Source organism: Bacillus sp. FSL R5-0397 (genome assembly GCF_038593395.1).
In the GTDB taxonomy this organism is placed as follows: Bacteria; Bacillota; Bacilli; order Bacillales; family Bacillaceae; genus Bacillus; species Bacillus altitudinis.
The window spans coordinates 1-57,671 of record NZ_CP151992.1; the positions used below are offsets into that span (position 1 = coordinate 1).

General features: G+C 42.5%; 49 protein-coding genes, 5 tRNA genes, 6 rRNA genes, 1 other RNA gene and 1 other annotated feature (1 of these 62 running past the window's edge). Of the genes, 54 read left to right on the top strand and 7 right to left on the bottom strand.

Annotation, left to right across the window (positions count from 1 at the left end):
• From dnaA to rrf (NSQ70_RS00060), 12 genes are all read left to right on the top strand, one after another.
• Positions 1-1,341, top strand: a complete 1,341-nt coding sequence (gene dnaA, locus NSQ70_RS00005; RefSeq protein ID WP_008347594.1) for a chromosomal replication initiator protein DnaA — start codon at positions 1-3, stop codon at positions 1,339-1,341.
• 196 nt (positions 1,342-1,537) lie between these two features.
• Positions 1,538-2,674: a DNA polymerase III subunit beta gene (gene dnaN, locus NSQ70_RS00010; RefSeq protein ID WP_008347596.1), complete on the top strand. Its 1,137-nt coding sequence runs from the start codon at positions 1,538-1,540 to the stop codon at positions 2,672-2,674.
• A 150-nt stretch (positions 2,675-2,824) separates the two neighbouring features.
• Positions 2,825-3,040, top strand: a complete 216-nt coding sequence (gene yaaA, locus NSQ70_RS00015) for a S4 domain-containing protein YaaA (protein ID WP_008347598.1) — start codon at positions 2,825-2,827, stop codon at positions 3,038-3,040.
• Positions 3,041-3,056: 16 nt separating this feature from the next.
• The gene (recF, locus tag NSQ70_RS00020; RefSeq protein WP_256688898.1) at positions 3,057-4,169 is read left to right on the top strand and encodes a DNA replication/repair protein RecF; all 1,113 of its coding nucleotides are present in this window, start codon (positions 3,057-3,059) and stop codon (positions 4,167-4,169) included.
• 17 nt (positions 4,170-4,186) lie between these two features.
• Positions 4,187-4,432, top strand: coding sequence for an extracellular matrix/biofilm biosynthesis regulator RemA family protein (locus NSQ70_RS00025; protein ID WP_008360920.1), 246 nt, complete (start codon positions 4,187-4,189; stop codon positions 4,430-4,432).
• A 58-nt stretch (positions 4,433-4,490) separates the two neighbouring features.
• Complete coding sequence (gene gyrB, locus NSQ70_RS00030; RefSeq protein WP_342502599.1) at positions 4,491-6,407, top strand: DNA topoisomerase (ATP-hydrolyzing) subunit B; 1,917 nt, start codon at positions 4,491-4,493, stop codon at positions 6,405-6,407.
• A 234-nt stretch (positions 6,408-6,641) separates the two neighbouring features.
• Positions 6,642-9,146: a DNA gyrase subunit A gene (gene gyrA, locus NSQ70_RS00035; RefSeq protein ID WP_008347605.1), complete on the top strand. Its 2,505-nt coding sequence runs from the start codon at positions 6,642-6,644 to the stop codon at positions 9,144-9,146.
• 366 nt (positions 9,147-9,512) lie between these two features.
• Positions 9,513-11,061, top strand: a 16S ribosomal RNA gene (locus tag NSQ70_RS00040).
• A gap of 96 nt (positions 11,062-11,157) precedes the next feature.
• Positions 11,158-11,234 (top strand) — tRNA-Ile (locus tag NSQ70_RS00045).
• 14 nt (positions 11,235-11,248) lie between these two features.
• Positions 11,249-11,324, top strand: a tRNA-Ala gene (locus NSQ70_RS00050).
• 98 nt (positions 11,325-11,422) lie between these two features.
• A 23S ribosomal RNA gene (locus NSQ70_RS00055) occupies positions 11,423-14,353 on the top strand.
• Positions 14,354-14,414: 61 nt separating this feature from the next.
• A 5S ribosomal RNA gene (gene rrf / locus NSQ70_RS00060) occupies positions 14,415-14,530 on the top strand.
• The 16S, 23S and 5S rRNA genes sit together here with 2 tRNA genes alongside, the layout of an rRNA operon.
• A gap of 11 nt (positions 14,531-14,541) precedes the next feature.
• Here the strand turns inward: rrf (NSQ70_RS00060) and NSQ70_RS00065 are convergent.
• Positions 14,542-15,510 (bottom strand): YaaC family protein, encoded by a 969-nt coding sequence (locus tag NSQ70_RS00065; RefSeq protein ID WP_041506557.1) that lies wholly within the window; start codon positions 15,508-15,510, stop codon positions 14,542-14,544.
• A gap of 121 nt (positions 15,511-15,631) precedes the next feature.
• Here NSQ70_RS00065 and guaB point away from each other — a divergent pair, with 121 nt between their 5' ends.
• Both guaB and NSQ70_RS00075 read left to right on the top strand, forming a co-directional pair.
• On the top strand, positions 15,632-17,098 hold the full coding sequence (guaB, locus tag NSQ70_RS00070; protein WP_008342039.1) for an IMP dehydrogenase: 1,467 nt from the start codon (positions 15,632-15,634) through the stop codon (positions 17,096-17,098).
• A 160-nt stretch (positions 17,099-17,258) separates the two neighbouring features.
• Positions 17,259-18,584: a D-alanyl-D-alanine carboxypeptidase family protein gene (locus NSQ70_RS00075; RefSeq protein ID WP_342502359.1), complete on the top strand. Its 1,326-nt coding sequence runs from the start codon at positions 17,259-17,261 to the stop codon at positions 18,582-18,584.
• 42 nt (positions 18,585-18,626) lie between these two features.
• On the opposite strand, the gene NSQ70_RS00080 is transcribed toward NSQ70_RS00075, so the two are convergent.
• Positions 18,627-20,105: a PLP-dependent aminotransferase family protein gene (locus NSQ70_RS00080; protein WP_008342034.1), complete on the bottom strand. Its 1,479-nt coding sequence runs from the start codon at positions 20,103-20,105 to the stop codon at positions 18,627-18,629.
• Positions 20,106-20,351: 246 nt separating this feature from the next.
• Here NSQ70_RS00080 and pdxS point away from each other — a divergent pair, with 246 nt between their 5' ends.
• The 5 genes from pdxS (at position 20,352) to NSQ70_RS00105 (ending at position 24,593) form a co-directional block, all read left to right on the top strand.
• On the top strand, positions 20,352-21,236 hold the full coding sequence (pdxS, locus tag NSQ70_RS00085; protein WP_034666107.1) for a pyridoxal 5'-phosphate synthase lyase subunit PdxS: 885 nt from the start codon (positions 20,352-20,354) through the stop codon (positions 21,234-21,236).
• Positions 21,237-21,256: 20 nt separating this feature from the next.
• The gene (pdxT, locus tag NSQ70_RS00090) at positions 21,257-21,847 is read left to right on the top strand and encodes a pyridoxal 5'-phosphate synthase glutaminase subunit PdxT (protein WP_342502360.1); all 591 of its coding nucleotides are present in this window, start codon (positions 21,257-21,259) and stop codon (positions 21,845-21,847) included.
• A gap of 53 nt (positions 21,848-21,900) precedes the next feature.
• Positions 21,901-22,116, top strand: a binding site (T-box leader).
• Between the two features lie 48 nt (positions 22,117-22,164).
• Positions 22,165-23,439: a serine--tRNA ligase gene (gene serS / locus NSQ70_RS00095; protein ID WP_008342028.1), complete on the top strand. Its 1,275-nt coding sequence runs from the start codon at positions 22,165-22,167 to the stop codon at positions 23,437-23,439.
• Positions 23,440-23,540: 101 nt separating this feature from the next.
• Complete coding sequence (locus tag NSQ70_RS00100) at positions 23,541-24,368, top strand: methyl-accepting chemotaxis protein (protein WP_008342025.1); 828 nt, start codon at positions 23,541-23,543, stop codon at positions 24,366-24,368.
• A 132-nt stretch (positions 24,369-24,500) separates the two neighbouring features.
• Positions 24,501-24,593: transfer RNA gene (locus NSQ70_RS00105), tRNA-Ser, on the top strand.
• An 84-nt stretch (positions 24,594-24,677) separates the two neighbouring features.
• Here the strand turns inward: NSQ70_RS00105 and NSQ70_RS00110 are convergent.
• The 4 genes from NSQ70_RS00110 to NSQ70_RS00125 form a co-directional block, all read right to left on the bottom strand.
• Positions 24,678-25,337, bottom strand: a complete 660-nt coding sequence (locus NSQ70_RS00110; protein WP_024719578.1) for a deoxynucleoside kinase — start codon at positions 25,335-25,337, stop codon at positions 24,678-24,680.
• A complete protein-coding gene (locus NSQ70_RS00115; protein ID WP_017366700.1) occupies positions 25,334-25,957 on the bottom strand; it encodes a deoxynucleoside kinase in 624 nt (207 codons plus the stop codon). Before NSQ70_RS00115 ends, NSQ70_RS00110 begins: the two co-directional genes overlap by 4 nt.
• A gap of 79 nt (positions 25,958-26,036) precedes the next feature.
• Complete coding sequence (locus tag NSQ70_RS00120; protein WP_035391604.1) at positions 26,037-27,338, bottom strand: glycoside hydrolase family 18 protein; 1,302 nt, start codon at positions 27,336-27,338, stop codon at positions 26,037-26,039.
• A gap of 45 nt (positions 27,339-27,383) precedes the next feature.
• Complete coding sequence (locus NSQ70_RS00125; RefSeq protein ID WP_243173227.1) at positions 27,384-27,938, bottom strand: isochorismatase family cysteine hydrolase; 555 nt, start codon at positions 27,936-27,938, stop codon at positions 27,384-27,386.
• 79 nt (positions 27,939-28,017) lie between these two features.
• Here NSQ70_RS00125 and tadA point away from each other — a divergent pair, with 79 nt between their 5' ends.
• From tadA to rsmI, 25 genes are all read left to right on the top strand, one after another.
• Positions 28,018-28,494, top strand: coding sequence for a tRNA adenosine(34) deaminase TadA (gene tadA, locus NSQ70_RS00130; RefSeq protein WP_008342015.1), 477 nt, complete (start codon positions 28,018-28,020; stop codon positions 28,492-28,494).
• Between the two features lie 76 nt (positions 28,495-28,570).
• Positions 28,571-28,835: signal recognition particle sRNA large type (gene ffs, locus NSQ70_RS00135), an RNA gene on the top strand.
• Positions 28,836-29,166: 331 nt separating this feature from the next.
• The gene (gene dnaX / locus NSQ70_RS00140) at positions 29,167-30,879 is read left to right on the top strand and encodes a DNA polymerase III subunit gamma/tau (RefSeq protein WP_342502361.1); all 1,713 of its coding nucleotides are present in this window, start codon (positions 29,167-29,169) and stop codon (positions 30,877-30,879) included.
• A 25-nt stretch (positions 30,880-30,904) separates the two neighbouring features.
• The gene (locus NSQ70_RS00145; RefSeq protein WP_008342011.1) at positions 30,905-31,228 is read left to right on the top strand and encodes a YbaB/EbfC family nucleoid-associated protein; all 324 of its coding nucleotides are present in this window, start codon (positions 30,905-30,907) and stop codon (positions 31,226-31,228) included.
• A gap of 15 nt (positions 31,229-31,243) precedes the next feature.
• Positions 31,244-31,840, top strand: a complete 597-nt coding sequence (gene recR, locus NSQ70_RS00150) for a recombination protein RecR (protein WP_003218094.1) — start codon at positions 31,244-31,246, stop codon at positions 31,838-31,840.
• Between the two features lie 18 nt (positions 31,841-31,858).
• Positions 31,859-32,083, top strand: a complete 225-nt coding sequence (locus tag NSQ70_RS00155) for a YaaL family protein (RefSeq protein ID WP_008342008.1) — start codon at positions 31,859-31,861, stop codon at positions 32,081-32,083.
• A 66-nt stretch (positions 32,084-32,149) separates the two neighbouring features.
• The gene (locus tag NSQ70_RS00160) at positions 32,150-32,413 is read left to right on the top strand and encodes a pro-sigmaK processing inhibitor BofA family protein (RefSeq protein ID WP_012009068.1); all 264 of its coding nucleotides are present in this window, start codon (positions 32,150-32,152) and stop codon (positions 32,411-32,413) included.
• 276 nt (positions 32,414-32,689) lie between these two features.
• Positions 32,690-34,238: ribosomal RNA gene (locus NSQ70_RS00165) — 16S ribosomal RNA — on the top strand.
• 96 nt (positions 34,239-34,334) lie between these two features.
• A tRNA-Ile gene (locus NSQ70_RS00170) sits at positions 34,335-34,411 on the top strand.
• Between the two features lie 14 nt (positions 34,412-34,425).
• Positions 34,426-34,501, top strand: a tRNA-Ala gene (locus NSQ70_RS00175).
• Between the two features lie 98 nt (positions 34,502-34,599).
• Positions 34,600-37,530, top strand: a 23S ribosomal RNA gene (locus NSQ70_RS00180).
• A gap of 61 nt (positions 37,531-37,591) precedes the next feature.
• Positions 37,592-37,707: ribosomal RNA gene (rrf, locus tag NSQ70_RS00185) — 5S ribosomal RNA — on the top strand.
• A gap of 170 nt (positions 37,708-37,877) precedes the next feature.
• Entirely contained in the window at positions 37,878-38,069 is a 192-nt protein-coding gene (locus NSQ70_RS00190) for a sigma factor G inhibitor Gin (RefSeq protein ID WP_017359334.1), read from the top strand.
• 128 nt (positions 38,070-38,197) lie between these two features.
• Positions 38,198-38,812, top strand: coding sequence for a 5-bromo-4-chloroindolyl phosphate hydrolysis family protein (locus tag NSQ70_RS00195; protein ID WP_212361976.1), 615 nt, complete (start codon positions 38,198-38,200; stop codon positions 38,810-38,812).
• 21 nt (positions 38,813-38,833) lie between these two features.
• The gene (locus NSQ70_RS00200; RefSeq protein ID WP_326112967.1) at positions 38,834-39,895 is read left to right on the top strand and encodes a toxic anion resistance protein; all 1,062 of its coding nucleotides are present in this window, start codon (positions 38,834-38,836) and stop codon (positions 39,893-39,895) included.
• Positions 39,896-39,972: 77 nt separating this feature from the next.
• On the top strand, positions 39,973-41,379 hold the full coding sequence (locus tag NSQ70_RS00205; RefSeq protein WP_326112969.1) for an aminotransferase class I/II-fold pyridoxal phosphate-dependent enzyme: 1,407 nt from the start codon (positions 39,973-39,975) through the stop codon (positions 41,377-41,379).
• A complete protein-coding gene (tmk, locus tag NSQ70_RS00210; protein ID WP_007496237.1) occupies positions 41,376-42,014 on the top strand; it encodes a dTMP kinase in 639 nt (212 codons plus the stop codon). The genes NSQ70_RS00205 and tmk overlap by 4 nt, the downstream gene beginning before the upstream one ends.
• Before the next feature lie 79 nt (positions 42,015-42,093).
• On the top strand, positions 42,094-42,423 hold the full coding sequence (locus tag NSQ70_RS00215; RefSeq protein ID WP_012008640.1) for a cyclic-di-AMP receptor: 330 nt from the start codon (positions 42,094-42,096) through the stop codon (positions 42,421-42,423).
• 12 nt (positions 42,424-42,435) lie between these two features.
• Positions 42,436-42,876 carry a YaaR family protein gene (locus tag NSQ70_RS00220; protein WP_008341898.1) on the top strand — a complete coding sequence of 147 codons (441 nt, stop codon included), beginning with the start codon at positions 42,436-42,438 and terminating at the stop codon, positions 42,874-42,876.
• 11 nt (positions 42,877-42,887) lie between these two features.
• The gene (holB, locus tag NSQ70_RS00225; protein WP_041506542.1) at positions 42,888-43,877 is read left to right on the top strand and encodes a DNA polymerase III subunit delta'; all 990 of its coding nucleotides are present in this window, start codon (positions 42,888-42,890) and stop codon (positions 43,875-43,877) included.
• A 2-nt stretch (positions 43,878-43,879) separates the two neighbouring features.
• Positions 43,880-44,707: a stage 0 sporulation family protein gene (locus NSQ70_RS00230; protein WP_024719352.1), complete on the top strand. Its 828-nt coding sequence runs from the start codon at positions 43,880-43,882 to the stop codon at positions 44,705-44,707.
• Positions 44,708-44,721: 14 nt separating this feature from the next.
• Positions 44,722-45,075 (top strand): DNA replication initiation control protein YabA, encoded by a 354-nt coding sequence (gene yabA, locus NSQ70_RS00235; RefSeq protein WP_007496228.1) that lies wholly within the window; start codon positions 44,722-44,724, stop codon positions 45,073-45,075.
• A gap of 55 nt (positions 45,076-45,130) precedes the next feature.
• Positions 45,131-45,874 (top strand): tRNA1(Val) (adenine(37)-N6)-methyltransferase, encoded by a 744-nt coding sequence (locus tag NSQ70_RS00240; protein WP_017359328.1) that lies wholly within the window; start codon positions 45,131-45,133, stop codon positions 45,872-45,874.
• Positions 45,861-46,160: a GIY-YIG nuclease family protein gene (locus NSQ70_RS00245; RefSeq protein ID WP_019744059.1), complete on the top strand. Its 300-nt coding sequence runs from the start codon at positions 45,861-45,863 to the stop codon at positions 46,158-46,160. Before NSQ70_RS00240 ends, NSQ70_RS00245 begins: the two co-directional genes overlap by 14 nt.
• Positions 46,135-47,016 carry a 16S rRNA (cytidine(1402)-2'-O)-methyltransferase gene (gene rsmI, locus NSQ70_RS00250; protein WP_256688904.1) on the top strand — a complete coding sequence of 294 codons (882 nt, stop codon included), beginning with the start codon at positions 46,135-46,137 and terminating at the stop codon, positions 47,014-47,016. Before NSQ70_RS00245 ends, rsmI begins: the two co-directional genes overlap by 26 nt.
• Positions 47,017-47,060: 44 nt before the next feature.
• Here the strand turns inward: rsmI and NSQ70_RS00255 are convergent, their stop codons facing one another.
• Positions 47,061-47,351 (bottom strand): AbrB/MazE/SpoVT family DNA-binding domain-containing protein, encoded by a 291-nt coding sequence (locus NSQ70_RS00255; RefSeq protein WP_087975202.1) that lies wholly within the window; start codon positions 47,349-47,351, stop codon positions 47,061-47,063.
• A 519-nt stretch (positions 47,352-47,870) separates the two neighbouring features.
• On the opposite strand from NSQ70_RS00255, the gene metG reads away from it, so the two are divergent.
• From metG to ispE, 10 genes are all read left to right on the top strand, one after another.
• Positions 47,871-49,871: a methionine--tRNA ligase gene (gene metG / locus NSQ70_RS00260; protein WP_039170321.1), complete on the top strand. Its 2,001-nt coding sequence runs from the start codon at positions 47,871-47,873 to the stop codon at positions 49,869-49,871.
• Positions 49,872-49,952: 81 nt separating this feature from the next.
• On the top strand, positions 49,953-50,720 hold the full coding sequence (locus NSQ70_RS00265) for a TatD family hydrolase (RefSeq protein ID WP_256688905.1): 768 nt from the start codon (positions 49,953-49,955) through the stop codon (positions 50,718-50,720).
• A gap of 244 nt (positions 50,721-50,964) precedes the next feature.
• On the top strand, positions 50,965-52,167 hold the full coding sequence (locus NSQ70_RS00270) for a G5 and 3D domain-containing protein (RefSeq protein ID WP_254506477.1): 1,203 nt from the start codon (positions 50,965-50,967) through the stop codon (positions 52,165-52,167).
• Between the two features lie 160 nt (positions 52,168-52,327).
• Positions 52,328-52,888, top strand: coding sequence for a ribonuclease M5 (gene rnmV, locus NSQ70_RS00275; protein WP_008341876.1), 561 nt, complete (start codon positions 52,328-52,330; stop codon positions 52,886-52,888).
• Entirely contained in the window at positions 52,881-53,759 is an 879-nt protein-coding gene (gene rsmA, locus NSQ70_RS00280; protein WP_008341873.1) for a 16S rRNA (adenine(1518)-N(6)/adenine(1519)-N(6))-dimethyltransferase RsmA, read from the top strand. The genes rnmV and rsmA overlap by 8 nt, the downstream gene beginning before the upstream one ends.
• A 231-nt stretch (positions 53,760-53,990) precedes the next feature.
• Positions 53,991-55,346 carry an IS1182 family transposase gene (locus tag NSQ70_RS00285; RefSeq protein WP_047947312.1) on the top strand — a complete coding sequence of 452 codons (1,356 nt, stop codon included), beginning with the start codon at positions 53,991-53,993 and terminating at the stop codon, positions 55,344-55,346.
• Positions 55,347-55,573: 227 nt separating this feature from the next.
• The gene (gene yabG / locus NSQ70_RS00290; protein WP_007496216.1) at positions 55,574-56,458 is read left to right on the top strand and encodes a sporulation peptidase YabG; all 885 of its coding nucleotides are present in this window, start codon (positions 55,574-55,576) and stop codon (positions 56,456-56,458) included.
• Between the two features lie 213 nt (positions 56,459-56,671).
• Positions 56,672-56,929, top strand: coding sequence for a Veg family protein (locus tag NSQ70_RS00295; protein WP_003217979.1), 258 nt, complete (start codon positions 56,672-56,674; stop codon positions 56,927-56,929).
• Between the two features lie 162 nt (positions 56,930-57,091).
• Positions 57,092-57,277, top strand: a complete 186-nt coding sequence (locus NSQ70_RS00300; RefSeq protein ID WP_017366434.1) for a small, acid-soluble spore protein, alpha/beta type — start codon at positions 57,092-57,094, stop codon at positions 57,275-57,277.
• 147 nt (positions 57,278-57,424) lie between these two features.
• On the top strand, positions 57,425-57,671 hold the start of the coding sequence (ispE, locus tag NSQ70_RS00305; RefSeq protein ID WP_017359321.1) for a 4-(cytidine 5'-diphospho)-2-C-methyl-D-erythritol kinase. Its footprint extends 623 nt past the window's final position; 247 of the gene's 870 nt are visible here — the first part of the coding sequence; the start codon lies at positions 57,425-57,427; its stop codon lies off the right edge, out of view.

Sequence of the window (57,671 nt, forward strand, 5' to 3'; positions counted from 1 at the left end):
ATGGAAAATATTTTGGATCTGTGGAATAAAGCACTTCAAAAAATAGAGACAAAATTGAGCAAACCTAGTTTTGAAACATGGATGAAGTCCACTAAAGCCCATTCTCTTCAAGGAGATACGCTGACTATTACTGCACCTAATGAATTTGCGAGGGACTGGCTCGAGTCAAGATACCTTCACTTAATTGCAGATACCATCTATGAACTGACAGGCGAAGAGCTCAGCATCAAATTTATCATTCCTCAAAATCAGGACGAAGAGGAAGCCATGCCAAAATCTCCAATCAAAAAAATGTCGAAAGAAGAACCCGTTGAAATTCCACAAAATATGCTGAATCCAAAATATACATTTGATACTTTTGTTATTGGTTCAGGCAACCGTTTTGCTCATGCAGCTTCACTTGCAGTCGCAGAAGCACCAGCAAAAGCATATAACCCGCTTTTTATTTATGGGGGCGTTGGTTTAGGAAAGACTCACTTAATGCATGCGATCGGTCATTACGTCATCGACCATAATCCATCAGCCAAAGTGGTCTATCTATCATCTGAAAAATTTACAAATGAATTTATCAACTCAATCCGGGACAACAAAGCAGTCGATTTCCGTAATCGCTATCGGAATGTAGATGTGCTTTTGATAGATGATATTCAATTTTTAGCAGGAAAAGAACAAACACAAGAAGAGTTTTTCCATACATTCAACACACTTCACGAAGAAAGTAAGCAAATCGTCATTTCTAGTGACCGGCCGCCAAAGGAAATTCCGACACTTGAAGACAGATTACGCTCTCGATTCGAATGGGGCTTAATTACAGACATTACCCCGCCAGATCTAGAAACGCGTATTGCGATCTTACGTAAAAAAGCAAAAGCAGAAGGTTTAGACATTCCGAATGAAGTCATGCTTTATATTGCCAATCAAATCGACAGCAATATTCGGGAACTGGAAGGTGCTTTGATTCGTGTTGTTGCTTACTCTTCTTTAATCAATAAAGACATCAATGCTGATCTAGCAGCTGAAGCCCTAAAGGACATCATTCCTTCATCAAAACCTAAGGTGATTACAATAAAAGATATTCAAAGAATTGTAGGGCAGCAATTTAATATTCGATTAGAAGATTTCAAAGCGAAGAAACGTACGAAATCAGTTGCTTATCCAAGACAAATTGCGATGTATCTCTCTAGAGAAATGACCGATTCCTCTCTACCTAAAATCGGAGAAGAATTTGGTGGACGAGATCATACGACCGTCATTCATGCTCATGAGAAAATTTCAAAATTAATCGTTGAAGATGAACAGCTTCAGCAGCATGTCAAAGAGATCAAAGAACAACTAAAATAATCAAGCTGATAAGATAAGTACGGGAAAATGTGAATAACTAGAGCATAGTCATACACAGTCTGTCCACATGTGGATAGGCTGTCTTTCCTTTCTTTCTACTGACTTATCCACATATTCACAAGCCCTACTAGTACTTCTACGATTTTTATTAAATAAATATATATACATGTCATTAAGAAAAATTAGGAGGACCACTATGAAATTCACGATTCAAAAAGATCGTCTTGTTGAAAGTGTCCAAGATGTATTAAAGGCCGTATCCTCTAGAACAACGATTCCTATTTTGACAGGGATTAAAATTGTTGCATCTGATGAAGGGGTTTCTCTCACAGGGAGCGATTCTGATATCTCAATCGAATCTTTTATTCCTCAAAGAGATGGAGATTTAGAAGTCATTACAATTGATCGACCAGGAAGTATTGTGCTGCAAGCCCGCTTCTTTAGCGAAATCGTTAAGAAACTGCCTATGTCTACTGTCGAAATTGAGGTAGAACAAAATCATCTGACCATCATCCGCTCTGGTTCAGCAGAATTTAATTTAAACGGCTTAGATGCTGAAGAATATCCGCATCTGCCACAAATTGAAGAGCATCATGCTTTTCAAATTCCAACAGATTTGCTTAAAAACCTTATCCGTCAAACGGTTTTCGCGGTGTCCACCTCAGAAACACGACCTATCTTGACAGGTGTAAACTGGAAGGTTGAAAAAGGTGAATTAATATGCACAGCAACGGATAGTCATCGTCTTGCTTTAAGAAAAGCGAAGTTGGATATTAACGAGGAAAGCTCGTACAATGTGGTCATTCCAGGAAAGAGTTTAACAGAGCTAAGTAAAATTCTTGATGATGGACAAGATCTTGTGAGCATCGTCATTACGGAGACACAGGTTCTCTTTAAAGCACAGAACGTGCTATTCTTCTCAAGATTATTGGATGGTAATTACCCAGATACAGCTCGCCTCATTCCGCAAGAAAGTAAAACGGATGTAGTGGTGAATACGAAAGAATTCCTTCAAGCGATTGATCGCGCGTCACTTTTAGCAAGAGAAGGGCGTAACAACGTTGTGAAGCTTTCTGCTGATCCTGCGCAAAGCCTTGAAATCTCTTCTAATTCGCCTGAAATCGGTAAAGTAGTTGAAACGGTGCAAGCAGATGACATTAAAGGGGAGGATCTCAAAATCTCTTTCAGTCCGAAATATATGCTTGATGCTTTAAAAGTATTAGAGGGAACAGAGATTCATGTCAGTTTCACTGGCGCAATGAGACCATTCCTATTACGCACGCCAAATGATGATTCCATTTTGCAATTGATTCTTCCAGTTAGAACGTATTAATTTGGTCTAAAATGGCTGCTGTGTGAGCGCACAGCAGCTTTTTTCCTCGTTTCCTCAGCTTTCTTTCATCCCAGTTCGCTTTCCCCCTTTCCTTCTTGTCTTGTTTTTTAGTACAATTAGATATTAGTGATATTGAAAGAGGTCGATACAATGCCTAATCTGATAACGATTGAAACAGAAATGATTACATTAGGGCAGTTTTTGAAATTAGCCGAAGTCATTCAATCTGGTGGAATGGCGAAGTGGTTTTTAAGTGAACATGAGGTGTTCATCAATCAAGAGCCAGATAATAGACGGGGACGCAAATTATACCCAGGAGATGTTGTCGAGATAGAAGGTCACGGCACATTTCAAGTTGTGAATTAGAAACGGGTGACAATACATGTACATTCAAAGTCTGGCGTTAACTTCATACCGAAACTATGAACACACCGAGCTTCAATTCGACAATAAGGTGAATGTGATGATTGGTGAGAACGCCCAAGGTAAAACGAACCTGATGGAAGCGATCTATGTATTGTCGATGGCAAAGTCTCATCGTACGTCAAATGATAAAGAACTTATCCGATGGGACGAAGACTATGCTAAAATAGAAGGTAGAGTCATCAAAAAAAATGGTCCACTCCCCATGCAGCTCGTGATCTCAAAAAAAGGAAAAAAGGGCAAGGTCAATCACATTGAACAACAGAAACTCAGTCATTATGTTGGTGCCTTGAACACCATCATGTTTGCACCAGAGGATCTCAGCCTTGTGAAAGGTAGCCCGCAAATCCGCAGAAGATTCCTCGACATGGAGATTGGACAAGTGTCTGCTGTCTACTTGCATGATTTATCGCTCTATCAAAAAATCCTCACTCAGCGAAATCATTACTTGAAACAATTGCAAACAAGAAAGCAAACGGATCAAGCGATGCTGGAGATTTTAACAGAGCAGTTGATTGATGCGGCAGCGAAGGTTGTCAAAAGAAGACTGACTTTTACGAAACAGCTCGAAAAATGGGCGCAGCCGCTGCATTTTGGGATTTCAAGAGAGCTGGAAACGCTCAAGCTCCAATACCAGACGGCAATAGAGGTATCAGAAGCGTCAGACTTGTCGAAAATAAAAAATAGCTATGAAGAATCGTTTCAGAAACTAAGAGACAGAGAAATAGACCGAGGGGTGACGCTATGGGGGCCTCACAGAGATGATCTTCTTTTCTTTGTGAATGGTCGGGATGTTCAGACATATGGCTCTCAAGGGCAGCAAAGAACAACAGCTCTTTCACTAAAGCTGGCAGAAATTGATCTGATTCATGAAGAAATCGGTGAATACCCAATTCTTCTGCTCGATGATGTTTTATCTGAACTTGATGATTACAGACAGTCTCATTTGCTCCATACCATTCAGGGACGTGTACAGACCTTCGTCACCACTACGAGTGTTGAAGGCATCGATCACGCCACCTTGAAAGAAGCGGAAATTTTCAGAGTAGCCAGTGGAAAAGTAATTGACTGATAAATGAGGTGTGGGTCTTGTATATTCATTTAGGTGATGATTGTGTTGTTTCTACACGAGAGATTGTCGCAATTGTTGATTACAAAATGAGGTCATCTTCTGTTGTAGAGGAATTTCTTCAAAAACAAGAAGAACAAATCATTTCGTTGTCACAAGGGACACCCAAATCCATCGTCGTCACAACTGAATCCGTGTATTACTCTCCTCTTTCCTCAAGCACGCTCAAAAAACGTGCTTCATTTGTGATTGAAATTGAAGTCTAAAAGCTCAATTCATATAAATATAATCGTTTAAGAAAAGTGTAGGTGAATGTACGTGGCAATGGAACAGCAACATAATAGTTATGATGAAAATCAGATACAGGTGCTCGAAGGACTAGAAGCGGTTAGAAAACGTCCAGGAATGTACATTGGGTCAACTAGTGCAAAAGGACTTCACCATCTTGTATGGGAAATTGTCGACAACAGTATTGATGAGGCTTTAGCTGGTTATTGTACAGACATTACAGTGCAAATTGAAAAAGATAATAGCATCACAGTGAAAGATAACGGCCGCGGAATTCCTGTTGGGATTCACGAAAAAATGGGACGTCCTGCTGTAGAAGTGATTATGACGGTTCTTCACGCTGGTGGTAAATTTGACGGCAGCGGTTATAAAGTATCTGGCGGTTTGCATGGCGTAGGGGCATCTGTTGTTAATGCGTTATCTATGACCTTAGACGTGACTGTATATCGTGATGGGAAAATTCATTATCAACAATTCAAACGCGGTGTTCCAGTTGGAGATTTAGAGATCATTGGTGAAACAGATGTAACAGGGACAACCACTCATTTTGTGCCAGATCCAGAAATTTTTACTGAAACCATTGAATTTGATTACGACACACTTGCTAACCGTGTACGTGAGTTAGCTTTCTTAACAAAAGGCGTCAACATCATCATTGAAGACTTACGTGAAGGCAAAGAGCGAAGAAATGAATACTGCTATGAAGGCGGTATTAAGAGCTATGTAGAACATTTGAATCGCTCGAAGGAAGTCGTTCATGAAGAACCAGTTTACATCGAGGGTGAAAAAGACGGAATCACCGTTGAAGTTGCACTGCAATACAACGATTCCTATACAAGCAATATTTATTCTTTCGCCAACAACATCAACACATATGAAGGCGGAACACATGAAGCAGGCTTTAAAACAGGTCTGACGCGTGTGATCAATGATTATGCTCGTAAAAATGGCGTATTCAAAGATGGTGACTCGAATTTGAGCGGTGAAGATGTACGAGAAGGCTTAACAGCCATTATCTCTATCAAACATCCAGACCCTCAATTCGAAGGACAAACGAAGACAAAGCTCGGTAACTCAGAAGCAAGAACCATTACCGACTCCCTCTTCTCCGAAGCACTTGAGAAATTCCTCCTAGAGAACCCTGATGCTGCAAAGAAAATTGTGGAGAAAGGTGTGATGGCAGCTCGTGCAAGAATGGCTGCCAAAAAGGCACGTGAGCTGACAAGACGTAAAAGTGCACTGGAAGTCTCTAGCTTGCCTGGGAAACTGGCAGACTGTTCTTCTAAAGATCCTTCCATCTCTGAGCTTTATATCGTAGAGGGAGATTCTGCGGGCGGATCTGCTAAGCAAGGTCGTGATCGACATTTCCAAGCGATCTTACCGTTAAGAGGGAAGATCCTAAACGTTGAAAAAGCACGACTAGATAAAATTTTATCTAACAACGAGGTTCGTTCAATGATTACAGCGCTAGGGACCGGAATCGGAGAAGACTTCACTTTAGAGAAAGCACGTTATCACAAAATTGTGATCATGACTGATGCTGATGTTGATGGAGCGCATATTCGGACGCTACTCCTAACATTCTTCTATCGCTACATGCGTGAAATCATTGAAAACGGTTATGTGTATATTGCACAGCCGCCTTTATATAAAGTGCAGCAAGGAAAGCGTGTTGAATACGTGTATAACGATAAACAGCTAGATGAACTGTTAAAAACACTGCCTCAAACACCGAAACCTGGACTTCAGCGTTATAAAGGGCTTGGAGAGATGAATGCTACTCAGCTTTGGGAAACAACAATGGATCCTGATGCGAGAACACTTCTTCAAGTGACACTTGAGGATGCAATCGATGCTGATGAGACTTTTGAAATGCTAATGGGAGATAAAGTAGAGCCGAGACGTAACTTTATCGAAGAAAATGCACAATACGTAAAAAATCTTGATATTTAGATAGGTATCCCCCCTTGAGAGCAACCTTATTTCTTGTTTGGAATAAGGTTGTTTTTCAAGAAACAGGGGCGTGAAACGAATGTCCTGGTTTTCTGCGTTTCGTTGATTTTCTAGTAAATAAATGTGTATAAAGGCAAGATTATTGATATAATGGAGAATAGTCTTGTGAAGATAAATACATATTTTACTCCCACATAATTTATTTCATGTGATACGTAAAGGGAGGTTCTTATAGTGAGTGAACAACATACACCAAATGTACGCGAAGTGAATATTAGCCATGAAATGCGTACGTCCTTTTTAGATTATGCAATGAGTGTTATTGTTTCGCGTGCATTACCAGATGTGCGAGACGGATTGAAGCCCGTGCATCGAAGAATTTTGTATGCGATGAATGACCTAGGTATGACAAGTGATAAACCATTTAAGAAATCTGCACGTATCGTTGGGGAAGTTATCGGTAAGTACCACCCTCACGGTGATAGCGCTGTATATGAAGCGATGGTTCGGATGGCGCAAGATTTCAACTATCGTAATATGCTGGTTGAAGGGCACGGGAACTTTGGTTCTGTCGATGGAGACGGTGCAGCAGCCATGCGTTATACCGAGGCACGTCTTTCTAAAATTTCGATGGAGATCCTGCGTGATATCACAAAGGACACCATTGATTATCAAGATAACTACGATGGCAGTGAAAGAGAGCCAGTCGTTATGCCTGCTAGGTTCCCGAACTTATTAGTGAACGGGGCAACTGGAATCGCTGTAGGGATGGCAACGAATATCCCGCCTCACCAACTAGGTGAAGTGATTGATGGGGTATTGGCAATTAGTCAAAATCCTGAAATGACGACACAGGAACTAATGGACATCATTCCAGGTCCAGACTTCCCAACTGCGGGACAAATCATTGGCCGAAGCGGTATTCGTAAAGCGTATGAAACAGGACGCGGCTCTATTACATTACGTGCAAAGTCAAATATCGAAGAAACATCTAGTGGTAAGCAGCGCATTGTCATCAACGAGATTCCTTACCAGGTTAATAAAGCTCGTTTGATCGAAAAAATCGCTGATCTTGTCCGTGATAAAAAGATTGATGGCATTACAGATCTTCGTGATGAATCTGACCGTAATGGAATGAGAATTGTCATTGAACTGCGAAGAGACGCAAACGTCCATGTTCTATTAAACAATCTTTATAAACAAACGACACTTCAAACGTCCTTCGGTATTAACTTGCTTGCACTTGTTGATGGACAGCCGAAAGTGTTGTCTCTCAAACAATGTCTTGAATATTACCTTGAGCATCAGAAAGTGATCATTCGTCGAAGAACGGCGTATGAATTGCGTAAAGCGGAAGCAAGAGCTCATATTTTAGAAGGCTTAAGAATTGCGCTTGATCACTTAGATGAGGTCATTGCCTTAATTAGAGGCTCTCAAACTGCTGAAATTGCAAGAAATGGTTTGATGGAAAACTATAGCTTGTCTGAAAAACAAGCACAGGCCATTCTCGATATGCGACTCCAGCGTTTGACTGGTTTAGAAAGAGAGAAAATAGAAGATGAATACAAAGGGCTTGTTGAATTGATTGCTGAATTGAAAGCCATTCTAGCAGACAATGAGAAAGTTCTAGAAATCATTAGAGAAGAATTAACAGAAATCAAAGAACGCTTCAATGATACGCGTCGCACAGAAATTGTGACAGCGGGTATAGAAACAATCGAAGACGAAGATTTGATTCCTGTTGAAAATATTGTGATCACACTGACTCATAATGGTTATATTAAGCGCCTGCCTGCATCAACATACCGCAGTCAAAAAAGAGGCGGTAAAGGTGTACAAGGAATGGGAACCAACGAAGATGATTTCGTTGAACAGCTGATCTCAACATCTACGCACGATACGATTCTCTTCTTCTCTAATAAAGGGAAGGTCTATCGAGCGAAGGGCTATGAGATCCCTGAATTCGGACGAACAGCGAAAGGGATTCCGATTATTAACCTTCTTGAAGTAGAAAAGGGAGAGTGGATAAACGCCATTATTCCAGTCAGCGAATTTGATGAAGATTCGTATCTCTTCTTTACAACAAGACACGGTGTATCGAAACGAACGTCATTGTCTCAATTTGCAAACATCCGTAACAACGGTTTGATTGCACTCAGCCTGCGTGATGAAGATGAATTGATGGCTGTTCGTTTAACCAATGGTGAAAAACAAATCATCATCGGAACGAAAAAAGGAATGCTCATTCGTTTCGACGAGACAGATGTTCGTGAAATGGGACGTACAGCAGCTGGAGTTAAAGGGATCACACTTTCTGAGGATGACATCGTCGTTGGAATGGAAATCCTTGAGCCAGATGCAAACGTATTGATCGTAACTGAAAAAGGTTATGGTAAATTAACGCCTGAAAAAGAATATCGTGTCCAAAGCCGTGGTGGTAAAGGTCTGAAAACGTGCAAGATCACTGACAACAACGGTCCGCTTGTTGCAGTGAAGGCGACTAACGCTGAAGCTGAAGAAGACTTGATGATTATCACAGGCAGTGGTGTCATCATTCGTATGGCCGTTTCAGATATCTCCACAACAGGCCGAGTCACTCAAGGTGTCCGTCTGATCCGTCTAGGTGATGATGAACATGTCGCTACAGTGGCATTAGTAGAACAATCACCAGAAGACGATGAAGAGAATAGTGAAGAAAACGTAGAAAATGTAGAGTCAGATCAAGAGCAATCTGAGTAAAAATAAAGCCGGTTTTTCACCGGCTTTATTTTTTTTTGAAAAAACATGATTTTTTTTGAAGTTTATAATGCTTTTTTCATAGATATGTGTTAATCTTTCAAAGGAGCAAAAAGAGGCTCTATTTTTTATCTCTTTCATAACAAAAACTTCTTAAAAAAATAAAATGTTTTTCAAGAAAAATGTTGACTATTGATAGAGATATATGATATATTTAAGTGGTCGCTTTGAGAGAGTGACAAACAAGTTCTTTGAAAACTAAACAAGACAAAACGTACCTGTTAATTCGAGTTTTTATAAAAAAATCCTATGATACATCATAGGTAGTCAGTCAAACGCTGACGAAAAACAAAACTTCGGTTTTGTACTTTTTCGGAGAGTTTGATCCTGGCTCAGGACGAACGCTGGCGGCGTGCCTAATACATGCAAGTCGAGCGGACAGAAGGGAGCTTGCTCCCGGATGTTAGCGGCGGACGGGTGAGTAACACGTGGGTAACCTGCCTGTAAGACTGGGATAACTCCGGGAAACCGGAGCTAATACCGGATAGTTCCTTGAACCGCATGGTTCAAGGATGAAAGACGGTTTCGGCTGTCACTTACAGATGGACCCGCGGCGCATTAGCTAGTTGGTGAGGTAACGGCTCACCAAGGCGACGATGCGTAGCCGACCTGAGAGGGTGATCGGCCACACTGGGACTGAGACACGGCCCAGACTCCTACGGGAGGCAGCAGTAGGGAATCTTCCGCAATGGACGAAAGTCTGACGGAGCAACGCCGCGTGAGTGATGAAGGTTTTCGGATCGTAAAGCTCTGTTGTTAGGGAAGAACAAGTGCAAGAGTAACTGCTTGCACCTTGACGGTACCTAACCAGAAAGCCACGGCTAACTACGTGCCAGCAGCCGCGGTAATACGTAGGTGGCAAGCGTTGTCCGGAATTATTGGGCGTAAAGGGCTCGCAGGCGGTTTCTTAAGTCTGATGTGAAAGCCCCCGGCTCAACCGGGGAGGGTCATTGGAAACTGGGAAACTTGAGTGCAGAAGAGGAGAGTGGAATTCCACGTGTAGCGGTGAAATGCGTAGAGATGTGGAGGAACACCAGTGGCGAAGGCGACTCTCTGGTCTGTAACTGACGCTGAGGAGCGAAAGCGTGGGGAGCGAACAGGATTAGATACCCTGGTAGTCCACGCCGTAAACGATGAGTGCTAAGTGTTAGGGGGTTTCCGCCCCTTAGTGCTGCAGCTAACGCATTAAGCACTCCGCCTGGGGAGTACGGTCGCAAGACTGAAACTCAAAGGAATTGACGGGGGCCCGCACAAGCGGTGGAGCATGTGGTTTAATTCGAAGCAACGCGAAGAACCTTACCAGGTCTTGACATCCTCTGACAACCCTAGAGATAGGGCTTTCCCTTCGGGGACAGAGTGACAGGTGGTGCATGGTTGTCGTCAGCTCGTGTCGTGAGATGTTGGGTTAAGTCCCGCAACGAGCGCAACCCTTGATCTTAGTTGCCAGCATTCAGTTGGGCACTCTAAGGTGACTGCCGGTGACAAACCGGAGGAAGGTGGGGATGACGTCAAATCATCATGCCCCTTATGACCTGGGCTACACACGTGCTACAATGGACAGAACAAAGGGCTGCGAGACCGCAAGGTTTAGCCAATCCCACAAATCTGTTCTCAGTTCGGATCGCAGTCTGCAACTCGACTGCGTGAAGCTGGAATCGCTAGTAATCGCGGATCAGCATGCCGCGGTGAATACGTTCCCGGGCCTTGTACACACCGCCCGTCACACCACGAGAGTTTGCAACACCCGAAGTCGGTGAGGTAACCTTTATGGAGCCAGCCGCCGAAGGTGGGGCAGATGATTGGGGTGAAGTCGTAACAAGGTAGCCGTATCGGAAGGTGCGGCTGGATCACCTCCTTTCTAAGGATATATGGAGCAGCGTACGTTTTTCGTCTTGTTTAGTTTTGAAGGAACTTGCAAAAGATCCTACAACATCATATCTTCGATATGAAAGATGGGCCTGTAGCTCAGCTGGTTAGAGCGCACGCCTGATAAGCGTGAGGTCGGTGGTTCGAGTCCACTCAGGCCCACCATCTTCTATTAAATCGGGGCCTTAGCTCAGCTGGGAGAGCGCCTGCCTTGCACGCAGGAGGTCAGCGGTTCGATCCCGCTAGGCTCCACCAACGTGTTCTTTGAAAACTAGATAACAATAAGTAATACATTCACATTGAATGCAATGCAAAGTTCATCACACATAGTGATTCTTTCTAAAGTAAGAAATGGTTAAGTTAGAAAGGGCGCACGGTGGATGCCTTGGCACTAGGAGCCGATGAAGGACGGGACGAACACCGATATGCTTCGGGGAGCTGTAAGCAAGCTTTGATCCGGAGATTTCCGAATGGGGAAACCCACTGCTCGTAATGGAGTAGTATCCATACTTGAATACATAGAGTATGAGAAGGCATACCCGGGGAACTGAAACATCTAAGTACCCGGAGGAAGAGAAAGCAAATGCGATTCCCTGAGTAGCGGCGAGCGAAACGGGAACAGCCCAAACCAAGAGGCTTGCCTCTTGGGGTTGTAGGACACTCTATACGGAGTTACAAAGGAACGATATAAGCGAAGAGGTCTGGAAAGGCCCGCCAAAGAAGGTAACAGCCCTGTAACTGAAATGTTGTTCTCTCCAGAGTGGATCCTGAGTACGGCGGAACACGTGAAATTCCGTCGGAATCCGGGAGGACCATCTCCCAAGGCTAAATACTCCCTAGTGACCGATAGTGAACCAGTACCGTGAGGGAAAGGTGAAAAGCACCCCGGAAGGGGAGTGAAATAGATCCTGAAACCGTGTGCCTACAAGTAGTCAGAGCCCGTTAACGGGTGATGGCGTGCCTTTTGTAGAATGAACCGGCGAGTTACGATCCCGTGCAAGGTTAAGCAGAAGATGCGGAGCCGCAGCGAAAGCGAGTCTGAATAGGGCGCATGAGTACGTGGTCGTAGACCCGAAACCAGGTGATCTACCCATGTCCAGGGTGAAGTTCAGGTAACACTGAATGGAGGCCCGAACCCACGCACGTTGAAAAGTGCGGGGATGAGGTGTGGGTAGGGGTGAAATGCCAATCGAACCTGGAGATAGCTGGTTCTCTCCGAAATAGCTTTAGGGCTAGCCTCAAGGTAAGAGTCTCGGAGGTAGAGCACTGATTGGACTAGGGGCCCCTACCGGGTTACCGAATTCAGTCAAACTCCGAATGCCGATGACTTATCCTTGGGAGTCAGACTGCGAGTGATAAGATCCGTAGTCGAAAGGGAAACAGCCCAGACCGCCAGCTAAGGTCCCAAAGTATACGTTAAGTGGAAAAGGATGTGGAGTTGCTTAGACAACCAGGATGTTGGCTTAGAAGCAGCCACCATTTAAAGAGTGCGTAATAGCTCACTGGTCGAGTGACTCTGCGCCGAAAATGTACCGGGGCTAAACGTATCACCGAAGCTGCGGACTGTTCTTACGAACAGTGGTAGGAGAGCGTTCTAAGTGCAGTGAAGTCAGACCGGAAGGACTGGTGGAGCGCTTAGAAGTGAGAATGCCGGTATGAGTAGCGAAAGACGGGTGAGAATCCCGTCCACCGAATGCCTAAGGTTTCCTGAGGAAGGCTCGTCCGCTCAGGGTTAGTCGGGACCTAAGCCGAGGCCGAAAGGCGTAGGCGATGGACAACAGGTTGATATTCCTGTACCACCTCCTCACCATTTGAGCAATGGGGGGACGCAGGAGGATAGGGTAAGCGCGGTATTGGATATCCGCGTCCAAGCAGTTAGGCTGGGAAATAGGCAAATCCGTTTCCCGTGAAGGCTGAGCTGTGATGGCGAGCGAAATTTAGTAGCGAAGTTCCTGATTCCACACTGCCAAGAAAAGCCTCTAGCGAGGTGAGAGGTGCCCGTACCGCAAACCGACACAGGTAGGCGAGGAGAGAATCCTAAGGTGATCGAGAGAACTCTCGTTAAGGAACTCGGCAAAATGACCCCGTAACTTCGGGAGAAGGGGTGCTTCTTAGGGTGTTAAAGCCCCGAGAAGCCGCAGTGAATAGGCCCAGGCGACTGTTTAGCAAAAACACAGGTCTCTGCGAAGCCGTAAGGCGAAGTATAGGGGCTGACGCCTGCCCGGTGCTGGAAGGTTAAGAGGAGCGCTTAGCGTAAGCGAAGGTGCGAATTGAAGCCCCAGTAAACGGCGGCCGTAACTATAACGGTCCTAAGGTAGCGAAATTCCTTGTCGGGTAAGTTCCGACCCGCACGAAAGGCGCAACGATCTGGGCACTGTCTCAACGAGAGACTCGGTGAAATTATAGTACCTGTGAAGATGCAGGTTACCCGCGACAGGACGGAAAGACCCCGTGGAGCTTTACTGCAGCCTGATATTGAATGTTGGTACAGCTTGTACAGGATAGGTAGGAGCCTTGGAAACCGGAGCGCTAGCTTCGGTGGAGGCATCGGTGGGATACTACCCTGGCTGTATTGACCTTCTAACCCGCTGCCCTTATCGGGCAGGGAGACAGTGTCAGGTGGGCAGTTTGACTGGGGCGGTCGCCTCCTAAAATGTAACGGAGGCGCCCAAAGGTTCCCTCAGAATGGTTGGAAATCATTCGCAGAGTGTAAAGGCACAAGGGAGCTTGACTGCGAGACCTACAAGTCGAGCAGGGACGAAAGTCGGGCTTAGTGATCCGGTGGTTCCGCATGGAAGGGCCATCGCTCAACGGATAAAAGCTACCCCGGGGATAACAGGCTTATCTCCCCCAAGAGTCCACATCGACGGGGAGGTTTGGCACCTCGATGTCGGCTCATCGCATCCTGGGGCTGTAGTCGGTCCCAAGGGTTGGGCTGTTCGCCCATTAAAGCGGTACGCGAGCTGGGTTCAGAACGTCGTGAGACAGTTCGGTCCCTATCCGTCGCGGGCGCAGGAAATTTGAGAGGAGCTGTCCTTAGTACGAGAGGACCGGGATGGACGCACCGCTGGTGTACCAGTTGTTCTGCCAAGGGCATCGCTGGGTAGCTATGTGCGGACGGGATAAGTGCTGAAAGCATCTAAGCATGAAGCCCCCCTCAAGATGAGATTTCCCATTCCGCAAGGAAGTAAGATCCCTGAAAGATGATCAGGTTGATAGGTCTGAGGTGGAAGCGTGGTGACACGTGGAGCTGACAGATACTAATAGATCGAGGACTTAACCTATATTCTAATGTGAAAAATGAACATTGTTATCTAGTTTTGAGAGAACATTCTCTCCATCAGGTTTGGTGGCGATAGCGAAGAGGTCACACCCGTTCCCATACCGAACACGGAAGTTAAGCTCTTCAGCGCCGATGGTAGTTGGGGGTTTCCCCCTGTGAGAGTAGGACGCCGCCAAGCTTTTCAAAGGATCAGTTCCAGTCGGAACTGGTCTTTTTTGTGTTTTCTTCTAGCAGCATCATGATATAAGCCGGAAACTTGTCCTCTGCAATCTCCATATAACGTTCAATCATGACATAATCATCACTAATGTATTGAGATAAAAGCTCGTACCACCATTCTGTTTCGTAGCGGGCAATCATACTGAGATTATACATTAACAAGTAATGGCTGATGATCTCAGGAATCCCTAAAAAGGCATCTCGCGTTGATGGAATGAACCATTGATTCATTTCTAAATCATAATGAAGATGAGTAGCAAGAGCAGGGTTTTCTTCTGAAAATACATCAAATGTTAGTTTTTTAGCCTCTCGTTGCTTAAGCTTCCAAATTGTATGGAACTCAAAATATTCAATAAAACGTTCGGCAGACATATTATAGAGCAAGGGAATATGATCTTGAATCAATATGCCATTTGCTTGCTCTACTTTCACTAAAGTCGCGGGCTGTTTTTGAAACTCAAGAATATGACCCATTTCAGGTATTTTTGAAAGGAGATTGATCATCGTAAATCGTTCATCTTCAAGACCATTTAAATGAAATAAGTGCTTTAATACATGCATACATAATCCGTTTCGCTGAATCTTGACTTCATCCTCACTAAAACGATAATGTTGCTTCTTTCTTTTTCTTGAGGTGACACCATGAGCTAAGACAGAGGTTTGAGAAGGATAGTCGGGATCCACTGTCAGCAAACATGCCTTTAACAGCTGTGCCATTCCATAAAACAATAAAATTGGTTTTAGTTCAAGTGGAGCTGATGCGGCTTGGTCATAAAATGTATGACCGTGCTTTAAAAAGTAAATAAATCGTTCACAGTTTTTATAGGCTTGTTGGTTTGCCTCCTGAATATTCCGTTTCTCGTACTGTTGAAATAGAAACTTTTGGGAAGTTTCAAGTGAGTAAAAACGTTTTAAATCCTTCCATCCTGAACTTTTCATCTTCTTCCTCAACTCTCTTTATATTTTCTAAAAATTGCAACTGTTTGTTGCTTCCTTGACATGCTGTTTCCTAGTTGATAATCTACATATAATATTTTGCCGAAAAGAGGGGGATTTACTAATGTGGGAAAGTAAATTTTCAAAAGAAGGTTTGACGTTTGACGATGTGTTGCTTGTTCCAGCAAAGTCTGAGGTGCTTCCGCGTGATGTCAATTTATCAGTTGAGTTAACAAGCACTTTAAAGCTGAACATTCCAATTATTAGTGCAGGAATGGATACTGTGACGGAATCACAAATGGCGATTGCAATGGCACGTCAAGGTGGTCTTGGAATCATCCATAAGAACATGTCTATCGAGCAACAAGCTGAACAAGTGGACAAAGTAAAACGTTCAGAGCGTGGTGTTATTACAAATCCATTTTTCTTAACACCGGATCATCAAGTATTCGATGCAGAACATTTAATGGGTAAATATCGTATTTCTGGTGTACCGATTGTTAATAACGAACAAGATCAAAAGCTTGTTGGGATTATTACGAACCGTGACCTTCGTTTTATTTCGGATTATTCAATGAAGATTAGCGACGTGATGACAAAAGAGGAACTTGTGACAGCTTCTGTTGGAACAACATTAGAAGAAGCTGAAAAAATCCTTCAGCAATATAAAATTGAAAAATTACCTCTTTTAGATGACGAAGGAACATTAAAAGGTCTCATCACCATCAAAGATATTGAAAAAGTGATTGAATTCCCTAACTCCTCTAAAGATGCACATGGCCGTTTAATTGTTGGTGCCGCTGTAGGTGTCACTGGCGATACAATGACTCGTGTGAAAAAATTAGTAGAAGCCAATGTTGATGTGATCGTCATTGATACAGCACACGGTCATTCTCAAGGTGTTCTAGACACTGTATCGAAAATCCGTGAAACGTATCCTTCTCTTAACATCATTGCTGGTAACGTTGCAACAGCTGAAGCAACAAAAGCATTGTTTGAAGCTGGAGCAGATATTGTAAAAGTGGGTATTGGACCAGGATCGATTTGTACAACACGTGTTGTTGCAGGGGTCGGTGTACCACAAATCACAGCGATTTATGACTGTGCAACAGAAGCAAGAAAACATGGTAAATCTATTATTGCAGATGGTGGAATTAAATATTCAGGTGATATCGTGAAAGCATTAGCTTCTGGTGGACATGCTGTTATGCTGGGAAGCCTTCTTGCTGGTACATCTGAAAGCCCAGGAGAAACAGAAATTTTCCAAGGCAGACGTTTCAAAGTATATCGTGGTATGGGTTCTGTTGCTGCAATGGAAAAAGGAAGTAAAGATCGTTACTTCCAAGAAGATAATAAAAAATTCGTTCCAGAAGGTATCGAAGGACGTACACCATATAAAGGACCAGTTGTTGACACTGTTTACCAACTTGTTGGCGGTATTCGCTCAGGTATGGGCTACTGTGGAACACAGGACTTACGTACTCTTAGAGAAGAAGCACAATTCATTCGCATGACAGGTGCAGGTCTTCGTGAGAGCCATCCACATGATGTACAAATTACAAAAGAATCACCAAACTACACAATTTCTTGATAAATTGTGACAATCAAATTACATTTGACAGGGTCTATGACTCTGTCTATTTTTTTTGTCTTTATTGTGATAAAATTTATACTGTTGTGTCGAAATAAGCCCTTGTGGATTAAATATATATGAAAAACGTCGAAAAAAGATGAATACGGAGGTATGACGATTGAACAGCAAGATGTTGAAACAGCTTATGGTCTCTATCCTTGCATTGGCATTGATTGTTACTGCATTTACCCCAATGTCCAAAGCAAAAGCGGCTGAAGATCCATTCAATGTGAATGCGAAAGCAGCCATCCTTATTGAAGCTTCTACAGGTAAAATTCTTTATAGTAAAAACGCAGAACAAAGACTGCCTATTGCAAGTATGGCAAAGATGATGACAGAGTATCTATTACTAGAAGCGATTGCTGAAGGCAAAGTGAAATGGGATCAAACATATACGCCAGATGATTACGTGTACGAAATTTCTCAAGACCGCAGTTTATCCAATGTTCCATTGAGAAAAGATGGTTCGTATACTGTCAAAGAACTTTATCAAGCAACGGCTATTTATTCAGCAAATGCAGCAGCAATTGGTCTAGCAGAGGTAATTTCTGGATCAGAATCAAAGTTTGTTGAAAAAATGAATGCAAAAGCAAAAGAACTTGGCTTAACCAATTACAAATTCGTGAATGCAACTGGATTAGAAAATAAAGACTTACATGGCAAACAGCCAAAAGGTACGGGACCTGATGAAGAAAGCGAAGTTTCCGCAAAGGATATGGCTTTGCTTGCACAGCATCTCATCAAAGATCATCCAGAAATTCTTGAAACAGCAAGCATCGCGAAAACAAAGTTCAGAGAAGGCACAGATGACGAAATGGACATGCCAAACTGGAACTTTATGCTTAAAGGACTTGTGAAAGAATATGAAGGCGTAGACGGTCTGAAAACGGGCTCTACTGATTCAGCTGGTTCTAGCTTCACAGGTACAGCAAAACGTGGTGACATGCGTGTGATTGCAGTTGTCCTGAATGCTAAAGGAAATCTTCATACAGCTCGTTTTGATGTGGCGAAAAAATTGTTCGATTATGCCTTTAAAAACTTCACGATGAAAGAAATGTACAAAAAAGGCCAACAAATCAAGGGACATGAAAACATCGAAGTCGATAAAGGGAAAGATAAAGAAGTACCCGTCGTGACGAAAGAAGCTTTCTCTGTACCGGTTAAAAATGGTGACGAGAAGAGCTATAAAGCGAAAGTAAATATTGATAAAAAGAACCTAGAAGCTCCTATTAAAAAAGGAACAAAGGTTGGCATGCTGACGACTTCTTATTCTGGTGATGAGAAGGACTACGGCTATTTGAGTAAAGACCAATCAGGTGTTGAGCTTGTGACGAAAACAGGTGATGAAAAAGCAAACTGGTTCATCCTTGCAATGCGCGGTGTAGGTGGATTCTTCGCTGGCATTTGGGGTGGAATCGTCGACACAGTAAAAGGTTGGTTCTAATAAAAAAACTGCTCTCTATATGTGAGAGCAGTTTTTTTATCGTTAAAAGAAAAGAGATTGTTTGTGGTTTTGAGGTGTAGACAAGGCCTGCTGAAAAATACCACATAACTTTTCCATACCTTCCGTCAGTGCCTTTTCATTCACATAAGAAAAACTGAGACGTATATAATTCTGCTTCGGCTCCCCAGGATAGCAGACAGAGCCAGGCAGGAAGGTGATTTGCTGCTTCCGTGCCTCATGTAATAGGGCACGTGTATCGACCCAGGAAGGAAAGCTAAGCCACAAATTGAGCCCGCCCTGTGGGATTTGCCACGTGACGTCCTTTGGCGCATGCTTTGTCAACACATCCATCATCAAATCGCGTCTCACCTTCAAGGCAGTTCTTAATTTTTTCGTATGATCGATCATTTTCTTGGAAGTGAGAAACGGTAAGATCGCCTTTTGGGTGAGAAGCGGGCTACCTAAATCATTATTGGCTTTTGCTGCTAATAAACGGTTAAATATAGAGCCTGACGCTGTAATAATTCCAATTCTGCATCCTGGAGCCAGTGTCTTGCTTAATCCTCGTAAATAAATGACGTGTCCATCGTGATCTAGGCTTTTAATGGGTGCCGGCGGTTTCTTTTCAAAATAAAGCTCACGATAAGGATCATCCTCTACAATGAGACAATCAATGCTTTGTGCCAGTAAAAGCAGCTGTTTTCTTCGTTTCATCGACATACTAGCGCCTGTAGGACTGTGAAAAGTAGGAATGGTATAGATGAGCTTTGGTTTATATTTATCACAAATGCTTTGAAGCTGTTTCATGTTCATTCCTTCATGATCGACAGGAACCGTAATAATTCGTGCCCCTCTCCCCATAAAGACATCAATTGCGCCTGGATAAGTGGGCGCCTCCATGACAACTACATCATCCGGCCCGATAAATGTACGTGCCACTAAATCAAGTCCTTGCTGAGAACCGCTAGTGACAAGGATATTTTCAGGAGTAGAAGGGACATCTAATTTTTCTAGAAATGATTGAATGACCTGACGAAGCTGAAGGTCACCTTGTATTTCTCCGTATTTTGACATGATTTGAGGATGCCGGGCTAGGACATGCTGCATTTCTTTTTCTAAATACCGGTTAGGTAAAAGACCAGGATCAATCATAGAGGAAGAAAGATTAATGGCTTCTTCGACATAGTGATACTGAGCGAATTGAGACCTTGGTAAATAATCTGGGATCGATAACTGCCAATCGAAAGAAGTAGATGATTGAACCGGGATGTCGGTTTGCTCATGCTGCTCATTCACAAACGTACCTTTCCCTTGTACAGTCGTTAAAAATCCGTCGTCCTTAAGCCGTGTATAGGCTTTTGCTGCTGTGACAAGACTCACATTCAGCTGTTTCGCTAGATCACGTACAGTCGGCAGCTTATCGCCTTGCTGAAGCAGACCTGATTGAATGTGATCAACGATGGAAAAGTAAATCTGATTTGAAAGAGATGTATCTGAATGTCGATGGATATCAATATGCATGAAAATCCTCCAATGGGTGTGGAATTGTTATAGATGGTTTCGAATTGTTATAGATGTATTATAACATGTTAATAACACTTAAAAGAGGGAGTGATGCTTTTTTAACTATGAAATCTTGATATATAAGGGTTTCTTCTTTTTTGTGAGCTGATTGAATTGTTATACTATTCTCTTTATTGTTATACTCTATCGCTTGTATGATAAAGGTGTTGAATCAATCGAATAGACAAATGGGAGGAAACAATTGTGAGCAATAAGGGAACTGAACGAGTAAAACGTGGAATGGCAGAAATGCAAAAAGGTGGCGTCATTATGGATGTCGTCAATGCTGAGCAGGCAAAAATCGCAGAAGAAGCAGGCGCAGTGGCAGTAATGGCACTAGAACGGGTACCAGCTGATATCCGTGCAGCAGGCGGTGTTGCCCGTATGGCAGATCCAAGAATCGTAGAAGAAGTACAAAATGCAGTAACGATTCCAGTCATGGCAAAAGCACGTATCGGCCACATCGTGGAAGCTCGTGTTCTTGAAGCACTTGGTGTTGATTATATTGATGAGAGTGAAGTGCTGACGCCCGCAGATGAGGAATTCCATTTAAATAAAAATGAATATACGGTTCCTTTCGTATGTGGCTGCCGTGATTTAGGTGAGGCGACTCGTCGTATTGCAGAAGGTGCATCTATGTTGCGTACAAAAGGTGAGCCTGGTACAGGAAATATTGTAGAAGCTGTTCGTCATATGAGAAAGGTCAATGCTCAAATTCGTAAAGTGGCGGCAATGAGTGAAGATGAATTGATGACAGAAGCCAAGAATTTAGGCGCACCTTATGAATTATTGCTTCAAATTAAAAAAGATGGCAAATTGCCAGTTGTAAACTTTGCTGCTGGAGGTGTTGCAACACCAGCAGATGCAGCATTAATGATGCAGCTTGGCGCAGATGGTGTATTTGTCGGCTCTGGTATCTTCAAATCAGACAATCCAGCTAAGTTTGCAAAAGCGATTGTAGAAGCAACGACTCATTTCACAGATTACCGTCTAATTGCAGAGCTTTCTAAAGAGCTTGGAACAGCGATGAAAGGAATTGAAATTTCAAATCTATTGCCAGAAGAGCGTATGCAAGAGCGTGGCTGGTAATTAAGGGAGCGCAAACGAACATGCTAACAATTGGTGTACTAGGGCTTCAAGGAGCGGTGAGAGAGCATATTCAATCGATTGAAGCTTGTGGCGCAGAGGGAAAGATCATCAAGCGGGTAGAGGAGTTAGAAATTGTTGACGGTCTCATTATCCCTGGTGGTGAAAGTACGACGATGAGAAGACTCATGGATACGTACCAATTCATTGAACCGATTAAAGCGTTCGCTGCTCAAGGTAAACCGATATTTGGGACTTGTGCCGGTTTGATTATGCTGGCAAAGCATATAGAAGATCGAGAAGATGCTCATCTTGGACTGTTAAATGTATCTGTTGCACGTAATTCGTTTGGCAGACAGGTAGACAGCTTTGAAGCAGATGTAGAAGTGAAAGGACTGGATGCGCCGTTTACAGGAGTGTTCATCCGTGCGCCTCATATCATCAGCGCAGATGAGGGCGTAGAGGTCATGGCTGAGTATGACGGCAGGATTGTGATGGCGAAAGAAAACAATATCTTAGGTTGTTCTTTTCATCCAGAGCTGACAGACGACCATCGGTTAACACAGCTGTTTGTTGAGATGGTGGAGTCCTATAAAACGAAGCTTGCTGTATAAAACGGTTGAAAAGAGATAAAACTTATAGTACATTAAAATCACAATCAAAGATCGAAAAAGCGTTGACGGGAAATAGTAAGAAGCCCCTCTTTCTCAGAGAGCCGATGGTTGGTGAGAATCGGTGAAAGATGCATTCTGAATCCATCCTTGAGCGAAATGCTGAAACATGAAGTAAGCATTTACGGTGATGCCGTTACAGAGGAAAGAGGAAAGCATGCTTTTGGCGTGTTTTCAATCAGGGTGGCAACGCGAGAGCTCTCGTCCCTTTCATGGGATGAGGGCTCTTTTTATTTTTCGATAAAAAAGGAGTGTTACACATGCTGGATATTAAACAACTGCGCACGGATTTTGATCAAATCAAAGAAAAATTAGCCCATCGAGGCGAAGATTTAGCGGATTTTGATAAGTTTGGTGAGCTGGATCAAAAAAGAAGAGAATTAATCGGCAAAACAGAAGTATTAAAGAGCCGAAGAAATGAAGTATCACAGCAAGTGGCTGTTCTAAAAAGAGAAAAGAAAGACGCCGATCACATTATTCAAGAAATGCGTGAGGTAGGCGATGAGATTAAGAAGTTAGATGATGAATTAAGAACAGTAGAGGAAAGCCTGCAAACCATCCTATTCTCAATTCCAAACATCCCTCATGACTCTGTACCAGTCGGTGAAACAGAAGATGACAACATTGAAGTGAGAAAATGGGGCGAACAGCCAGCCTTCTCATTTGAACCAAAGCCGCATTGGGATGTAGCCGATGAGCTGAAAATTTTGGATTTTGAACGTGCAGGAAAAGTGACAGGAAGCCGTTTCGTTTTTTATAAAGGGCTAGGCGCACGGTTAGAGCGTGCACTTTATAACTTTATGCTGGATTTACACGTAGATGAATTTGGTTTTACTGAAGTACTACCACCTTATATGGTCAACAGAGCAAGCATGACAGGAACCGGACAGCTTCCAAAGTTTGAAGAGGATGCTTTTAAAATTCGAGAAGAAGATTATTTCCTCATTCCAACGGCTGAAGTGCCAATTACGAACATGCACCGTGATGAAATTCTTGAAGGAGAGCAGCTGCCAATCAATTATGCAGCATTTAGTGCTTGCTTTAGATCAGAAGCTGGTTCTGCTGGCAGAGATACGCGCGGACTCATCCGTCAGCACCAATTTAACAAAGTAGAGCTTGTGAAATTTGTCAGACCAGAAGATTCTTATGAAGAATTAGAAAAACTAACAAACCAAGCAGAAAAAGTTCTTCAATTATTGAACCTGCCATACCGTGTCATGAGCATGTGTACAGGAGATTTAGGCTTTACGGCTGCGAAGAAATACGATATCGAAGTATGGATTCCAAGCCAAAATACGTATCGTGAAATTTCTTCTTGCAGTAACTTTGAAGCGTTCCAAGCGAGACGAGCAAACATTCGTTTCCGCCCTGAGCCTAAAGCAAAGCCAGAACACGTCCACACATTAAATGGATCTGGTTTAGCAGTAGGAAGAACTGTTGCAGCCATTTTAGAAAACTATCAACAAGAGGATGGAACAGTGATCATTCCTGAGGTGTTACGTCCTTATATGGGAAATAAAGAAGTGATAAAATAAGATGCCGTCATGGCATCTTATTCTTTTTACCTAAACTTCTACAGCTTTTCTAAAATAAGCCGATAAAAGAACTAAAAGCATCTAGGAAAGAAGGAATAACCTTGAATAGGCTTGACTATTATGTTGAAATGGCTCAATTACTCAGAAAAGTTCTAGATGAAAGTGTTCTTTTCGGCATCACTGATACAGAAAAGGTACTTTGCTATTATCCATCGACCACAGTAGATTTTGGCATTAAAGTAGGGGACGCTTTAAACCCAGAGGACCAAAACGTGGCGACGACATTAAGAGGACAAGAATATGATGGGCATTTGCCAGAGTCTTTATATGGTTATGAAATTGCTGTAAAAGGTTATCCGATTTTTGATGAAGATAGAAAAGTGATTGGCTCTTTTTTAGTGGCTTTTTCACATCATCGTGAGAAGAAATTAAGCGGCTATATGGAACATATCAATAAAGTAGCGAAAGAGTTACAAGGTGGAATTGAGCAAATTGCTGCTCATTCTCAAGAACTGGCTGCGACAAGCTTAGAAATTAGTGAACAGGCCGGAAGAGCAGAAGAGAAATCCGCAAACATTGAAGAAGTCGTCAAAACCATTGGCGGTATTGCGAGACAAACAAATCTGTTAGGACTCAATGCTGCAATTGAAGCGGCAAGAGCAGGTGAAAATGGAAAAGGCTTTGCTGTTGTTGCAGACGAGGTACGAAAGTTATCAGATGGATCAAAGGAAGCAGCTGAAACCATTAATGCATTTTTAAAAGAAATCCAAGACAGCATTGGCACTTTATCTGAAAATATCTCACAAATCAGCAGTTCAACAAACGAACAAGCTAAACAAGTGACAGACTTTACAAAGATAATTGAGTCATTAAATGATTTTAAAGAAGAGATGAATCTTTTTATAGAAGAAATTAGACAGGATACGTAAGAGATGAAGAGCAGCCGATAATCGGCTGCTTTTTATAGGCTAAACATCATACCAAAATCAAATGTTGAAAATTTTTTCGAAAAGATGTTGACTTAAAATAAGATGATATGATATATTAATTCTTGTCGATACGGAGGAATACCCAAGTCCGGCTGAAGGGATCGGTCTTGAAAACCGACAGGGGTGTCAAAGCCCGCGGGGGTTCGAATCCCTCTTCCTCCGCCATATTGATTTTACCTTAGTTGAATTGAAACGCATAAAAATTGGAAATTGTCAAACCGCTGCATTCGAGAAATGCAGCGGTTTTTTTTATTTTGTGTTAGAGCGATTTTTTTGAATAACAGAAGCAATTTCATGAAGAATTGGATCAAGTGAGCTTTCATCATGAAGTAAGTCATAATCTTCAATGTTAATTTTAATCACAGGGCACAGATCAAATTGTTCGATCCATTCTGTATATCGAGTGTACATTTCTTCCCAATATGCTCGATCGGTTTGAGTTTCCATCTCTCTCCCGCGCTCTTCAATACGATGTAATATATGATCTAAGTCCCCATGTAAGTAGATAAGGACATCTGGGTGAGGGAAGTAAGGTGTCATCACCATCGCCTCAAATAGACTCGTATACGTTTCATAGTCTACCTCTGACATGGTACCTTTGTCTGCGTGCATTTTAGCGAAAATACCAGTGTCCTCATAAATGGACCGATCTTGTACATAACCTCCACCAGACTCGAAGATTCGTTTCTGCTCCTTAAAACGTTCAGCTAGGAAATAGACCTGTAAATGAAAGCTCCATCTTTGGAAATCTGAATAAAAAGGCTCTAAGTATGGATTATCATCTACTTTTTCGAGAGAAGTTTGAAATCCTAGCTTGTCCGCTATTGTTTTCGTCATGGTCGATTTTCCGACACCAACTGTCCCTGCAATTGTAATGACAGCATCCTTTGGTATTTCAATATTTTTCATAGTACTTGCTCCTTTATGTTCTGTACAATTTGCTGGTAATCTTGCTGTGAGGAAACGAAGTCAGTATGATCGCCTTCAATTGTAATGATAGGAAGACCTGGGTCAGTTTGTTTTAAATGCTCGATGGCTAACTCATAATCTTCAATCAGGGTTTTTAAATAAGCTGGATCAATGTCTTCTTCAAAAGATCGGCCTCTCATCTTTATTCTATCAAGTAAGGTGGGAAGGCTGGCTTTTATATAGATCATGGCATTTGGTTTAGGAAGATCATCTGTCAGCAAGTGATAGATCTTTCTGTATTTATCCATGTGCTTTTTAGATAAGGTTCTTTCTGCAAAGATCATATTTTTATAGACATGATAATCAGTGACAATCGGCTGCTGTTTTTTGACATAGTTCTCTTCAATAGATTCTAACTGTTTAAACCGATTGCATAGAAAGAACATCTCAAGCTGAAAGCTCCATTGTTCCATATCTTCATAAAATTTATCTAAGAATGGATTTTCTTCTACAATTTCTTTTACTAAAGGAAATTGAAATTCCTTTGAAAGCATTGTAGCCAAGGTTGTTTTTCCGGCTCCAATTGGGCCTTCCACTGCAATAAAAGGGGCAGGATACATAGGCGTTCTCCTCTATCTATAAAGTTGTCAAACCAATGTATATTGTACCATACCCCTTCTGAGAGATAGAGCGTATGAATTACGATGTCGTTCTTTTTTCAATATTAAATTGATCTGATAACAACAACCAGTTTTGTGGGAAGGATAGACCTAATTTCCAGTAAGCAATTCCATTTAGGTTTAACTCTTTAATGAGATTAAATTTGGCTTGAATGGATCTTGCATCTTCAAACCAAACCTCGTGTTCTTTGTTGTTAGCATCTGTATAACGGAAATAAGGTGCTTGTGCTGTTTCGTCATATAAAATGGATACATTATTCTCTCTAGCAATGGCGATCGCTTGTTGAGGGCTGACGGCTTTGGCGATAGGGCCTCCTTGAACATAAGGGAGTGTCCAATCATATCCATATAAATTCTGCCCCATCACAATTTTATTGGCAGGTATGACAGTCAGTGCATATTCAATGACTTGGCGGACAGGGCCGATCGGAGAGACGGCTTGTGCAGGCCCGCCGCTGTAGCCCCACTCATAAGTCATTAGCACAACATGATCAACAATCTTTCCAATTGCTTCATAGTCATGCGCCTCATACCATTTTCCTTTCTGTTCACTGCTTGTTTTAGGAGCGAGTGCCACAGAAATAGTCCAACCCTGTTGATGAAAACGAGTTGTTGCTTCTCTTAAAAATTGAAGGTAGGCTTCTTTATCAACAGGGCGTAAATATTCAAAGTCAAAATGGATTTCTTTTAATTGATACTTTTGAGCAACGCGGACGATTTCATTTAATAATGTCGTTTTGACAGATTGATTTGTTAAAAGGATTCGCCCGAGTTCATCACTAAATTTATCATTCTCTAGATTTGTGACTACCATGGATAAAACCGTTCTGCTTTGAGCGGCAATCTGAGGCAATTGATCTAATGGTGGCTCGCGAAGTGTTCCGTCTCTTTGCGCTTGAAAACTAAAAGCGCCGAGATGTGTTAAGTATGGAGATGCCTCTCTGGCTGCTTGCTTTAAATTTTCGCTGACTTGGTTTCCGCGTGGTTCTATATAAGCATTAGAATTAATATTTCTTTTCGGTCTTTGTGGAATATAAAGCAAGAAGCGAATAGGCAATATAGCTTCAGGTCGAATCCGATTCACACGTGCCAATTCTTCTACCGAAATTTGAAATCTTCTTCCAATTTGATAAAGTGTATCATTTTGTTTGACCTCATAAAATTGACCTCTAATAGGGATGACAATTGTTTGTCCAACGACTAGTTGATTTGGTGTTTCGATGTCGTTGGTCCGAATGATTTCATTTACCGTTGTTTTAAAACGCATGGCAATCTCATTTAACGTATCTCCTCTTTTGACAACATAAATTTGAATGGTCAACGCCCCCTTTGTTATTGCTAACAATTTATGAGGGTGATGGATAAATCATGTTTGATTTTCATCCGTGATCTCTTTAGTGGTTGTGATTTTGGCGAGAAGAACGTTCTCCATCATCGTTAAAGCGTACTCGTTGTCCCTATCATCATTTGAAGCAATACAATCTTTAGGTACAGTGAGGTTGTACTCTCGCATGTAAGCGTCATTTGCAGTGAACAGGACACAGATGTTTCCGGCAATTCCAGTTAAAATAAGTTCTTGCACACCTAATTCATTTAGGAGTGTCTCTAGTGCTGTTCCGTAAAAAGCAGAGTGCTTAGGTTTAATTAAGAAGTAATCATCTTTAGATGGTGCCATTTGCTCTAAAATAGGGGCACTTCTTTCGTTTTTACATGTTTCCATAACAGCTTTGATATCAGCCTTCCAGAGTCCATAGTGGTCGTTGATATAGATAATTGGCCAATTTTTCTTGAAAGCGTGTTGTTTAAGGGCTAAAATTTTATTGGTCATTTGCTCTGTTTTTTCAGCCAGCACATGTCCCATTTCGAAATCAAAATTATTGATCATGTCAATAATAAGCAGTGCCTTTGGTTGTTTTGGCAAATCAAGACCCCCTTTAAAAGATTGTGATAATATGTTAACCTCAATATCCTTTAAAAAAACATGAAAAGAGAGCCGTGCTATGACGAAAGATGAACAGTTTATGCAAGAAGCTATTTCTGAAGCTTTGAAAGCAAAACAAATAGGAGAAGTTCCAATCGGTGCCGTCATCGTTGTTGATGATCAAATTGTAAGCCGTGCTCACAATTTAAGGGAAAGTGAACAGCGATCAATTGCTCATGCGGAATTACTTGCTATTGATGAAGCGTGTAAAATGACTGGTAGCTGGCGTTTAGAAGATGCTGTACTTTATGTTACACTCGAACCGTGCCCAATGTGTGCAGGCGCTATTGTACTTTCAAGAGTGAAAAAGGTCGTTTTTGGTGCCTATGATCCTAAAGGTGGATGTGCTGGTACTTTAATGAATTTATTGGACGATGAGCGGTTCAATCATCAGTCTGAAGTCATTGGCGGTGTGCTTGAAAATGAGTGTGGTGAGCTGTTAAGTCAGTTCTTTCGAGACCTCCGTCAGCGGAAGAAGCAAGCGAAAAGTAAATGAATGGATGTCGTTTGCAATTTTATCACTTAGAAGGTATACTTATGTCTGCGTCACCAACAATTTAATATTCATTTTGCCGTGCTAAGCGGGGAGGTAGCGGTGCCCTGTACTCGCAATCCGCTCTAGCGAGGCCGAATCCCTTCTCAAGGTTCGTTTACTTCAAGGTCTGCCTTAAATAAGTGGTGTTGACGTCTGGGTCCTGCGCAATGGGAATTCATGAACCATGTCAGGTCCGGAAGGAAGCAGCATTAAGTGAAACCTCTCATGTGCCGCAGGGTTGCCTGGGCCGAGCTAACTGTTTAAGTAACGCTTGGGGTAGCGAATCGACAGAAGGTGCACGGTAAATCAATATTAAATGTAACTCATCTAGTTTATCTAGGTGAGTTTTTTGTTGCTATTGAAAGAATATATCAGTTGTTTTGTTTATACAAATAGCAAAAAAGCCATTTTTAGGGTGAGGTTTTTTTGAAGCAATCCATAGAGGGAACGAATGTTCTTGTTGATCTGACAGACATTTTCAGAAAGCAAGAAAACACGTTTTTTAATCAAGAAAAGTAAAAAGTCTTTAAAGGAAATGCTCTTTTTCGTTTATTAGAAAATAAAGGTGTACTTTTGAATTGATCGTTGCATCATGTATAATGAACATGATGATAAATGGAGGAGGGCGTATTTGTGAGTTATCAAGCTTTATACCGAGTGTTCAGACCTCAAGTTTTTGAGGATGTTGTTGGACAAGAACACATCACAAAAACGTTGCAAAATGCCCTTTTGCAGAAAAAGTTTTCTCATGCTTACTTATTTTCAGGTCCTAGAGGAACAGGTAAAACAAGTGCTGCCAAGATTTTTGCGAAAGCAGTGAACTGTGAAAAGTCACCTGTTAGTGAGCCGTGTAATGAGTGTGATGCCTGTAGAGGGATTACGACCGGTTCGATTTCAGACGTGATTGAAATAGATGCTGCCTCAAATAACGGGGTAGATGAAATTCGGGATATACGTGATAAAGTGAAATTTGCTCCTTCAGCGGTTACATATAAGGTTTATATTATAGATGAGGTACATATGCTCTCTATCGGGGCATTTAATGCACTTCTTAAAACGCTAGAGGAACCACCTGCTCATTGTATCTTTATTTTGGCTACCACAGAGCCTCATAAGATTCCTCTTACCATCATATCAAGATGTCAGAGATTTGATTTTAAACGGATCACGACAAAAGATATTGTTGGACGAATGGAGAAAATTGTAGATGCAGAAAGCCTAAATATACAAGAGGGTTCACTCGAGATTATTGCTAGTGCGGCAGATGGAGGCATGCGTGACGCACTCAGTCTCCTTGACCAAGCGATCTCATTTAGTGGTGAACAGCTCACAATTGATGATGCACTGCTCATTACAGGTGCTGTATCTCAGCATTTCATTAGTCAGCTTGCTGAAGCCATTTTTGAGCAAAATATTGCGATAGCGCTGGATACGTTAAATGAATTGCTTCAACAGGGGAAAGATGCCGCGAAATTAATAGAGGATATGATCTTCTACTTTAGAGATATGCTTCTTTACAAAACAGCACCGGATCTTGAAGGTGTCCTTGAAAAAGTCAAAGTCGACGATAAGTTTGTGGCTCTTTCAGAACGTGTGGCACCTCAGTTTCTTTATGAAACGATTGAAGTGCTGAATAAAAGCTATCAGGAAATGAAATGGACAAACCATCCTAGAATTTTCTTTGAAGTAGCTGTGGTTAAGCTCTGTCAGTCAACGGCTGGTGCTGTATCATCTCCGGCTGATTCCGACCTAACAGCGTTAACGAATAAAATAGACAGGCTGGAACAGGAGCTATCTAGGCTAAAAGCTGAGGGTGTTCCAATGACTCAGTCTCAGAGTCCTCAAGCAAAAACGGAAGCACCTCGACCTCAAACGAGTAATAAAAATGGTTATCGTGCACCTGTCGGTCGAATTCATGAGATTTTAAAAGAAGCGAAGCGGCCGGAGCTAGAAAAAATAAAAGGCAAATGGGGAGAGCTTCTTGCCCAATTAAAACAGCAAAATAAGGTATCTCACGCTGCGCTATTAACAGATAGTGAACCAGTTGCGGCGGCAACTCATGCCTTTGTTTTAAAATTCAAATTTGAAATACATTGTAAGATGGTGGCCGAAGATAAAAGTGGTGTTCGAACCAATCTTGAGCAACTGCTAGAATCTATGCTAGGAAAAAGAGTGGAATTAGTTGGCGTTCCTGACGCTCAATGGGGTAAAATAAGAGAAGAATTTTTAAGAGATCATCAGCCTGAAGAACAAGCAGATGGTCAGGCAGCTTCTGCTGAAGAAGATCCATTAATTGCAGAAGCGAAGAAGTTAGTAGGAACCGATTTAATTGAAATTAAAGATTAATAATTAGAAAGAGAGTGGTGTTCATATGCGCGGTGGAATGGGAAATATGCAAAAAATGATGAAACAAATGCAAAAAATGCAGAAGGATATGGCTAAGGCTCAAGAAGAGCTTGCAGAAAAAGTCCTTGAAGGTACGGCAGGTGGCGGCATGGTCACTGTAAAAGTAAATGGACAAAAAGAAGTCGTTGATGTGGCGATTAATGAAGAAGTTGTTGATCCTGAAGACATCGATATGCTTCAAGACCTTGTACTTGCAGCAACAAATGATGCATTGAAAAAAGTTGATGAACTAACGAATGAAACAATGGGTCAATTCACAAAAGGAATGAACATGCCAGGTTTATTCTAGGAGGAATAACTGAAGATGCAATATCCTGAACCAATATCAAAGCTGATTGATAGCTTTATGAAATTGCCAGGAATCGGACCTAAAACTGCGGTCCGTCTGGCTTTTTTTGTTCTTAGTATGCAAGAAGATGTCGTGCTGGATTTTGCGAAGGCACTTGTTAATGCAAAGCGTAATTTAACTTATTGTTCTGTTTGCGGACATATCACCGATCAGGATCCTTGCTATATTTGTGAAGATACAAGAAGAGATCAATCTGTGATCTGTGTCGTGCAGGATCCAAAAGATGTGATCGCAATGGAAAAAATGAAAGAATACAACGGCTTATATCATGTGCTTCATGGTGCTATTTCACCAATGGACGGAATTGGGCCAGAGGATATTAAAATTCCTGACCTATTAAAAAGATTGCAAGACGATCAAGTCACAGAGGTCATTCTTGCAACCAATCCAAACATTGAGGGAGAAGCGACAGCCATGTATATCTCTAGATTGTTGAAACCATCAGGAATTAAACTCTCTCGCATTGCTCACGGACTCCCAGTAGGTGGAGATTTAGAGTATGCGGATGAAGTCACACTTTCTAAGGCTCTAGAAGGCAGACGTGAGATGTAGGAAGGAGAAGTACGGTACATGGGTTTTCTTCGCAGAAAATCAATTCGAAAAGAATTCGATGAGATATTAATTCAACAGCTTTTTAAGCAAAAGGAAGAATGGAACAGACAAAAAAAGCTTGTCGCAAATAGCGTTGAGCCTTCACCGGACATTCTATTCGAATTAAAGCTTGCTCAAGCGAAGTACTTTTTCTATCTGAGAGAAGCGAAAAAGAGAAATTTACGTTTAAACAACTGGAGATAGCAGGTCTATTTTCCATAATCCTCTCATATGCTTGTACTATTCATATGAAGAGGAGATGAGAGGATTATGGAACCTGTTATTGTGATTGGTTCAATTTTGTTAGCTGTTTTATTGTTGTTTATGTCGGGTGTTCAAGCAAATCCATTCAAATGGTTAGGGCTTATCGGAATAAAATTTGTCGCAGGCGCTCTTTTTTTATTTTGTCTCAATTTATTCGGCGAGAGTTTAGGGCTTCATGTTTCCATTAACCCTGTAACGAGCGGAATTAGTGGTTTGTTGGGCATTCCAGGTGTAGCAGCTTTAGTCGTAATTGAAAAGTTTATTATTTAATGCAAAATATTGTTGACTTTGATTATATATGGTGGTAAATTAATATACGTCGCTGATGACGAAGAAACGAAAAAACATAATAACAAAAAAGTTGTTGACACTAACAACTTGGATGTGATAAGATGTTCTAGTCGCTTCTGAAGCGGTAAACAAGTTCTTTGAAAACTAAACAAGACAAAACGTACCTGTTAATTCGAGTTTTTATAAAAAAATCCTATGATACATCATAGGTAGTCAGTCAAACGCTGACGAAAAACAAAACTTCGGTTTTGTACTTTTTCGGAGAGTTTGATCCTGGCTCAGGACGAACGCTGGCGGCGTGCCTAATACATGCAAGTCGAGCGGACAGAAGGGAGCTTGCTCCCGGATGTTAGCGGCGGACGGGTGAGTAACACGTGGGTAACCTGCCTGTAAGACTGGGATAACTCCGGGAAACCGGAGCTAATACCGGATAGTTCCTTGAACCGCATGGTTCAAGGATGAAAGACGGTTTCGGCTGTCACTTACAGATGGACCCGCGGCGCATTAGCTAGTTGGTGAGGTAACGGCTCACCAAGGCGACGATGCGTAGCCGACCTGAGAGGGTGATCGGCCACACTGGGACTGAGACACGGCCCAGACTCCTACGGGAGGCAGCAGTAGGGAATCTTCCGCAATGGACGAAAGTCTGACGGAGCAACGCCGCGTGAGTGATGAAGGTTTTCGGATCGTAAAGCTCTGTTGTTAGGGAAGAACAAGTGCAAGAGTAACTGCTTGCACCTTGACGGTACCTAACCAGAAAGCCACGGCTAACTACGTGCCAGCAGCCGCGGTAATACGTAGGTGGCAAGCGTTGTCCGGAATTATTGGGCGTAAAGGGCTCGCAGGCGGTTTCTTAAGTCTGATGTGAAAGCCCCCGGCTCAACCGGGGAGGGTCATTGGAAACTGGGAAACTTGAGTGCAGAAGAGGAGAGTGGAATTCCACGTGTAGCGGTGAAATGCGTAGAGATGTGGAGGAACACCAGTGGCGAAGGCGACTCTCTGGTCTGTAACTGACGCTGAGGAGCGAAAGCGTGGGGAGCGAACAGGATTAGATACCCTGGTAGTCCACGCCGTAAACGATGAGTGCTAAGTGTTAGGGGGTTTCCGCCCCTTAGTGCTGCAGCTAACGCATTAAGCACTCCGCCTGGGGAGTACGGTCGCAAGACTGAAACTCAAAGGAATTGACGGGGGCCCGCACAAGCGGTGGAGCATGTGGTTTAATTCGAAGCAACGCGAAGAACCTTACCAGGTCTTGACATCCTCTGACAACCCTAGAGATAGGGCTTTCCCTTCGGGGACAGAGTGACAGGTGGTGCATGGTTGTCGTCAGCTCGTGTCGTGAGATGTTGGGTTAAGTCCCGCAACGAGCGCAACCCTTGATCTTAGTTGCCAGCATTCAGTTGGGCACTCTAAGGTGACTGCCGGTGACAAACCGGAGGAAGGTGGGGATGACGTCAAATCATCATGCCCCTTATGACCTGGGCTACACACGTGCTACAATGGACAGAACAAAGGGCTGCGAGACCGCAAGGTTTAGCCAATCCCACAAATCTGTTCTCAGTTCGGATCGCAGTCTGCAACTCGACTGCGTGAAGCTGGAATCGCTAGTAATCGCGGATCAGCATGCCGCGGTGAATACGTTCCCGGGCCTTGTACACACCGCCCGTCACACCACGAGAGTTTGCAACACCCGAAGTCGGTGAGGTAACCTTTATGGAGCCAGCCGCCGAAGGTGGGGCAGATGATTGGGGTGAAGTCGTAACAAGGTAGCCGTATCGGAAGGTGCGGCTGGATCACCTCCTTTCTAAGGATATATGGAGCAGCGTACGTTTTTCGTCTTGTTTAGTTTTGAAGGAACTTGCAAAAGATCCTACAACATCATATCTTCGATATGAAAGATGGGCCTGTAGCTCAGCTGGTTAGAGCGCACGCCTGATAAGCGTGAGGTCGGTGGTTCGAGTCCACTCAGGCCCACCATCTTCTATTAAATCGGGGCCTTAGCTCAGCTGGGAGAGCGCCTGCCTTGCACGCAGGAGGTCAGCGGTTCGATCCCGCTAGGCTCCACCAACGTGTTCTTTGAAAACTAGATAACAATAAGTAATACATTCACATTGAATGCAATGCAAAGTTCATCACACATAGTGATTCTTTCTAAAGTAAGAAATGGTTAAGTTAGAAAGGGCGCACGGTGGATGCCTTGGCACTAGGAGCCGATGAAGGACGGGACGAACACCGATATGCTTCGGGGAGCTGTAAGCAAGCTTTGATCCGGAGATTTCCGAATGGGGAAACCCACTGCTCGTAATGGAGTAGTATCCATACTTGAATACATAGAGTATGAGAAGGCATACCCGGGGAACTGAAACATCTAAGTACCCGGAGGAAGAGAAAGCAAATGCGATTCCCTGAGTAGCGGCGAGCGAAACGGGAACAGCCCAAACCAAGAGGCTTGCCTCTTGGGGTTGTAGGACACTCTATACGGAGTTACAAAGGAACGATATAAGCGAAGAGGTCTGGAAAGGCCCGCCAAAGAAGGTAACAGCCCTGTAACTGAAATGTTGTTCTCTCCAGAGTGGATCCTGAGTACGGCGGAACACGTGAAATTCCGTCGGAATCCGGGAGGACCATCTCCCAAGGCTAAATACTCCCTAGTGACCGATAGTGAACCAGTACCGTGAGGGAAAGGTGAAAAGCACCCCGGAAGGGGAGTGAAATAGATCCTGAAACCGTGTGCCTACAAGTAGTCAGAGCCCGTTAACGGGTGATGGCGTGCCTTTTGTAGAATGAACCGGCGAGTTACGATCCCGTGCAAGGTTAAGCAGAAGATGCGGAGCCGCAGCGAAAGCGAGTCTGAATAGGGCGCATGAGTACGTGGTCGTAGACCCGAAACCAGGTGATCTACCCATGTCCAGGGTGAAGTTCAGGTAACACTGAATGGAGGCCCGAACCCACGCACGTTGAAAAGTGCGGGGATGAGGTGTGGGTAGGGGTGAAATGCCAATCGAACCTGGAGATAGCTGGTTCTCTCCGAAATAGCTTTAGGGCTAGCCTCAAGGTAAGAGTCTCGGAGGTAGAGCACTGATTGGACTAGGGGCCCCTACCGGGTTACCGAATTCAGTCAAACTCCGAATGCCGATGACTTATCCTTGGGAGTCAGACTGCGAGTGATAAGATCCGTAGTCGAAAGGGAAACAGCCCAGACCGCCAGCTAAGGTCCCAAAGTATACGTTAAGTGGAAAAGGATGTGGAGTTGCTTAGACAACCAGGATGTTGGCTTAGAAGCAGCCACCATTTAAAGAGTGCGTAATAGCTCACTGGTCGAGTGACTCTGCGCCGAAAATGTACCGGGGCTAAACGTATCACCGAAGCTGCGGACTGTTCTTACGAACAGTGGTAGGAGAGCGTTCTAAGTGCAGTGAAGTCAGACCGGAAGGACTGGTGGAGCGCTTAGAAGTGAGAATGCCGGTATGAGTAGCGAAAGACGGGTGAGAATCCCGTCCACCGAATGCCTAAGGTTTCCTGAGGAAGGCTCGTCCGCTCAGGGTTAGTCGGGACCTAAGCCGAGGCCGAAAGGCGTAGGCGATGGACAACAGGTTGATATTCCTGTACCACCTCCTCACCATTTGAGCAATGGGGGGACGCAGGAGGATAGGGTAAGCGCGGTATTGGATATCCGCGTCCAAGCAGTTAGGCTGGGAAATAGGCAAATCCGTTTCCCGTGAAGGCTGAGCTGTGATGGCGAGCGAAATTTAGTAGCGAAGTTCCTGATTCCACACTGCCAAGAAAAGCCTCTAGCGAGGTGAGAGGTGCCCGTACCGCAAACCGACACAGGTAGGCGAGGAGAGAATCCTAAGGTGATCGAGAGAACTCTCGTTAAGGAACTCGGCAAAATGACCCCGTAACTTCGGGAGAAGGGGTGCTTCTTAGGGTGTTAAAGCCCCGAGAAGCCGCAGTGAATAGGCCCAGGCGACTGTTTAGCAAAAACACAGGTCTCTGCGAAGCCGTAAGGCGAAGTATAGGGGCTGACGCCTGCCCGGTGCTGGAAGGTTAAGAGGAGCGCTTAGCGTAAGCGAAGGTGCGAATTGAAGCCCCAGTAAACGGCGGCCGTAACTATAACGGTCCTAAGGTAGCGAAATTCCTTGTCGGGTAAGTTCCGACCCGCACGAAAGGCGCAACGATCTGGGCACTGTCTCAACGAGAGACTCGGTGAAATTATAGTACCTGTGAAGATGCAGGTTACCCGCGACAGGACGGAAAGACCCCGTGGAGCTTTACTGCAGCCTGATATTGAATGTTGGTACAGCTTGTACAGGATAGGTAGGAGCCTTGGAAACCGGAGCGCTAGCTTCGGTGGAGGCATCGGTGGGATACTACCCTGGCTGTATTGACCTTCTAACCCGCTGCCCTTATCGGGCAGGGAGACAGTGTCAGGTGGGCAGTTTGACTGGGGCGGTCGCCTCCTAAAATGTAACGGAGGCGCCCAAAGGTTCCCTCAGAATGGTTGGAAATCATTCGCAGAGTGTAAAGGCACAAGGGAGCTTGACTGCGAGACCTACAAGTCGAGCAGGGACGAAAGTCGGGCTTAGTGATCCGGTGGTTCCGCATGGAAGGGCCATCGCTCAACGGATAAAAGCTACCCCGGGGATAACAGGCTTATCTCCCCCAAGAGTCCACATCGACGGGGAGGTTTGGCACCTCGATGTCGGCTCATCGCATCCTGGGGCTGTAGTCGGTCCCAAGGGTTGGGCTGTTCGCCCATTAAAGCGGTACGCGAGCTGGGTTCAGAACGTCGTGAGACAGTTCGGTCCCTATCCGTCGCGGGCGCAGGAAATTTGAGAGGAGCTGTCCTTAGTACGAGAGGACCGGGATGGACGCACCGCTGGTGTACCAGTTGTTCTGCCAAGGGCATCGCTGGGTAGCTATGTGCGGACGGGATAAGTGCTGAAAGCATCTAAGCATGAAGCCCCCCTCAAGATGAGATTTCCCATTCCGCAAGGAAGTAAGATCCCTGAAAGATGATCAGGTTGATAGGTCTGAGGTGGAAGCGTGGTGACACGTGGAGCTGACAGATACTAATAGATCGAGGACTTAACCTATATTCTAATGTGAAAAATGAACATTGTTATCTAGTTTTGAGAGAACATTCTCTCCATCAGGTTTGGTGGCGATAGCGAAGAGGTCACACCCGTTCCCATACCGAACACGGAAGTTAAGCTCTTCAGCGCCGATGGTAGTTGGGGGTTTCCCCCTGTGAGAGTAGGACGCCGCCAAGCTTTTCAAAGGATCAGTTCCAATCGGAACTGGTCTTTTTTGTATTTTAAAAAAGGAACAAACACTCGATCTGGCATGGATACATATACTAAACTATCATCTAAAACATTCTTAATTTTGTATACAATTGAAAGCGCTAGGGCATACTGAAGCTATAAGTGGAGGTGTCACAATGAGCAAAAAAGAGCGAGAAGCAATTTGTTTGATTTGTGAAGAGAAAAAAACAAAGGGAATTTATTTATATCATCAGTTTTTATGCCGAGATTGTGAACGGAAGTTAATTTCTACATCAACCTCGGATCCTAGTTATGCTGATTATGTAAGAAAGCTTAAAAATCTTCATACGCCGCCTTTGTATTCATAGACCATTAGATGGTCTTTTTTTATGGGCAATCGGGGATTGGGCCTGTTTTTTGGAACTTAGTTTGGACATCAACCGTAATAAATAATAAGATAAACAGAGAGCCTGATTATTCATAGGAGTCGATGAACATGAAATCAATTTTTTACACATTTGTATGGGCCGTTCTCTCTACTCTTTTTTCGCTGGTGATTTTAACTGTCAGTATTGGTGTTTTCCATCATCATGTTGGATTGTCGATACTGTATGCGATGATTGGGTGGGGTGTGATGTTTGCAGGAAGCCGATGGGCTGCCTTCCAGTTGTTTTTGAAGAAACACGGACTGTCTCGCAGTGATTATGTATATATTAAACAGCACTTAAAAGAAGCTGGGCAAAAGCTGGTTCGTTTGAAGAAAGCTTTATTTGGTGTGAAGAACGTACAGACGATCAAGCATAATTATGAAATTCTTCGGCTTGCACGACGCATCTATACGATAACAAAAAAGGAACCGAACCGGTTTTATGATGCACAGCGGTTTTATTTTGAGAGTTTGGATTCTGTTGTTGAATTAACTGAGAAATATGCACTGCTGTATAATCAGCCGAATCGTAGCCATGAGCTTGAAATGACATTAAGCCAAACTCGAGTCACGCTGACTGAACTGCAAAAGCAATTAACGAATGATTTACAGCAAGTTTTAGGAAGAGATATAGAAGCACTTCATATTGAACTTGAAGTGGCCGATAAAATGATTAAAAAATAGACATGAAAGGAGTCAAACTCGATGAAACCAGAAGATCCAGTCATACCACCAGCCCCATCTACTACAGATCTTCCGTTTCGGGTGTTTGATACCTTATCTGATGAGGAAAAGCAGGAGGCGCTACAACGAGCTGAGAAGATCCCTGACCATCCACAAAAACTGCTTTTCTATGGCACACGTGTGCAGGAACGATTGTTAGAACAATCAAAACAAATGATGCAATATGTGGAGAAAAAAGATATTGACCAAATCGGAGACGTTCTAGAAGCTTTTTTACAGCAACTGCATTTAGTGGAGCCAGAGGATTTATTGCCAAAGAAGCGAGGCTTTTTTTTAAGGTTATTTCAGCGAGGAAAGCGTTCTACTCAGGAGATCATATCTCGTTTTAAACAAGCAGAAGCACAGATAGAGAGATTGTCAGCAAGGCTTCGTTACGCAAGAGGCGTGTTAATTTCGGACCATAAGTTATTGGAGCGTTTATTTGAAGAAAATCAATCATACTTTCAAGAGATGACGTTACAGGTTGCAGCAGTTGAAGCAAAATTGTCGCTGTTAGAGCAACATGCCCTAACAGAATCACAGTCACATGATCGGACATTAGAGGAACAATTGATGAGTCGGGAAGTCGATGAAGAAGAATATATGGAGAGATTAAAAGAACGGAAGTATGATTTGTTGTTGAGCCGTCAAATCGCACTGCAATGTAATGCCCAAATTCGAATGATTCAGCATACAAACCATACATTAGCCAATCATATTCAATCAACTGTTTCCGCATCAATTCCTTTATGGATCAACCAAATGTCGATTGCGTTCAATCATATTCAGCAGCGAGCCAATTCAGCGCTTGAGCAGCGTATCCAGCAAACATATGAACAGGTATCGAAGCAGCAAGGACAGCTGCTTGCAGATGCATCCTTAACGCCTATAGATACGTTGAAAAAGGTTCAGCACCAATTGGCCGAAACATTGCAGGAAACGTTGCAGGTAAAAGAACATGGGAGCCAAGAACGAGCTCAATTAAAAAGTAGCATGCATGAGGCAGAGCAGAAGCTGGTGAATCATAAACCAATAAAGGAATGAGAATCCATCTTTCAGTTCACTTGTTTGAACGTTATAATAGATATAAGATATCGTTTAAGTGAAAAGGGTCGATTTGTTTGAAAACACCTTTATATACAGCATTATCACAACATGCGGAAAAGAAGCCCTATTCTTTTCACGTTCCGGGACATCACAATGGAGATGTCTTTTTTGATGAGGCACGGTCCTATTATGCATCCATTCTTCAGCTGGATGTGACAGAACTTGAAGGTCTAGATGATCTTCACCATCCGACTGGGGTGATTCAAGAGGCAGAGGATTTATTGGCAAAGCTATATGGAGCTAAACAAAGTTTTTTCCTTGTGAATGGCACAACCGTTGGCAATTTGGCGATGGTGATGTCTGCGTGTCAGGCTGGGGAGGGCATTTTCGTTCAGCGAAATTGTCATAAGTCTGTGTTCCATGCGATTGAGCTTGCGGGAGCGACGCCTATTATGCTAGAAACCGAGAGTGATCCGCACTTGCACGTCCCAACTCATGTGACGGAGGAAACAGTCAAACAAGCTATGGCGACACATCCTAACTGCCGGGCAATCGTTTTGACATATCCGAACTACTACGGACATGCAGCTGATTTATCAGGGCTCATTCAAATGTGTCATGAAGCTGGCATCATTGTATTAGTTGATGAGGCACATGGTGCTCATTTTGTATTAGGCGGTGCCTTTCCTCCTTCTGCCCTTTCCTATGGAGCAGACGTGGTGGTACAATCAGCACATAAAACCCTTCCGGCAATGACGATGGGGTCTTATCTCCATCTTCAAGGAGACCGAATTGATGTGAAGCGGATAAAGACGTTATTAACGATGCTTCAAAGCAGTTCACCTTCCTATCCAATTATGGCTTCGTTAGATGTGGCGAGAGCTTATGTGGAGGAGTTGAAGGGAAAAGGGTTAATGGACGAAATCATGAGAGACTTGGCAAAGCTGAAAGCACAGTTCAATATGATCTCCAATCTCGAAGTGGTTGAGTCTGACTCTTTACCTATGGATCCATTAAAATGTGTCATTCGTTCAACAAAAGGGCTGACAGGCTATGAACTCAAAAAGGTGCTTGAGTCGGTGGAGGTTCACCCAGAACTTGCGGATGAACATCAAGTCTTACTCGTTTTTGGTCTAAGGCAGACAAAGGACGTTCCTTTTACAGCTATAGAGCAGGCTCTTCAGCAAAGTGATTCATTGCTTGTAAAAAAAGAGCCTCAAACGGGATCGCTCTTCTTAGAGGACGATCAGCAAAAGCGAGATGTAGAAGCTGTTCCATTCGAAAAAGCAGCTGGCCGGATTAGTGCAGAATCGGTCATTCCCTATCCGCCTGGTATTCCTTTGATGATTAAAGGAGAACCGATTGAATCAGATCAAATTGCGACGTTAAGCCGTTTGCTTGGGCATCAAGTTCATGTGCAAGCAAGTCAGGTGATTCACCAGAGAAAATTATATGTTTATATAGAAGAGGAGACACTATGAGCGGTATGTTTATTACGTTTGAAGGGCCTGAGGGTGCTGGAAAAACGACAGTGATTCGAAAAGTGTACGAAGAAATGGAACGTCAAGGCTATGCAGTGATGGCGACACGTGAGCCTGGAGGCATTGACATTGCAGAGCAAATTCGTGAAGTCATTTTAAATGAAAAAAATACAAAAATGGACGCAAAAACAGAGGCATTGCTTTATGCAGCAGCTAGAAGGCAGCATTTGGCTGAAAAAGTAGAACCGGCATTGAAGCGGGGGGAAACTGTTTTATGTGATCGTTTTGTCGACAGCTCCCTTGCTTATCAGGGCTATGCGAGAGGGCTTGGGATTGAAGAAGTCAAATCCATTAATGATTTTGCCATTGATGGCACGATGCCGCAAATGACCATTTACTTTTCCATTACACCAGAGGAAGGTCTAAAGCGAATTGATGCCAATCAAGGAAGAGAAAAAAATCGATTAGACATGGAAACATTGAATTTTCATCAAATGGTCAGAGAAGGATATGAGCTGCTGATTGCGCAATCACCAGAACGATTCCGTGTAGTAGATGCGTCTCAGCCTGTTCAGGATGTCTTTAATGAAGTGTTTCAGCTGATTCAGGACACATTAAAGAAAAATCAAATATGACCTCATTCCCAATCGTTGTTATAATATAGAGGAAGACATCGGCATGTCACCTGTGCCTAAAATGAAGGAGGCCAATCAAATGAAATTAATTGTTGCCGTTGTACAGGATCAAGATAGCAGCAAGTTATTGAAAATATTGACCGAACATCAATTCGGCGTGACAAAATTAGCTTCGACTGGTGGATTTCTAAAGTCTGGGAACACGACTTTTATCATTGGTTGCGATGATGTCCGAGTGGATAAAGCGTTACAGCTAATCAAGGAAAATTGCCGTAAACGAGATCAAATGATCGCGCCTGTATCACCAATGGGTGGAAATGCAGATTCATATGTACCATACCCTGTTGAGGTTGAAGTTGGTGGAGCTACCGTCTTTATTCTGCCAGTTGAACAATTTCATCAATTTTAAGGATGGGTTGCTGTGAAAATTAATCAAGATATGCGGCTGCTTTTAGAAAAGCGTGAACTTCAAGCGATGAAAGGAAGCCAAACTTCAGCATCGTTTAAATCATCGATGGAGACACAAAGTGGAAAAATGCGTTTAGAGCAGCTGACAGTCATGCTGAGCGATATCGAAGTCTTCGGCAAAAAACTGACAAAGTCACGAAACCTTAAAGATTTGGCTAGGTTTAAAGGACTTGTGAAACGCTTTGTAAAAGAAACAGTCGATAATGGATTAAATATAGAGACATCAAGGAGCTTTGACATTTATGGCAACACACGAACACTCGCTTTAGTCAAAGCATTAGATGAAAAGCTGATTGAGTTAACAGAGGATATGATGAATCAAGAGAAACCCTCGATTGATTTGCTTGAACGTATTGGAGAAATAAAAGGTTTATTGATTAACCTTTACACATAGAGAGTGATAACATGGCAATTAGCTGGGATGACATGAATGATCTACAGCCGCGCGTCATGCGGCTGATTTTTAATAGTATTGATAAAGACCGACTGGCTCATGCTTACTTATTTGAAGGAAAAAAAGGGACAGGAAAGCTAGATGCTGCGATGCTTTTAGCGAAGAGCTTTTTTTGTTTGGAAGCAGGAGTGAAACCATGCGAGTCCTGTCAAAACTGCAAAAGAATTCAGTCTGGCAACCATCCAGATTTACATCTAGTGCAGCCTGACGGTCAATCAATTAAGAAGGCGCAAGTGCAGGCTTTGCAGGAGGAATTTACAAAAGCAGGCGTAGAATCGCATCGGAAAATGTATATCATTCTCCATGCGGACAAAATGACGGTCAATGCTGCGAACAGTTTATTAAAGTTCCTAGAGGAGCCCAACCGGGAAACGATGGCAATTTTAATCACTGAACAATCGCATAAAATGCTGGATACGATTATTTCAAGATGTCAGATGCTTAGCTTTCAGCCGCTGCAGCCGCAATCTTTGGAGCAGCAGCTTTTACAAGAAGGCGTGTCTCAGGATCTCGCAAGGCTTTTGTCGAATTTAACCAATAATTTAGCAGAAGCACTCGAATTAAGTCGAAATGATCAGTTTGCAGAGTCTAGAGCGAAAGTGATAAAATTGTATGAAGTCTTACACCAGCGAAAAGAACATGCATTTTTTTATATACAAGATCAATGGATGCCTTTTTTCAAAGAGAAAGACCTTCAAGAAACTGGTCTTGATATGCTTTTATTTATATATCGTGATGTATTGTCGATTCAAATAGGAAATGAAGATAAAGTCATTTATCAAGACTTATTCCAGACAATGAAGCAGCACGCGCTGCATTCCACACAGCAGATGGTGACGAATCAGATCCTTGCTGTATTAGAAGCGAAAAAGAGACTTCAATCCAACGTGAATGCCCAAGGGCTAATGGAGCAATTGGTGTTGATGTTGCAGGAGGGATAAGCTTGTACAACGTAATTGGTGTTCGCTTTAAAAAAGCGGGCAAAATCTATTATTTCGATCCTAATGGATTTCATATAGAAAATGATAGTTGTGTCATTGTAGAAACAGTCAGAGGTGTTGAGTACGGGCAAGTGGTCATCGCCAATAAAAAAGTAGATGAACACGATGTGGTTCTCCCTTTGCGTAAGGTGATTCGCGTCGCAGACGAACGAGACCGGCTCATCGTTGAGGAGAACAAAGAAGCAGCGATGGCAGCCTTTGACACATGTCTTCAGAAAGTAAGTGAACACGGCCTGGAAATGAAACTGGTCGATGTCGAATTTACATTCGACCGCAACAAGGTCATCTTCTATTTTACAGCGGATGGCAGAGTAGATTTCCGTGAGCTGGTCAAGGATCTTGCATCTATCTTCAAGACGAGAATTGAACTTCGTCAAATCGGTGTAAGAGACGAGGCGAAAATGCTAGGCGGCATTGGTCCGTGTGGCCGTATGCTTTGCTGTTCAACTTTCTTAGGAGATTTTGAACCTGTGTCCATTAAAATGGCAAAAGATCAAAACCTCTCGTTAAACCCTACCAAAATTTCAGGGCTTTGCGGTCGTTTGATGTGCTGCTTGAAATATGAGAATGATGAGTACGAAACAGCAAAAGAACAATTACCGGACATCGGTGAAACGATTCAGACGTCTAATGGCTCTGCAAAGGTAGTAGGGCTTAATATTTTAGAACGAATTTTGCAAGTTGAATTAACCGGGCAAGAAAAAGTGATAGAATATACTTGGGAAGAATTAATACAAGAAGGCGTTGTATCTGCACAAACAACTGAGTAACGAGGTGTGCCACCTTGGATAAAAAGGAACTATTTGATACGGTGATTAATTTAGAAGAACAAATCGGTTCTCTTTATCGCCAGCTAGGTGATTTGAAAAATCATATCGGTGAAGTGATTGAAGAAAATCATCAGCTGCAGATGGAGAATCAGCACTTGCGTGAACGTCTGGATCAATCCGATCGAGATAAATCGTCTGAGGCAGAGCATGATTCTGCCCAGAAGCCAAGTCATTCTGATATAGGAGAAGGTCATGATAACCTAGCTCGTTTATATCAGGAGGGCTTCCATATTTGTAATGTACATTATGGGAGCATTCGGAAAGAGGGAGACTGTTTGTTCTGTCTGTCATTTTTAAATAAAAAATGAGAAAAGGCTTCCGCTGAATCGGGAGCCTTTTTCACAGGAAAAGAAAGGATACATCATGGTTTCGTTAAGAGAAGATGAACGTTTAGACTACTTGCTTGCAGAAGATATGAAAATTATTCAAAGTAAAACGGTGTTCGCCTTTTCATTGGATGCAGTGTTATTAGCAAAATTTGCGTATGTGCCGATTCAAAAAGGGGAGATTATTGATCTTTGTACGGGAAATGGCATTGTTCCATTGCTGCTTTCGACGAGATCTAAAGCCTCTATTACAGGGGTTGAAATTCAAGAACGCCTGTTTGATATGGCAAAGAGAAGTGTGGCGCATAATCAACTGGAGCAGCAGATTGAGTTGATCCATGGTGATTTAAATGATATGCCTAAACGGTACGGAAACCACAAAGTAGACGTGATTACTTGTAATCCGCCATATTTTAAGACTCCTTCTAAGGATGAAATCAATGAAAATGAGTATTTGGCGATCGCACGTCATGAGATTCATTGTACATTAGAAGATGTCATTCGTGTTTCTTCCACTTTGTTAAAGCAAGGAGGCAAACTGGCAATGGTTCACCGCCCTGGACGGCTGCTTGAGATTGTTGAAATGATGAAGAAATACCGAATTGAGCCAAAACGAATTCAATTTGTATATCCGAAACAGGGAAAAGAAGCGAATACCATTTTAGTGGAAGGGATGAAAGATGGAAAGCCGGATTTGAAAATCCTCCCGCCGCTTTTTGTTTATGGAGAAGACCAAGAGTATACAAAAGAAATCAGGACGATACTGTATGGAGAAGCATAGTCATTATTTCTATGTATTGAAATGTGCAGATGGCAGTTTGTACGCTGGGTATACAAATGACTTACAAAAAAGGCTGACTGCCCATAATAGCGGGAAGGGTGCAAAGTATACGAGAGCTAGACGGCCGGTGGAACTCTATTACCACGAATGCTTTTTAACCAAAAGAGAAGCCATGCAACAGGAATATCGTTTCAAAACGTGGACACGTCGAAAAAAGGACATGTATATAGAAGAAAAGCGAATCAAAAAGGAGGCGGCACATGAAAAAGACACAGAAAAGCTTTGATGGTCAATCAGAAATGGGTATTCTTTATCTCGTACCAACCCCGATTGGAAACTTAGAAGATATGACGTTTCGAGCGATACAAACGTTAAAAGATGTAGACTATATTGCCGCAGAAGATACGAGACAAACGAAAAAGCTTTGCAATGTCTATGAAATTGATACCCCATTAACGAGTTATCATGAACATAACAAAGATAGCAGTGGTCACAAGTTAATCGAATGGTTAAAAGAAGGAAAGAACATTGCACTCGTGAGCGATGCCGGTTTACCGACGATCTCTGATCCAGGAGCCGAAGTGGTTCGCGACTTTACGAACATCGGAGGCTATGTCATTCCGTTACCTGGTGCAAATGCAGCACTTACGGCACTCATTGCGTCAGGAATCGCACCTCAGCCATTTTTCTTTTACGGTTTTCTTGATCGTCAAAAAAAGGAAAAGAAAAAACAGTTGGAAGCATTGAAGAAACGCCAAGAAACAATTATTTTCTATGAATCGCCCCATCGGTTAAAGGAAACGCTCACTGTGATGAAAGAAGTGTGGGGGAACCGGAATATTGCCATTACGAGAGAACTGACAAAGAAATTTGAAGAGTTCATTCGTGGAGATTTAGAATACGCGCTGACCTGGGTGACAGAACAACAAATCCGTGGTGAGTTCTGTCTCATTGTACAAGGAAATGATCAGGATGAAGAAGAACTGAATGAAGAAGCTTGGTGGAATTCTTTATCTGAAAAAGAGCACGTGATCCATTACATAGAGGAAGGGTTAACGTCAAAAGAGGCTATTAAACGTACTGCGGTCGAACGTGGTGTGCCAAAGCGGACGATCTATGATGCGTATCATATTGAACAATAAAGAAAGGTTCTTGCAAACGGTGCAAGAACCTTTTTATATAAAACTTATTTTTGTGATTGAAGTTGGTTTTGGATTTCGTTAATGATTTGCTCTGCACCTTCACGGCTAAGAACTAATTTACCATTAGCAAGTTTAAGGTTATCGTCTGATACTTCACCTGTTACTTGGCAAGTCATGTTTGGTTTATATTTTTTTAGGATAATTTTTTCATCATCAACATAAATTTCCAAAGCGTCTTTTTCTGCGATTCCTAACGTACGGCGAAGCTCGATTGGAATCACCACGCGTCCTAATTCGTCAACTTTACGTACAATACCTGTAGATTTCATCTTCATTCTCCTCCCAAAAAGTTCTTATTCTTAATATAATATTATCTTCGTCATTATTCGACAAATTCCTTACATTCCTAGCATAACAAGGTTTCCATAAATCGTCAATCATTTTGTTTACTATTGTTTGTAAAATATGACTCTTAAAGTCAAAGGACCTTGAAACTACCGGTGTATAAGGATTTTTCAGAATTTATCTATAAAAATATGAAAAATGACGATAACAGATTAACAAGACTTTTGCCCTAATTTAGCCAATTGTAAATCTGAAAATAGATTTCATACGACAATATTCGACAAAATGTCGAGCGGTTTGTCGTTTTTTTCGAAAAACTCATCTTTTTCGTTCATTTCAATCTGTTCTATGTATATATGCTTGATCTTAAAGGCTAAGATGGTATCATAGAGAAAGCACAAGTGCAAAACATAATGAAATGATCTGACACATTTTAATGAAGTATGATGACCGCTCTCGTCCATTGGGCGGGAGTTTTTGACATTTACACACAAGCAGGAGGTTCCGACATGCCGGAAAAGAAAAAAACGTTTTATCTGACTACACCAATTTACTATCCGAGCGGAAAATTACATATTGGACATGCTTATACGACAGTGGCAGGGGATGCCATGGCTCGATATAAACGTCTGCAAGGCTATGATGTGATGTATTTAACGGGTACAGATGAGCACGGACAAAAAATTCAGCAAAAAGCTGAAGAACAAAATATTACACCGATTGAGTATTTAGATCCGGTCGTTGCTGACATTAAATCATTATGGAAGAAACTCGACATTTCAAACGATGATTTCATTCGTACAACGGAAAAAAGACATACGAAAATCATTGAGCAAGTCTTCCAAAAGCTGCTTGATCAAGGAGATATTTATTTAGATCAATATGAGGGCTGGTACAGTATTCCTGATGAAACATTCTATACGGAAACACAGCTTGTTGATGTTGAGCGAAATGAGAAAGGGGAAGTCATTGGAGGGAAAAGCCCAGACAGTGGACACCCTGTTGAATTGATTAAAGAGGAATCATATTTCTTCCGTATGAGTAAGTATGCTGATCGCTTACTGGACTATTACGAAAAGAATCCGTCGTTCATTCAGCCTGAATCAAGAAAGAATGAAATGATTAATAACTTCATTAAACCGGGACTAGAGGATTTGGCTGTATCAAGAACAACCTTTGATTGGGGCATTAAAGTACCTAATAATCCGAAGCACGTCATCTATGTATGGATTGATGCGTTATTCAACTACTTAACAGCGATTGGCTACGGAACCGATCAAGATGAAAAATATAAAAAATATTGGCCTGCCAACGTACACCTAGTCGGGAAAGAAATTGTACGATTCCATACAATTTACTGGCCAATTATGCTGATGGCACTTGATCTGCCGCTGCCAAAACAAATTTTTGCACATGGCTGGCTGCTCATGAAAGATGGCAAAATGTCTAAATCAAAAGGGAACGTAGTAGATCCTGTTACGTTAATTGATCGCTATGGTCTTGATGCTCTTCGTTATTACCTGCTACGCGAAGTGCCATTTGGTGCAGACGGTGTGTTTACACCAGAAGGATTCGTGGAACGTGTAAACTATGACCTTGCCAATGATTTAGGGAACTTACTTAACCGTACAGTGGCGATGGTGCAAAAATACTTCGACGGTACATTAAGCAGCTATAAGGGACCAGTCAATGAGTTTGATGAGGAACTAAAAGCTGTAGCTGAACAAACGGTGAAAGCCTATGAAGAAGCGATGGAAAACCTCGAATTCTCGGTGGCTCTTTCAAATGTTTGGACATTAATCAGCAGAACGAATAAATATATTGATCAAACAGCTCCATGGGTGTTAGCGAAGGATGAAACAAAACGAAAAGAACTGCATTCTGTGATGTACCATTTAGCAGAATCACTTCGAATCACAGCTGTATTGTTAACACCATTCTTAACAAAAACACCTGAGAAAATCTTCTTCCAGCTTGGAATTGAAGAAGAGAAACTCAAAAGCTGGGAAAGCATTCTTTCTTTCGGTGCGATTCAAAAAGCGACGGTACAAAAAGGTGAGCCATTGTTCCCTCGTTTAGAAGTTGAAGAAGAAGTGGCATACATTAAAGAGAAGATGCAAGGAAGTGCGCCTAAGGTAGAAGAAGAGTCAGTTGAAATAGAAGAAACTGAATTACCTGAACTGGGTGCCGAAATTGCCTTCGATGATTTTTCGAAAGTTGACCTTCGTGTAGCACAAGTATTGGAAGCAGCACCAGTGAAAAAAGCTGACCGTCTCTTAAAGCTTCAGCTTGATTTTGGATTTGAAAAGAGACAAATTGTCTCAGGGATTGCCAAGCATTATCAACCAGAAGAATTGGTAGGGAAGAAGCTCGTCTGCGTAGCGAATCTCACACCAGTTAAACTAAGAGGGGAAATTTCCCAGGGAATGATTTTAACTGGAGAAACTAGTGGTAAGTTGCAGGTTCTTGAAGTAGATCAATCTCTAGCAAATGGAACGAAAATTTTATAATTTAACAAAGGTGTTCCACGTGTAACATTTCGTCGAACACCTTTTGTTTTTCAGAAGAATTGTCGAAAGGAGAAATCAACCATGTTATTTGACACACATGCCCACTTAAATGCTGAACAATATAATGAAGACTTAGAGCAGGTGATTGAAAGAGCCAAAAGTGAAAAGGTAGAGAAGATTGTGGTGGTCGGGTTTGATCGTCCAACCATTACGAGAGCGATGGAGCTAATTGAAGCATATGATTTTATGTATGCAGCCGTCGGCTGGCATCCTGTTGATGCCATTGATATGACAGATGAAGATTTGGCTTGGATCAAAGAATTATCTCAGCATGAAAAGGTTGTTGCCATTGGAGAAATGGGTCTAGATTACTATTGGGACAAGTCGCCAAAAGATGTGCAAAAAGAAGTCTTTAGACGTCAAATTGCTCTTGCAAAAGAAGTGAATCTGCCAATTATCATTCATAACCGTGACGCTACGGAAGATGTAGTGACGATCTTAAAAGAAGAAGGAGCGACAGAAGTCGGAGGAATTATGCACTGCTTTACTGGCAGCCTCGAAATTGCAAAAGCGTGTATGGAAATGAACTTTTATATCTCATTCGGTGGACCTGTGACATTTAAAAATGCGAAAAAACCGAAAGAAGTTGTAAAGGATATTCCAAGTGATCGTCTTCTGATTGAGACAGACTGCCCGTATTTAACTCCAGCACCATTTAGAGGGAAACGAAATGAGCCGAGCTATGTGAAATATATCGCAGAACAAATTGCTGAATTGCGAGAAATAAGCTTTGAAGAGCTTGCTGCATTGACAACAGAAAATGCGAAAAAAGTTTTCCGTATAAACTGACAGTATATGATGTCAATCCTTGTTTAAGCTTGTCCAATTGTGAAACATAACGAAAAAGTTCTACACGTTTGCGCCTCCTCATAGGATAAGTTGTCGATAAGTCTTTCTTCCCTTCCTTCCAAAAATCTCCCATAATAGGTTTACAATCGAGCATTTTTGTACAGTGGGTGGAAGGGTTGACAGGTTTTGAGATACTCTATATAATCTCTCCGAGGAGAAGGAGGCGTTTTTCATCGTACAAAAAATGAAAAATCTGTTTTCTGTCAAGCTAGGAAAAGGCAAGGTTTTATTTCTAGTCACTTGCTTGCTTTTAGCTGGAACTGGGACGGCTTACGGTGCGCATGAGCTCACTAAGCAGTCTATTACCATTTCAATCAATGGCAAAGAGAAGACAATTCGTACACATGAAGAGACAGTAGCACAGCTGCTTTCAGACCTTGGAATAAGGACCAGGGCGGAGGATCATATCTCTCCAAGTCTAAATACAAAGATTCAAGACAACATGAACATTGTGTATGATGCGGCTATACCGGTTCATCTCACCCTAGATGGGAAAGAGAAAACGATATGGACAACAGATCAGACGGTTGGAGCATTATTGAAGAATGAGAAGATAGATATTGGGAAGCACGATCAAGTAACTCCAGGAAAGAATGACAAGATTAAAAAGAATATGGATCTTGTGGTTCAGCAGGCCTTCCAGGTCAGCTTAAACGATGGAGGAAAGGATAAGAAAGTGTGGACCACTTCGACTACGGTCGCTGACTTTTTAAAGCAACAAGAGCTGAAGCTCAAGAAGCACGATAAGATCAAACCTGCGTTACATAGTCACCTTTCTAAAAAAAGCGCAGATGTGAAGATCACTCGGGTGGAAAAAGTCACCGATGTAGTGGAAGAGAAAATTGCTTTTGATACCAAACATAAAAAGGATCGATCTCTTGAAAAAGGAAAAGAGAAGGTGCTTGAAAAAGGTGAAGAAGGTAAATTAAAGAAGCACTATGCCATTGTGAAAGAAAACGGCAAAGTGGTGTCTAAAGAATTAATTAAAGAGGTTACTGCAAAAGACAGTAAGGATCGTTTAGTGGCCGTTGGTACACAAGTGTCCAAGAAAGAACCTAAAGCGTCCCCTGCGGTTTCAAGAAGTAATGAATCGTCAGGAAAAGAGTTCTATGTGACGTCCACAGCCTATACAGCGGGCTGTGCTGGATGTACGGGTAGAACGTCTACAGGCTTTAATTTAAAAGCAAATCCGGGTGCAAAGGTCATAGCAGTAGATCCGAGTGTCATTCCGCTGGGCTCTAAAGTGTATGTGGAAGGCTATGGGTATGCCGTTGCATCAGACACTGGATCTGCTATAAAAGGGAATAAAATTGATGTGTTCGTCCCAAGTAAGTCGGCAGCTTATCAATGGGGAAATAAACGAGTGAAAATTAGAGTGCTCAAATAAACACATCAAATCATTTATATGAACAGAGGGCTTTGCGCACCCTCTGTTTTTTTGGTTATAATAGAAGCACTGTTTTCTAATTAATTAGACGCAAAAACAGCATGGAAGGTTTCATTTTTTGACAAAAAAATGTAGATTGTTTTTGCAAGCGGAGGAATAGATGAAAATCAAAGAAATCATTGTGGTGGAGGGTCGTGACGACACTGCTAGAGTAAAGATGGCAGTTGATGCAGATACGATTGAAACGAATGGATCTGCCATTGGCGATACAGTCATTCAACAAGTGCGTCTTGCTCAGGAGACGAGGGGGGTTATCATTTTAACTGATCCTGATTTCCCTGGGGAAAAGATCCGTAAAACCATCGCAGAGGCTGTCCCTGGCTGTAAGCACGCCTTTTTACCAAAACACCTTGCGAAAGCGAAGCGGGACAAAGGAATTGGTGTCGAGCATGCTTCCTTGGATAGTATTCGAGAATGCCTTGCACATGTCCATGAGGAAATGGAAGAATCAGAAAGCGAGATTACGTTAGACGATTTATTTGACGCAGGCCTTATCGGAGGCGAAGCATCAAAACGCCGCCGCGAACGATTAGGTGTGCTTTTAAATATAGGATATACAAATGCGAAGCAGCTGCAAAAGCGTCTTCACATGTTCCAAATAACGAAAGAGGATTTTATTGCGGCCTTAAAGACCGTCATGCAGGAGGAAGCCGATGAATAAAGATATTGCGACGCCCATCAGAACGAAGGAAATACTGAAGAAGTACGGTTTCTCGTTTAAAAAGAGCTTAGGGCAAAACTTTTTAATTGATACGAATATTTTAGATCGCATTGTCGATCATGCAGAGATTACGGATGAGACCGGTGTGATTGAAATTGGCCCTGGTATCGGTGCGTTGACTGAACAGCTCGCCAAACGGGCAAAGAAAGTCACGGCTTTTGAAATCGACCAGCGCCTATTGCCGATTTTAAACGATACGCTTTCTCCATATGATAATGTCACCATTATTCATCAAGACGTATTGAAGGCAGATGTAAGAAAGGTGATTGAAGAACAGTTTGCTGACTGTAAAGAAGTAATGGTCGTAGCAAACCTTCCTTATTATGTGACGACACCAATTATTATGAAATTGCTTGAAGAAAACCTTCCATTGAAAGGAATCGTTGTCATGCTGCAAAAAGAAGTAGCAGATCGCATGGCTGCTGTTCCTTCATCAAAAGAATACAACTCTTTGTCGATTGCAGTGCAATTTTATACAGAAGCGAAGACGGTCATGGTTGTGCCGAAAACGGTTTTCGTCCCACAACCAAATGTGGATTCAGCGGTGATCAAACTAACTGTTCGTGAAACACCTGCAGTCTCAGTAGACAATGATACGTTTTTCTTTCAACTGATTCGTGCGAGTTTTGGCCAGCGCCGGAAGACATTGATGAATAACTTGATGAACAATCTGCCAGATGGCAAGAAACATAAAGCCATCATTGAAGAAGCCCTTGTAACAGCTGAGGTTGATGGGAAACGCCGCGGTGAATCATTGTCAATCGATGAATTTGCCCGTTTGTCCAATGTTTTACACAAAGCCCTCTCATAAGGGCTTTTCAGCGTGTAGACAAACCCTCGCATTCGGTGTCAGTCCTGCGCGCTGGTGCTCACGAATGTCAAATTCGCTTCGCGCCAGTACTCGTCCTTCCTAGACTGCAAAGGTTTTCTATCACGCTGAAAAGAAGACAAAGCCCTTTCATAAGGGCTTTCAGCGTGTAGACAAAGTCTACACGCTTTTTTGTATAATAAGGGCAATAACACATTTCTGTGGGGGATGAACATGTTATCGAAACGTGAAGAAGAAAGAAGAAATCAATTAGAAGTCGTGGCCTTAGATGAATTAGTGCCTGAAGATCATCTTGTACGAAAAATTGATCAAGCGATCGATTTTGATTTTGTTTATGATCTTGTCAAAGATCATTATAGTTCTGATAACGGTAGACCAAGTGTGGATCCCGTTGTTCTTATTAAAATGGTTTTGATCCAATATCTATTTGGCATTCGTTCTATGCGTCAAACCATTAAAGAAATTGAAACCAATGTTGCTTATCGTTGGTTTATTGGGTATGGGTTTTCAGAGAAAATTCCGCACTTTTCTACCTTCGGTAAGAACTACGTGAGACGCTTTCATGATACAGATTTATTCGAACAAATTTTTTATCGAATCTTAAGAGAAGCGATGAAAAAAGGTCTCGTTGATCCATCTATCGCTTTCATTGACTCAACTCATGTAAAAGCGAACGCCAATAAGAAAAAACTTGAAAAGAAAATTGTTCGAGTAGAAACGAGAAGTTATCAAAATCAGCTTCATGAGGAGATCAATGTTGATCGTGAGGAACATGGAAAAAAGCCGTTACCCCTACAGAATAAAGAAGAGAAAAAAGAAATCAAGGTCAGTACAACTGACCCAGAGAGTGGCTACTATGTAAAGGATGAACGTGAAAAGTTATTTGCTTATTCATTTCATACGGCTTGTGATTCAAAAGGATTTATTTTAGGAACACTGGTCACTGGTGGAAATGTTCATGATAGTCGTATGTTAGATTCACTTGTATCAAAGGTGACAAAGAAAGTCGGAAAACCCAATGTAGTCGCAGTGGATGCTGGATATAAAACACCTTATATCGCCAAGTTTTTAATGGATCAAGAGATAAGACCTGTCATGCCTTACACTCGCCCGAAAACAAAAGCTGGTTACTTGAAAAAGAATGAATACGTATATGACGCACATGTTGATTGTTACATTTGCCCAAACGGGCAAATTCTTTCTTATCGTACAACGACTAGAGAGGGATATAAGCAATATGCGTCCGATTCAGAGGTATGTAAATCCTGCTCGTTTCTAGATAACTGTACACAAAGTCAAAATCACACCAAACAGATTCACCGACATATTTGGCAGGACTACCTAGACGAAGCAGACCATCTGAGACTCACTGAAATGAATAAGAACATCTATGCAAAACGGAAAGAAACGATTGAACGCGTTTTTGCGGATGCAAAAGAAAAGCATGGAATGCGATGGACGAAACTTCGAGGATTGAAAAAAGTTTCGATGCAGGCGATGCTTACTTTCGCTGCCATGAATCTTAAGAAATTAGCAAACTGGACATGGAAAGAGCCATGTCCAGCGTAAAGCGACTGATCAATTTTATCAAAATAAGTGAAAACCCCACTTTTACTTGAAGTAAAGGTGGGGTTTGTCTACGGTCTGAAAGCCCTTTCATAAGGGCTTTTTTCTTTTGGTTTTCACCACTTCACCTGTTCAGGCATAGGCTAGAAAGAACAACACACCTGAAAGAAGAACAAGTGTAGCGTAAGACGATACCAACAGGATAAGAGCCTGATTGTGGAGTGAAAAGCATGCAATTTCAAATAGGAGATATGGTGACGAGGGCATCCTATCAGATGGATATTATGTTTCGTATCATTCGAATTGATGAGACAGACCAGCACGAAGCCACCGCCATTTTGCATGGGAATGAAGTGAGGCTGATCGCCGATGCGAAGATGTCAGATTTGGTCTTGATTCAAAAAGAGGAGCAGCTGACAAGAGAGAAGGACGATGAACGGAAAATTAACGAATCGCTCGACTTACTCAGGCAAGATTATCAGCTGCTTCGTGAAAAACAAGAGTATTATACGTCTGGACAATATCAGCATCAGGAGCAGTATTTTCATATGCCCGGAAAGGTTCTGCATTTAGATGGAGATGCTTCATACTTAAAGAAATGCTTAGATGTATATGAAAGAATCGGTGTACCTGTGTATGGTGTGCATTGCCACGAGAAGAAAATGCCAAGCATGATTGATTCATTAATTGATCAATACCGGCCTGATATTTTGGTCATCACAGGACATGATGCGTATTCTAAACAAAAGGGCGGTGTACACGATATCGGTGCATATCGTCATTCTCGTCATTTCGTTGAAACGGTTCAAAAGGCAAGAAGGAAGGTTCCGCATTTAGATCAGCTCGTGATCTTTGCAGGTGCCTGCCAATCTCATTTTGAATCATTAATTCAAGCAGGTGCTAATTTTGCAAGCTCACCCTCACGTGTCAACATTCATGCACTTGACCCCGTCTATATTGTTGCCAAGATCAGCTTCACTCCATTTGTAGATCGAATCAACGTGTGGGATGTGCTCCGAAATACGCTGACGAGAGAAAAAGGTCTCGGAGGGATTGAAACAAGGGGTGTTTTAAGGGTAGGTATGCCATATAAAAGAGACCATGAATCGACATAACCCGACTGATTTCAGTCTGGTTTTTTTTATGCTCAAAAAGAAATTTCATATGAATACATAATTCACCGGAATTTGAGAAAAATAGGGAGGAGAAAAGGTAGAAGTTTGTCAAAAATATTTTGTTGACAATGGCTCGTGTTGGTTGATATAATTTAATTTTTATTTGACAAAAATGGGCCGTTGTTGTATAATTATCTCAGTGAGGTGGATGCAATGGCGAAGACTTTGTCCGACATCAAAAGATCGCTTGATGGTAACTTAGGTAAACGTTTGACGTTAAAGGCTAACGGAGGCCGCCGAAAAACAATTGAGCGTTCGGGCATTTTAGCTGAAACGTACCCTTCTGTTTTTGTGATTCAATTAGATCAAGATGAGAATTCGTTTGAAAGAGTTTCTTACAGTTATGCAGATATACTGACTGAGACGGTCGAATTAACGTTCGATGATACCGCTAGCTCAGTCGCCTATTAATGGGCAGTGAACTTTTTGTTTACTGCTTTTTGTTTTGCCTTTTTTTCTGTATGGGAGGCTGTCCATTATTTGAAAGGGGTAAAAGGCAGGAATCGATGCAAAATAAGAAAGCCACAAATGAGTGGCGATGATTCGAATTCTCGACCAAAGGGGCTGTTTCGTTTGGGTAGACGCCGAGGCATTATGTCAGATGAGTTCAAATACGAGCTGGCGAAGGATCTTGGATTTTATGATACCGTCAAAAATGGAGGCTGGGGAGAGATTCGTGCGCGTGACGCAGGAAATATGGTCAAGCGTGCCATTGAATTAGCTCAACAGCACATGGCTCAAGAAGAGAATCAACGATAAAGAAATGATCAGGGATACCTCGGGTGTCTCTGGTCTTTTTTGCTTGAAAAAGTGAGTGTGCTGGGGGCAAAAGCCAATATTCATCAGATCCATCAAATGTGATACAATATTGATACTTATGTTTAGATGGAGAAGTAGGTGAAATGTTTGCGTATTTTAGAAAAAGCACCGGCAAAAATTAATCTCTCACTTGATGTTCATGGAAAAAGACCGGATGGATATCACGAAGTGGAGATGGTGATGACAACAATAGATCTTGCAGATCGACTAGAGCTGACAGAGCTGGACAAAGACGAAATCCGTGTATCATCTCATAATCGTTTTGTGCCAGATGATCAACGGAATTTGGCTTATCAGGCAGCTAAATTATTAAAAACAAGATTCGGTATTCAAA

What these genes read in the sequence shown, in the direction of transcription:
- NSQ70_RS00215 (WP_012008640.1), top strand. Translation starts at nt 42,094, where the DNA reads ATGAAATTAATTGTTGCCGTTGTACAGGATCAAGATAGCAGCAAGTTA.
- rsmI (WP_256688904.1), top strand. Translation starts at nt 46,135, where the DNA reads ATGAAAAAGACACAGAAAAGCTTTGATGGTCAATCAGAAATGGGTATT.
- serS (WP_008342028.1), top strand. Translation starts at nt 22,165, where the DNA reads ATGCTGGATATTAAACAACTGCGCACGGATTTTGATCAAATCAAAGAA.
- yaaA (WP_008347598.1), top strand. Translation starts at nt 2,825, where the DNA reads ATGCCTAATCTGATAACGATTGAAACAGAAATGATTACATTAGGGCAG.
- gyrB (WP_342502599.1), top strand. Translation starts at nt 4,491, where the DNA reads ATGGAACAGCAACATAATAGTTATGATGAAAATCAGATACAGGTGCTC.
- NSQ70_RS00145 (WP_008342011.1), top strand. Translation starts at nt 30,905, where the DNA reads ATGCGCGGTGGAATGGGAAATATGCAAAAAATGATGAAACAAATGCAA.
- pdxT (WP_342502360.1), top strand. Translation starts at nt 21,257, where the DNA reads ATGCTAACAATTGGTGTACTAGGGCTTCAAGGAGCGGTGAGAGAGCAT.
- NSQ70_RS00245 (WP_019744059.1), top strand. Translation starts at nt 45,861, where the DNA reads ATGGAGAAGCATAGTCATTATTTCTATGTATTGAAATGTGCAGATGGC.
- NSQ70_RS00110 (WP_024719578.1), bottom strand. Translation starts at nt 25,337, where the DNA reads ATGAAAAATATTGAAATACCAAAGGATGCTGTCATTACAATTGCAGGG.
- NSQ70_RS00195 (WP_212361976.1), top strand. Translation starts at nt 38,198, where the DNA reads ATGAAATCAATTTTTTACACATTTGTATGGGCCGTTCTCTCTACTCTT.
- guaB (WP_008342039.1), top strand. Translation starts at nt 15,632, where the DNA reads ATGTGGGAAAGTAAATTTTCAAAAGAAGGTTTGACGTTTGACGATGTG.
- NSQ70_RS00115 (WP_017366700.1), bottom strand. Translation starts at nt 25,957, where the DNA reads ATGTATCCTGCCCCTTTTATTGCAGTGGAAGGCCCAATTGGAGCCGGA.
- dnaA (WP_008347594.1), top strand. Translation starts at nt 1, where the DNA reads ATGGAAAATATTTTGGATCTGTGGAATAAAGCACTTCAAAAAATAGAG.
- NSQ70_RS00080 (WP_008342034.1), bottom strand. Translation starts at nt 20,105, where the DNA reads ATGCATATTGATATCCATCGACATTCAGATACATCTCTTTCAAATCAG.
- tadA (WP_008342015.1), top strand. Translation starts at nt 28,018, where the DNA reads ATGACGAAAGATGAACAGTTTATGCAAGAAGCTATTTCTGAAGCTTTG.
- rnmV (WP_008341876.1), top strand. Translation starts at nt 52,328, where the DNA reads ATGAAAATCAAAGAAATCATTGTGGTGGAGGGTCGTGACGACACTGCT.
- NSQ70_RS00255 (WP_087975202.1), bottom strand. Translation starts at nt 47,351, where the DNA reads ATGAAGATGAAATCTACAGGTATTGTACGTAAAGTTGACGAATTAGGA.
- recF (WP_256688898.1), top strand. Translation starts at nt 3,057, where the DNA reads ATGTACATTCAAAGTCTGGCGTTAACTTCATACCGAAACTATGAACAC.
- NSQ70_RS00065 (WP_041506557.1), bottom strand. Translation starts at nt 15,510, where the DNA reads ATGAAAAGTTCAGGATGGAAGGATTTAAAACGTTTTTACTCACTTGAA.
- yabG (WP_007496216.1), top strand. Translation starts at nt 55,574, where the DNA reads ATGCAATTTCAAATAGGAGATATGGTGACGAGGGCATCCTATCAGATG.
- recR (WP_003218094.1), top strand. Translation starts at nt 31,244, where the DNA reads ATGCAATATCCTGAACCAATATCAAAGCTGATTGATAGCTTTATGAAA.
- NSQ70_RS00200 (WP_326112967.1), top strand. Translation starts at nt 38,834, where the DNA reads ATGAAACCAGAAGATCCAGTCATACCACCAGCCCCATCTACTACAGAT.
- NSQ70_RS00285 (WP_047947312.1), top strand. Translation starts at nt 53,991, where the DNA reads ATGTTATCGAAACGTGAAGAAGAAAGAAGAAATCAATTAGAAGTCGTG.
- metG (WP_039170321.1), top strand. Translation starts at nt 47,871, where the DNA reads ATGCCGGAAAAGAAAAAAACGTTTTATCTGACTACACCAATTTACTAT.
- rsmA (WP_008341873.1), top strand. Translation starts at nt 52,881, where the DNA reads ATGAATAAAGATATTGCGACGCCCATCAGAACGAAGGAAATACTGAAG.
- holB (WP_041506542.1), top strand. Translation starts at nt 42,888, where the DNA reads ATGGCAATTAGCTGGGATGACATGAATGATCTACAGCCGCGCGTCATG.
- NSQ70_RS00295 (WP_003217979.1), top strand. Translation starts at nt 56,672, where the DNA reads ATGGCGAAGACTTTGTCCGACATCAAAAGATCGCTTGATGGTAACTTA.
- tmk (WP_007496237.1), top strand. Translation starts at nt 41,376, where the DNA reads ATGAGCGGTATGTTTATTACGTTTGAAGGGCCTGAGGGTGCTGGAAAA.
- NSQ70_RS00270 (WP_254506477.1), top strand. Translation starts at nt 50,965, where the DNA reads ATGAAAAATCTGTTTTCTGTCAAGCTAGGAAAAGGCAAGGTTTTATTT.
- NSQ70_RS00190 (WP_017359334.1), top strand. Translation starts at nt 37,878, where the DNA reads ATGAGCAAAAAAGAGCGAGAAGCAATTTGTTTGATTTGTGAAGAGAAA.
- NSQ70_RS00240 (WP_017359328.1), top strand. Translation starts at nt 45,131, where the DNA reads ATGGTTTCGTTAAGAGAAGATGAACGTTTAGACTACTTGCTTGCAGAA.
- NSQ70_RS00265 (WP_256688905.1), top strand. Translation starts at nt 49,953, where the DNA reads ATGTTATTTGACACACATGCCCACTTAAATGCTGAACAATATAATGAA.
- NSQ70_RS00155 (WP_008342008.1), top strand. Translation starts at nt 31,859, where the DNA reads ATGGGTTTTCTTCGCAGAAAATCAATTCGAAAAGAATTCGATGAGATA.
- NSQ70_RS00160 (WP_012009068.1), top strand. Translation starts at nt 32,150, where the DNA reads ATGGAACCTGTTATTGTGATTGGTTCAATTTTGTTAGCTGTTTTATTG.
- dnaN (WP_008347596.1), top strand. Translation starts at nt 1,538, where the DNA reads ATGAAATTCACGATTCAAAAAGATCGTCTTGTTGAAAGTGTCCAAGAT.